This window comes from Bacillus sp. CD3-5 (assembly GCF_006349665.1).
Classification (GTDB): Bacteria; Bacillota; Bacilli; order Bacillales; family Bacillaceae_G; genus Bacillus_A; species Bacillus_A paranthracis.
In genome coordinates this window covers 230,687-288,357 of the sequence record NZ_VEPX01000002.1, presented here as the reverse complement: position 1 = coordinate 288,357, position 57,671 = coordinate 230,687, and the positions used below count along the sequence as shown (strand labels likewise).

At 35.1% G+C, this 57,671-nt stretch carries 61 protein-coding genes and 2 pseudogenes (1 of these 63 cut by a window edge); 37 read left to right on the top strand and 26 right to left on the bottom strand.

Annotation, left to right across the window (positions count from 1 at the left end; all coding sequences use genetic code 11):
* The first annotated feature begins 43 nt into the window (after nt 1-43).
* Nucleotides 44-1,219 (top strand): alanine racemase, encoded by a 1,176-nt coding sequence (alr, locus tag FH036_RS06505; protein ID WP_041184210.1) that lies wholly within the window; start codon nt 44-46, stop codon nt 1,217-1,219.
* A gap of 21 nt (nt 1,220-1,240) precedes the next feature.
* Here the strand turns inward: alr and FH036_RS06500 are convergent, their stop codons facing one another.
* The 3 genes from FH036_RS06500 to FH036_RS06490 are packed head-to-tail and all read right to left on the bottom strand — an operon-like array spanning nt 1,241 to nt 3,736.
* Nucleotides 1,241-1,954: a class I SAM-dependent DNA methyltransferase gene (locus tag FH036_RS06500; protein ID WP_139895536.1), complete on the bottom strand. Its 714-nt coding sequence runs from the start codon at nt 1,952-1,954 to the stop codon at nt 1,241-1,243.
* Nucleotides 1,947-2,834 (bottom strand): GNAT family N-acetyltransferase, encoded by an 888-nt coding sequence (locus tag FH036_RS06495; protein ID WP_139895535.1) that lies wholly within the window; start codon nt 2,832-2,834, stop codon nt 1,947-1,949. The genes FH036_RS06500 and FH036_RS06495 overlap by 8 nt, the downstream gene beginning before the upstream one ends.
* A 23-nt stretch (nt 2,835-2,857) precedes the next feature.
* Nucleotides 2,858-3,736 carry a nitrate reductase gene (locus FH036_RS06490; protein ID WP_048552196.1) on the bottom strand — a complete coding sequence of 293 codons (879 nt, stop codon included), beginning with the start codon at nt 3,734-3,736 and terminating at the stop codon, nt 2,858-2,860.
* Between the two features lie 385 nt (nt 3,737-4,121).
* Here FH036_RS06490 and FH036_RS06485 point away from each other — a divergent pair, with 385 nt between their 5' ends.
* A complete protein-coding gene (locus FH036_RS06485; protein WP_044790779.1) occupies nt 4,122-5,330 on the top strand; it encodes a macrolide family glycosyltransferase in 1,209 nt (402 codons plus the stop codon).
* Between the two features lie 167 nt (nt 5,331-5,497).
* Complete coding sequence (locus tag FH036_RS06480) at nt 5,498-6,343, top strand: YitT family protein (protein ID WP_000755131.1); 846 nt, start codon at nt 5,498-5,500, stop codon at nt 6,341-6,343.
* Nucleotides 6,344-6,389: 46 nt separating this feature from the next.
* Here FH036_RS06480 and pdxR read toward each other — a convergent pair whose 3' ends face one another.
* Nucleotides 6,390-7,790: a MocR-like pyridoxine biosynthesis transcription factor PdxR gene (gene pdxR, locus FH036_RS06475; protein ID WP_000366289.1), complete on the bottom strand. Its 1,401-nt coding sequence runs from the start codon at nt 7,788-7,790 to the stop codon at nt 6,390-6,392.
* Nucleotides 7,791-7,920: 130 nt separating this feature from the next.
* Between pdxR and FH036_RS06470 the strand changes: the two genes are divergently transcribed.
* Both FH036_RS06470 and FH036_RS06465 read left to right on the top strand, forming a co-directional pair.
* Nucleotides 7,921-8,343 carry a GNAT family N-acetyltransferase gene (locus FH036_RS06470; RefSeq protein ID WP_001021907.1) on the top strand — a complete coding sequence of 141 codons (423 nt, stop codon included), beginning with the start codon at nt 7,921-7,923 and terminating at the stop codon, nt 8,341-8,343.
* A gap of 147 nt (nt 8,344-8,490) precedes the next feature.
* A complete protein-coding gene (locus FH036_RS06465) occupies nt 8,491-9,597 on the top strand; it encodes a metallophosphoesterase (RefSeq protein WP_000411290.1) in 1,107 nt (368 codons plus the stop codon).
* Nucleotides 9,598-9,647: 50 nt separating this feature from the next.
* Here the strand turns inward: FH036_RS06465 and FH036_RS06460 are convergent, their stop codons facing one another.
* A complete protein-coding gene (locus FH036_RS06460; protein ID WP_139895534.1) occupies nt 9,648-10,274 on the bottom strand; it encodes a DUF1648 domain-containing protein in 627 nt (208 codons plus the stop codon).
* Between the two features lie 136 nt (nt 10,275-10,410).
* On the opposite strand from FH036_RS06460, the gene FH036_RS06455 reads away from it, so the two are divergent.
* From FH036_RS06455 to FH036_RS06430, 6 genes are read left to right on the top strand one after another with little or no spacing between them, the layout of a single operon-like run.
* Entirely contained in the window at nt 10,411-10,974 is a 564-nt protein-coding gene (locus FH036_RS06455) for a GNAT family N-acetyltransferase (protein WP_044790783.1), read from the top strand.
* Nucleotides 10,975-10,980: 6 nt separating this feature from the next.
* Nucleotides 10,981-11,541 (top strand): 2'-5' RNA ligase family protein, encoded by a 561-nt coding sequence (locus FH036_RS06450; RefSeq protein WP_000270878.1) that lies wholly within the window; start codon nt 10,981-10,983, stop codon nt 11,539-11,541.
* Nucleotides 11,538-12,023: a GNAT family N-acetyltransferase gene (locus tag FH036_RS06445; protein WP_044790785.1), complete on the top strand. Its 486-nt coding sequence runs from the start codon at nt 11,538-11,540 to the stop codon at nt 12,021-12,023. Before FH036_RS06450 ends, FH036_RS06445 begins: the two co-directional genes overlap by 4 nt.
* Before the next feature lie 12 nt (nt 12,024-12,035).
* A complete protein-coding gene (locus tag FH036_RS06440) occupies nt 12,036-12,407 on the top strand; it encodes a cupin domain-containing protein (RefSeq protein WP_000688068.1) in 372 nt (123 codons plus the stop codon).
* Nucleotides 12,404-12,832 (top strand): GNAT family N-acetyltransferase, encoded by a 429-nt coding sequence (locus FH036_RS06435; protein WP_000570287.1) that lies wholly within the window; start codon nt 12,404-12,406, stop codon nt 12,830-12,832. Before FH036_RS06440 ends, FH036_RS06435 begins: the two co-directional genes overlap by 4 nt.
* A gap of 31 nt (nt 12,833-12,863) precedes the next feature.
* Complete coding sequence (locus FH036_RS06430; RefSeq protein WP_001224482.1) at nt 12,864-13,745, top strand: phosphotransferase family protein; 882 nt, start codon at nt 12,864-12,866, stop codon at nt 13,743-13,745.
* Nucleotides 13,746-13,905: 160 nt separating this feature from the next.
* Here the strand turns inward: FH036_RS06430 and FH036_RS06425 are convergent, their stop codons facing one another.
* Together FH036_RS06425 and FH036_RS27360 are read right to left on the bottom strand one after the other, a co-directional pair.
* The gene (locus FH036_RS06425) at nt 13,906-14,229 is read right to left on the bottom strand and encodes a hypothetical protein (RefSeq protein ID WP_044792608.1); all 324 of its coding nucleotides are present in this window, start codon (nt 14,227-14,229) and stop codon (nt 13,906-13,908) included.
* A 368-nt stretch (nt 14,230-14,597) separates the two neighbouring features.
* Nucleotides 14,598-15,049 (bottom strand): annotated as a pseudogene (locus FH036_RS27360) (GNAT family N-acetyltransferase); the annotation flags it as partial.
* Nucleotides 15,050-15,191: 142 nt separating this feature from the next.
* Between FH036_RS27360 and ytfJ the strand changes: the two are divergent.
* The 4 genes from ytfJ (at nt 15,192) to FH036_RS06400 (ending at nt 17,208) form a co-directional block, all read left to right on the top strand.
* Nucleotides 15,192-15,617 (top strand): GerW family sporulation protein, encoded by a 426-nt coding sequence (gene ytfJ / locus FH036_RS06415; RefSeq protein ID WP_000349987.1) that lies wholly within the window; start codon nt 15,192-15,194, stop codon nt 15,615-15,617.
* 160 nt (nt 15,618-15,777) lie between these two features.
* Nucleotides 15,778-16,554: an oxalate:formate antiporter gene (locus FH036_RS06410; protein WP_000014091.1), complete on the top strand. Its 777-nt coding sequence runs from the start codon at nt 15,778-15,780 to the stop codon at nt 16,552-16,554.
* Between the two features lie 51 nt (nt 16,555-16,605).
* On the top strand, nt 16,606-16,926 hold the full coding sequence (locus FH036_RS06405) for a hypothetical protein (RefSeq protein ID WP_139895533.1): 321 nt from the start codon (nt 16,606-16,608) through the stop codon (nt 16,924-16,926).
* Nucleotides 16,927-16,995: 69 nt separating this feature from the next.
* Nucleotides 16,996-17,208 carry a hypothetical protein gene (locus FH036_RS06400; protein ID WP_000711202.1) on the top strand — a complete coding sequence of 71 codons (213 nt, stop codon included), beginning with the start codon at nt 16,996-16,998 and terminating at the stop codon, nt 17,206-17,208.
* Between the two features lie 29 nt (nt 17,209-17,237).
* Here the strand turns inward: FH036_RS06400 and FH036_RS06395 are convergent, their stop codons facing one another.
* Nucleotides 17,238-17,576 (bottom strand): hypothetical protein, encoded by a 339-nt coding sequence (locus tag FH036_RS06395; RefSeq protein WP_001253207.1) that lies wholly within the window; start codon nt 17,574-17,576, stop codon nt 17,238-17,240.
* Between the two features lie 205 nt (nt 17,577-17,781).
* Between FH036_RS06395 and FH036_RS06390 the strand changes: the two genes are divergently transcribed.
* The 6 genes from FH036_RS06390 (at nt 17,782) to FH036_RS06365 (ending at nt 23,518) form a co-directional block, all read left to right on the top strand.
* The gene (locus FH036_RS06390; RefSeq protein WP_139895532.1) at nt 17,782-18,462 is read left to right on the top strand and encodes a class I SAM-dependent methyltransferase; all 681 of its coding nucleotides are present in this window, start codon (nt 17,782-17,784) and stop codon (nt 18,460-18,462) included.
* Nucleotides 18,463-18,556: 94 nt separating this feature from the next.
* Nucleotides 18,557-20,245 carry a formate--tetrahydrofolate ligase gene (locus FH036_RS06385; RefSeq protein WP_139895594.1) on the top strand — a complete coding sequence of 563 codons (1,689 nt, stop codon included), beginning with the start codon at nt 18,557-18,559 and terminating at the stop codon, nt 20,243-20,245.
* Between the two features lie 90 nt (nt 20,246-20,335).
* A complete protein-coding gene (locus tag FH036_RS06380) occupies nt 20,336-20,863 on the top strand; it encodes a hypothetical protein (RefSeq protein ID WP_000460208.1) in 528 nt (175 codons plus the stop codon).
* Between the two features lie 19 nt (nt 20,864-20,882).
* Entirely contained in the window at nt 20,883-22,052 is a 1,170-nt protein-coding gene (locus tag FH036_RS06375; RefSeq protein ID WP_000588613.1) for a DEAD/DEAH box helicase, read from the top strand.
* 217 nt (nt 22,053-22,269) lie between these two features.
* The gene (locus tag FH036_RS06370) at nt 22,270-23,079 is read left to right on the top strand and encodes a sugar phosphate isomerase/epimerase family protein (protein WP_139895531.1); all 810 of its coding nucleotides are present in this window, start codon (nt 22,270-22,272) and stop codon (nt 23,077-23,079) included.
* Nucleotides 23,080-23,134: 55 nt separating this feature from the next.
* Nucleotides 23,135-23,518 carry a VOC family protein gene (locus FH036_RS06365; RefSeq protein WP_139895530.1) on the top strand — a complete coding sequence of 128 codons (384 nt, stop codon included), beginning with the start codon at nt 23,135-23,137 and terminating at the stop codon, nt 23,516-23,518.
* Between the two features lie 44 nt (nt 23,519-23,562).
* On the opposite strand, the gene FH036_RS06360 is transcribed toward FH036_RS06365, so the two are convergent.
* On the bottom strand, nt 23,563-24,201 hold the full coding sequence (locus tag FH036_RS06360) for a zinc dependent phospholipase C family protein (RefSeq protein WP_139895529.1): 639 nt from the start codon (nt 24,199-24,201) through the stop codon (nt 23,563-23,565).
* A gap of 29 nt (nt 24,202-24,230) precedes the next feature.
* The gene (locus tag FH036_RS06355) at nt 24,231-25,217 is read right to left on the bottom strand and encodes a quinone oxidoreductase family protein (protein WP_139895528.1); all 987 of its coding nucleotides are present in this window, start codon (nt 25,215-25,217) and stop codon (nt 24,231-24,233) included.
* Between the two features lie 206 nt (nt 25,218-25,423).
* Between FH036_RS06355 and FH036_RS06350 the strand changes: the two genes are divergently transcribed.
* Both FH036_RS06350 and FH036_RS06345 read left to right on the top strand, forming a co-directional pair.
* The gene (locus FH036_RS06350) at nt 25,424-26,002 is read left to right on the top strand and encodes a sigma-70 family RNA polymerase sigma factor (protein WP_138322107.1); all 579 of its coding nucleotides are present in this window, start codon (nt 25,424-25,426) and stop codon (nt 26,000-26,002) included.
* Nucleotides 25,999-26,679, top strand: a complete 681-nt coding sequence (locus tag FH036_RS06345) for a DUF3600 domain-containing protein (protein ID WP_000050706.1) — start codon at nt 25,999-26,001, stop codon at nt 26,677-26,679. Before FH036_RS06350 ends, FH036_RS06345 begins: the two co-directional genes overlap by 4 nt.
* A 55-nt stretch (nt 26,680-26,734) precedes the next feature.
* Here FH036_RS06345 and FH036_RS06340 read toward each other — a convergent pair whose 3' ends face one another.
* From FH036_RS06340 to FH036_RS06320, 4 genes are all read right to left on the bottom strand, one after another.
* A complete protein-coding gene (locus FH036_RS06340; RefSeq protein WP_000285541.1) occupies nt 26,735-26,980 on the bottom strand; it encodes a hypothetical protein in 246 nt (81 codons plus the stop codon).
* A 153-nt stretch (nt 26,981-27,133) separates the two neighbouring features.
* Nucleotides 27,134-27,568: a hypothetical protein gene (locus tag FH036_RS06330; protein WP_139895527.1), complete on the bottom strand. Its 435-nt coding sequence runs from the start codon at nt 27,566-27,568 to the stop codon at nt 27,134-27,136.
* An 85-nt stretch (nt 27,569-27,653) separates the two neighbouring features.
* Nucleotides 27,654-28,625 carry an MBL fold metallo-hydrolase gene (locus FH036_RS06325; RefSeq protein WP_139895526.1) on the bottom strand — a complete coding sequence of 324 codons (972 nt, stop codon included), beginning with the start codon at nt 28,623-28,625 and terminating at the stop codon, nt 27,654-27,656.
* Nucleotides 28,626-28,722: 97 nt separating this feature from the next.
* Nucleotides 28,723-28,932, bottom strand: a complete 210-nt coding sequence (locus tag FH036_RS06320; protein ID WP_139895525.1) for a DUF3925 family protein — start codon at nt 28,930-28,932, stop codon at nt 28,723-28,725.
* Between the two features lie 225 nt (nt 28,933-29,157).
* On the opposite strand from FH036_RS06320, the gene bsaA reads away from it, so the two are divergent.
* Nucleotides 29,158-29,640 carry a glutathione peroxidase gene (gene bsaA / locus FH036_RS06315; protein WP_000219438.1) on the top strand — a complete coding sequence of 161 codons (483 nt, stop codon included), beginning with the start codon at nt 29,158-29,160 and terminating at the stop codon, nt 29,638-29,640.
* Between the two features lie 83 nt (nt 29,641-29,723).
* Here bsaA and FH036_RS06310 read toward each other — a convergent pair whose 3' ends face one another.
* The 5 genes from FH036_RS06310 to FH036_RS06290 all read right to left on the bottom strand — a co-directional run bounded on the left by FH036_RS06310 (nt 29,724) and on the right by FH036_RS06290 (nt 35,489).
* Nucleotides 29,724-31,952: a transglutaminase TgpA family protein gene (locus FH036_RS06310; protein WP_139895524.1), complete on the bottom strand. Its 2,229-nt coding sequence runs from the start codon at nt 31,950-31,952 to the stop codon at nt 29,724-29,726.
* Nucleotides 31,949-33,163 (bottom strand): DUF58 domain-containing protein, encoded by a 1,215-nt coding sequence (locus tag FH036_RS06305; RefSeq protein WP_000821919.1) that lies wholly within the window; start codon nt 33,161-33,163, stop codon nt 31,949-31,951. Before FH036_RS06305 ends, FH036_RS06310 begins: the two co-directional genes overlap by 4 nt.
* The gene (locus FH036_RS06300; RefSeq protein WP_139895523.1) at nt 33,163-34,125 is read right to left on the bottom strand and encodes an AAA family ATPase; all 963 of its coding nucleotides are present in this window, start codon (nt 34,123-34,125) and stop codon (nt 33,163-33,165) included. The genes FH036_RS06305 and FH036_RS06300 overlap by 1 nt, the downstream gene beginning before the upstream one ends.
* Nucleotides 34,126-34,530: 405 nt before the next feature.
* On the bottom strand, nt 34,531-34,872 hold the full coding sequence (locus FH036_RS06295) for a hypothetical protein (protein WP_097852806.1): 342 nt from the start codon (nt 34,870-34,872) through the stop codon (nt 34,531-34,533).
* 116 nt (nt 34,873-34,988) lie between these two features.
* Nucleotides 34,989-35,489 carry a hypothetical protein gene (locus tag FH036_RS06290; RefSeq protein WP_098229120.1) on the bottom strand — a complete coding sequence of 167 codons (501 nt, stop codon included), beginning with the start codon at nt 35,487-35,489 and terminating at the stop codon, nt 34,989-34,991.
* Between the two features lie 466 nt (nt 35,490-35,955).
* Here FH036_RS06290 and FH036_RS06285 point away from each other — a divergent pair, with 466 nt between their 5' ends.
* Genes FH036_RS06285 through narI form a run of 4 tightly spaced genes read left to right on the top strand, consistent with a single transcriptional unit; the run spans nt 35,956 to nt 42,361 of the window.
* Nucleotides 35,956-39,639 carry a nitrate reductase subunit alpha gene (locus tag FH036_RS06285; RefSeq protein WP_139895522.1) on the top strand — a complete coding sequence of 1,228 codons (3,684 nt, stop codon included), beginning with the start codon at nt 35,956-35,958 and terminating at the stop codon, nt 39,637-39,639.
* Nucleotides 39,629-41,104: a nitrate reductase subunit beta gene (narH, locus tag FH036_RS06280; RefSeq protein WP_138322103.1), complete on the top strand. Its 1,476-nt coding sequence runs from the start codon at nt 39,629-39,631 to the stop codon at nt 41,102-41,104. The genes FH036_RS06285 and narH overlap by 11 nt, the downstream gene beginning before the upstream one ends.
* Before the next feature lie 19 nt (nt 41,105-41,123).
* Nucleotides 41,124-41,654 carry a nitrate reductase molybdenum cofactor assembly chaperone gene (narJ, locus tag FH036_RS06275; RefSeq protein ID WP_044792595.1) on the top strand — a complete coding sequence of 177 codons (531 nt, stop codon included), beginning with the start codon at nt 41,124-41,126 and terminating at the stop codon, nt 41,652-41,654.
* A 17-nt stretch (nt 41,655-41,671) separates the two neighbouring features.
* A complete protein-coding gene (narI, locus tag FH036_RS06270) occupies nt 41,672-42,361 on the top strand; it encodes a respiratory nitrate reductase subunit gamma (RefSeq protein WP_044792594.1) in 690 nt (229 codons plus the stop codon).
* Between the two features lie 78 nt (nt 42,362-42,439).
* Here narI and FH036_RS06265 read toward each other — a convergent pair whose 3' ends face one another.
* Nucleotides 42,440-43,132, bottom strand: coding sequence for a Crp/Fnr family transcriptional regulator (locus FH036_RS06265; protein WP_000185188.1), 693 nt, complete (start codon nt 43,130-43,132; stop codon nt 42,440-42,442).
* 278 nt (nt 43,133-43,410) lie between these two features.
* Between FH036_RS06265 and moaA the strand changes: the two genes are divergently transcribed.
* The 8 genes from moaA (at nt 43,411) to FH036_RS06225 (ending at nt 50,778) form a co-directional block, all read left to right on the top strand.
* Entirely contained in the window at nt 43,411-44,424 is a 1,014-nt protein-coding gene (gene moaA / locus FH036_RS06260; protein WP_138322101.1) for a GTP 3',8-cyclase MoaA, read from the top strand.
* A 17-nt stretch (nt 44,425-44,441) separates the two neighbouring features.
* On the top strand, nt 44,442-45,455 hold the full coding sequence (locus FH036_RS06255; protein WP_044792591.1) for a molybdopterin-synthase adenylyltransferase MoeB: 1,014 nt from the start codon (nt 44,442-44,444) through the stop codon (nt 45,453-45,455).
* A gap of 40 nt (nt 45,456-45,495) precedes the next feature.
* The gene (locus FH036_RS06250) at nt 45,496-46,785 is read left to right on the top strand and encodes a molybdopterin molybdotransferase MoeA (RefSeq protein WP_000884823.1); all 1,290 of its coding nucleotides are present in this window, start codon (nt 45,496-45,498) and stop codon (nt 46,783-46,785) included.
* Nucleotides 46,786-46,829: 44 nt separating this feature from the next.
* On the top strand, nt 46,830-47,300 hold the full coding sequence (locus FH036_RS06245) for a molybdenum cofactor biosynthesis protein MoaE (RefSeq protein WP_139895521.1): 471 nt from the start codon (nt 46,830-46,832) through the stop codon (nt 47,298-47,300).
* The gene (gene moaD / locus FH036_RS06240) at nt 47,297-47,530 is read left to right on the top strand and encodes a molybdopterin converting factor subunit 1 (protein WP_000573672.1); all 234 of its coding nucleotides are present in this window, start codon (nt 47,297-47,299) and stop codon (nt 47,528-47,530) included. Before FH036_RS06245 ends, moaD begins: the two co-directional genes overlap by 4 nt.
* 80 nt (nt 47,531-47,610) lie before the next feature.
* On the top strand, nt 47,611-48,780 hold the full coding sequence (narK, locus tag FH036_RS06235) for a nitrate transporter NarK (protein WP_000841853.1): 1,170 nt from the start codon (nt 47,611-47,613) through the stop codon (nt 48,778-48,780).
* Nucleotides 48,781-49,031: 251 nt separating this feature from the next.
* Nucleotides 49,032-49,775, top strand: a complete 744-nt coding sequence (locus tag FH036_RS06230; RefSeq protein WP_001217840.1) for an amidohydrolase family protein — start codon at nt 49,032-49,034, stop codon at nt 49,773-49,775.
* Nucleotides 49,776-49,860: 85 nt separating this feature from the next.
* A complete protein-coding gene (locus FH036_RS06225) occupies nt 49,861-50,778 on the top strand; it encodes an AEC family transporter (RefSeq protein WP_139895520.1) in 918 nt (305 codons plus the stop codon).
* 220 nt (nt 50,779-50,998) lie between these two features.
* On the opposite strand, the pseudogene FH036_RS06220 reads toward FH036_RS06225, so the two are convergent.
* The 6 genes and pseudogenes from FH036_RS06220 to ric form a co-directional block, all read right to left on the bottom strand.
* A pseudogene (locus FH036_RS06220) lies at nt 50,999-51,474 on the bottom strand (precorrin-2 dehydrogenase).
* A complete protein-coding gene (locus FH036_RS06215) occupies nt 51,467-52,177 on the bottom strand; it encodes a sirohydrochlorin chelatase (protein ID WP_139895519.1) in 711 nt (236 codons plus the stop codon). The pseudogene FH036_RS06220 and the gene FH036_RS06215 overlap by 8 nt, the downstream one beginning before the upstream one ends.
* Nucleotides 52,174-53,598, bottom strand: coding sequence for a uroporphyrin-III C-methyltransferase (locus FH036_RS06210; RefSeq protein WP_044792583.1), 1,425 nt, complete (start codon nt 53,596-53,598; stop codon nt 52,174-52,176). Before FH036_RS06210 ends, FH036_RS06215 begins: the two co-directional genes overlap by 4 nt.
* A gap of 58 nt (nt 53,599-53,656) precedes the next feature.
* Entirely contained in the window at nt 53,657-53,974 is a 318-nt protein-coding gene (gene nirD, locus FH036_RS06205; RefSeq protein WP_000616693.1) for a nitrite reductase small subunit NirD, read from the bottom strand.
* 15 nt (nt 53,975-53,989) lie between these two features.
* Nucleotides 53,990-56,395, bottom strand: coding sequence for an NADPH-nitrite reductase large subunit (gene nirB, locus FH036_RS06200; protein WP_139895518.1), 2,406 nt, complete (start codon nt 56,393-56,395; stop codon nt 53,990-53,992).
* Between the two features lie 209 nt (nt 56,396-56,604).
* Nucleotides 56,605-57,312 (bottom strand): iron-sulfur cluster repair di-iron protein, encoded by a 708-nt coding sequence (gene ric, locus FH036_RS06195; protein WP_000683167.1) that lies wholly within the window; start codon nt 57,310-57,312, stop codon nt 56,605-56,607.
* Between the two features lie 195 nt (nt 57,313-57,507).
* Between ric and FH036_RS06190 the strand changes: the two genes are divergently transcribed.
* Nucleotides 57,508-57,671, top strand: the 5' portion of a protein-coding gene (locus FH036_RS06190) for a hypothetical protein (RefSeq protein WP_044792580.1). 406 nt of this gene lie beyond the right edge of the window; 164 of the gene's 570 nt are visible here — the first part of the coding sequence; the start codon lies at nt 57,508-57,510; its stop codon lies off the right edge, out of view.

The window sequence follows — 57,671 nt, the reverse complement described above, 5'->3', positions numbered from 1 at the left end:
TGAAGTAGAATGGAATGCAATTATTGAGTTAGGAGTTAGACCAATGAGTTTGAAATATGGAAGAGATACAATTGTTGAAGTTGACTTAAATGCAGTAAAACATAATGTAAAAGAATTTAAAAAACGTGTGAATGATGAAAATATTGCAATGATGGCTGCTGTAAAAGCAAATGGGTATGGCCACGGAGCAGTTGAAGTTGCGAAAGCTGCTATTGAAGCTGGAATAAACCAGCTTGCAGTTGCATTTGTAGATGAAGCGATAGAGTTAAGAGAAGCAGGAATTAACGTGCCGATTTTAATTTTAGGCTATACGTCAGTAGCAGCTGCGGAAGATGCAATTCAGTATGACGTTATGATGACTGTTTATAGAAGTGAAGATTTACAAGGTATAAATGAAATTGCAAACCGTCTTCAAAAGAAAGCGCAAATTCAGGTGAAAATTGATACAGGAATGAGTCGCATTGGTTTACAAGAAGAAGAGGTTAAACCATTTTTAGAAGAATTAAAACGTATGGAGTATGTAGAGGTAGTAGGAATGTTTACACATTACTCTACGGCAGATGAAATCGATAAATCATATACGAATATGCAAACAAGTTTATTTGAGAAAGCTGTCAATACAGCAAAAGAATTAGGAATTCATATTCCATATATTCATAGTTCAAATAGTGCAGGTTCAATGGAACTTAGCAATACATTTCAAAATATGGTTCGTGTCGGTATCGGAATTTATGGAATGTATCCTTCAAAAGAGGTAGATCATTCAGTTGTTTCTCTGCAGCCTGCGTTGTCGTTAAAATCAAAAGTAGCCCATATTAAGCATGCGAAGAAAAATCGCGGTGTAAGTTATGGGAATACGTATGTAACGACTGGTGAAGAATGGATTGCCACTGTACCGATTGGTTATGCTGATGGCTATAATCGTCAGTTATCTAATAAAGGGCATGCATTAATAAATGGAGTTCGAGTACCTGTTATTGGCCGTGTTTGTATGGATCAGCTCATGTTAGACGTTTCCAAAGCAATGCCAGTGCAAGTAGGAGACGAAGTAGTATTCTACGGTAAACAAGGTGAAGAGAACATCGCAGTAGAAGAAATAGCGGATATGTTAGGTACAATTAACTATGAAGTTACATGTATGTTAGACAGAAGAATCCCGCGAGTGTATAAAGAAAATAATGAAACGGCTGCTATTGTAAATATACTAAGAAAAAACTGAATCGTTATGATTCAGTTTTTTTTATTTTTGACAAATGAAAAATGCTCTGTTTGTACCGTGTGATTGAATGTCCTTAAAACCTACGGATTCTAGCGAAGAAATTATTTCTTCATTGGAATAACAAGCTTCTTCAAAAGAAAAGTCACTTCTTGTCCAATTATTATCTATGTCATGTTGAAATAGTATAAAGTTCATGACTGCTTTTTTATTGTCATTATCATATGTAGAATCGATTGTACAAACATATTCCGTTTCTGAAATGTGAAAGGACGCGCTCCAGTTTTCTAGAAAACCTTTTTCCATATTCATATCAAATACGAATGTACCCTCACTATGTAATATAGAATAAACATTACGAAAAACACTTTTTAATTCATCTAATTTTAAAATATGGTTTAAGCTATCACCAGTAGAGATAACATAGTGAAATTGTTTATTTATATTGAAATAACGAGCATCATCGACAATAAAGGTTGCGTCTGGCGCGTTTTGACGTGCATATTCGATCATTTGAGCAGAACCATCTATACCAGTTACTACAAAAGAATTATCAATTAATTTCTTAGTAAAGTGACCAGTCCCGCAGCAAAGATCTAAAATATGAGAATGTGGTGGTGCATATTGTAAAACGAGTTTTTCAAAAAGTAGATAAGCCTGTTCAGCATAATGTCCCCAATGTTTATTATAAATGGATGCGAAAATATCATAATTAGAATAAATTAGCTTTTTAGACATATGTATTCACCTCAAAATTCATTACATTATAATAGTCATGCTTCATTTTCATTTCAAAACCACATTGCTTATATAATTTTAATGCGTGGTTATTTTTCGTTTCGACGTCTAATTCAATTGTTGAAACTCCTTTTGTAATAAGGATATGTACCATGGACGTAAGAATATCTTTACCATATCCTTTACCTTGATAGGAAGGATGAACGGCGAATCCTGATAGTATAGTAGATTGCTCTTGTTTAGAAATTGTAATTGTTCCTATCACTTTTTCATCGATAAGAGCACAATACACTTGATGAAAAGGTGAATTCATCATTTTTTGTAACCATATAGAGGTATTTTCTACTGAATCTTCAAAGGCTTGACTGGAAAGATCAATAAGATCAAGAAGTGATTCTGAAGATGCAAGAGTGAGCTGTATAGTATTCTTTGGTGGTTTTTGCACTTCTGTTGCTTGGAACTCCATACTATATTCACTATATAAATAAGGTAACTTCATATGCTTTGCAAATTCTTTCCCAGAAGCAGACTCTCCATTCATAATAAGAAGAGCTTCGTCTGCCCCTCTTAATCGTATTTCTTGCATTGCGGTTTGTAAAAGAGTAGTACCTATATGTTGTTTCCTATAGTTCGGATGAACAAAGCCTAATAACTCAAGTTTGGTAGGTCTTTCAAAGTCATACATACTTAATGCACCGGCTAATTGAGTATCGTCATAGAGTAAAAAGTCATGTATCTCTTCTTTATTACGAGCAGTTAAAAAGTTTACATGTAAATCTGACGAGTAATCAATTTGATCGTGTTGCCCGCAAATATGAGCTAAATCTTTCATTTGCTGAATTTCGTTTATTGTTAAAGATTTCTTTCGTTCAATATTCATTTCACAATCCCTCACCTTCGCATTTAAAAATAGGATGGATGACTTAGCCACTTTTCTAATTCCACACTGCCCTGAACAGATAATAAACGGTACAAATATCGATAAGGACGTCTACATTCTACAAGATTAGGAATAGGCATGATGGTTTCATAACCTTGTTTAAAAGCATGAGCTTCCTTTTCTGTAAATACATATTCTAAGCCGATAAAATCAAATTCTCGGGGAGCAACTGCGTAAGCTTCTGTATCTACTAAACCTGTAATAGTTGTACCATCTGATAAAAACTGAGTAGGGTCCATATCAATTAAAACGAGCGTTGCTTCCTTTGGTACCGGTAAGGAAGAAAGTTGTTGTTCAAAAGTAGGAAATGCGTTACGGATGCTCGCATTATCGGAATAAAACCTATTTACAAGTTCTTTACTGACTTTTAATATGTGAGACTTACATTCTTCTAGTGGAACTTGGAAAGTACCTGATGGATTTCCTATAAACTTTGCTTGAAACGAATGAATTTCTGCTAGTCCTTTTCCAAGGCTGAATAAAATTGAATCAGATTGTCCGACAAAGGATTGCAGCGTACTTCCTGTTAGTTTTTCGACACTAACATACTTTCGGCCATTTAAAACATGTTTTTGCAAAATAGTGGGGATGGGCAAGTTAGTATGCTTTTTCAATAATTCGTGTATAAGTTCTAAATGATGGACGTTCCTTGGATCAATTCCGAATAGGTTTTTACATCCCCACCAAAAATCATTATTTGGTTCTTCAGTCATTTTTGAGGAACGAACAATAACTTCTTCAAATGCTGTTTTAACAAGAAACACATCGCTTGCATGTTCTTCATAACCTGGGTGTAAAGTTTGAATAGATAAAATAGGTGAAGCGAATAGTTGTTGTAGCATGAAATTGCTCCTTTTTCTGTAAATTCGATAAATTCATTATATAACAGAATGTGTACGAAGTGGATAATGATAGGGACAACATAGAACTTAAATAAATTTACGGTGAGAAATCAGTGTGAAAATTATATTTTTCTACTTTTGTATGAATTATCAAAATAATTTTTTAAATGATAAATTTGTAAAAATACAAAATATAAATCTCATATTTTTCAGTAAATGAAGAACTAAGCACACTTTCAATAGGGGTATAAAGTAGGTTATGAAAAATATTTCTCAATAATAAAATGAAGAGAAAAATGTGAAGAAATAGAATAGATTCCTTTATAATAGTTTTAAATTAATTAATATAATTAATTATTAATAATATTAGATAGGAGAGGATATGATGGCAAACGTACTCGTAATAAATTTCCCTGGAGAAGGTCATATAAATCCGACTTTAGCTATTGTAAGTGAGTTAATTCGGCGAGGGGAGACAGTTGTTTCGTATTGCATTGAAGATTATAGAAAGAAGATTGAAGCAACAGGTGCACAATTCCGAGAGTTTGAGAATTTCCTCTCTCAAATTAATATTATGGAGCGAGTAAATGAAGGTGGGAGTCCTTTGACGATGCTGTCTCATATGATGGAAGCATCAGAACGTATTGTTACTCAAATTGTAGAAGAAACAAAAGGGGAAAAGTACGATTATTTGATATATGATAATCATTTTCCAGTAGGACGTATTATAGCCAATGGTTTAAAATTACCTAGTGTCTCTTCTTGTACAACGTTTGCTTTTAATCAGTACATTACTTTTAACGATGAACATGAATCAAGAGAAGTAGATGAAATGAATCCATTGTATCAATCTTGTTTAGCGGGAATGGAAAAATGGAACAAACAGTATGGAATGAAATGTAATAGTATGTATGATATTATGAACCATCCAGGTGATATTACGATTGTGTATACTTCAAAAGAATATCAGCCGCGTTCAGATGTATTTGATGAATCGTATAAGTTTGTTGGTCCATCAATTGCTACGCGTAAAGAAGTAGGGCGATTTCCTATGGAAGATTTAAAAGATAAAAAATTGATTTTCATTTCTATGGGAACAGTTTTTAATGAACAACCTGAGCTATATGAAAAATGTTTTGAAGCTTTTAAAGATGTAGAAGCGACAGTCGTATTAGTTGTTGGTAAGAAGATAAATATAAGTCAATTTGAAAACATTCCTGATAACTTTAAGGTGTATAATTATGTGCCACAATTAGAACTATTACAGTATGCTGATGTATTCGTGACACACGGCGGTATGAATAGTTCGAGTGAAGCACTATATTACGGTGTCCCGTTAGTTGTAATTCCGGTAACAGGAGATCAGCCTTTAGTTGCGAAACGAGTAAATGAAGTAGGGGCTGGAATAAGGCTAAATCGTAAAGAACTCACTTCTGAATTGTTACGAGAGTCTGTAAAGAAAGTGATGAATGATGTAACGTTTAAGGAAAATAGTCGTAAAGTTGGAGAGTCACTTCGAAATGCTGGTGGATATAAAAGGGCAGTTGATGAAATATTTAAAATGAAAATGAATTCGTACTTGAAACTTAAATAAATGCTTGAGGCACACTTACTACAATGGGTAAGTGTGCTTCAATAAAAAATTACATGAAAATCACTATAAAGGTGAAACTTTTGTGTATATAAACTGATATCTTTGTATTAGTAGAGAAATTACGTTAAAATAATACTAAGAAAATATATAAGTTTTGGGGGTAATGAATGAAGAAAGTATTTGAATACGTATTATTAACAATTGGCTCAATTATTGTAGCAGGTTCATTAGAGCTTATTTTAGCGCCTAATGGATTAGTAGATGGCGGGGTAACAGCCATTGCTATTATGGCGAATAAAGTTGCAGGATTGCCGCTTTATGGAGTGTTCTTGGGGATTAATATCCCGATTTTATTATTTACTGCAAAAGTAATGGGAAAGAAGTTCTTTATCCGTACGTCCTATGCAAATGTTGTGACAACACTCGGATTGATTTATTTGAAACCATTTCCAGCAATTACAACTTCTGAATTGTTAATTGTTCTTTATGGAGGAGTTCTATTTGGTGTTGGTGTAGGGATTGTAGTAAAAATGGGCGGAGCAATTGATGGATCAGAAATGTTAGCTGTTTGGATGAATAAACATTTTAAAGTGCCGATTAGTACATTTTTACTTGCTGTAAATGCGGTTATTTTCATCTTTGTTGCCATTTTGTTTTCAATTGAACAAGCGATGTTCTCATTAGCAATTTTCTATATTGTTACGAAGATGATTGATTTCATATTAGATGGCATTAATCAAGGAAAGAGCGTTATGATTATTTCTGGTAAAAATAAAGAAATAGGCGATCTACTTATGAAAGAATTGCAATTATCCGTTACGTATCTACATGGAGAAGGTGGTTTTTTAGGAGAACATAAGAGAATCATTTATTGTATTACAAACCGTTTCATTTATCCGAAAATGAAAGATCTCGTTCTCTCTGTAGATCCAACTGCTATAATTGAAGCGTCTTATTCAACAGAAACAACTGGTGTCAAACGTCCGGGAAGGGCAGCGAGGTCAGAAAAATAGTGAATGAAAATAGCTCCACGTAAGTATAACTTACGTGGAGCTATTCTTATGTAGGGAACCACGCTTTTTTCAGTAATTTGACAACAGTTTTGATACAATCTTCTGGAATACTGCCAAAACCGAGCAATACATATGACTCCTCCCTCACATTATGAACAGAATCGTATGTGGAGAGAGGGTATAACTTAATACGTTCTTTTGCAGCTGAATGAATAAGTTCTTGTTCATTCATCCCGTTATGAACGTGAAGTACAATATGAAGTCCGGATTGTTCACCGAGTATATGCACGTTATTTCCCATTTCGTTTGTAATAGATTTAATTAAAGAAATATGTTTTCTTTTATATAACATACGACTTCGGTTAATATGACGTTCCCAATCACCGCTTTGAATAAAGGTAGCAAAGGTAAGCTGTTGCATGGTAGAAACCGTTTGTTTATACATACCACCGAGTTCTTTATAGGTTTTTAGCAGATGAGGTGGTAAAACGATATATCCCATTCGTAAAGAAGGCAAAAAAGATTTCGAAAAAGTTCCCATATAAATAACACGTTCATTTGAATCTAGCCCCTGTAAAGAAGGAATAGGTTTTCCAATATAGCGAAATTCTCCATCATAATCATCTTCAATAATATACCCCTTACAATCATTCGCCCATTTTAATAACTCGAGTCTTCTAGATAATGGCATAATGATTCCGAGTGGAAACTGGTGAGATGGAGTGACATATGCCACATTGGAACCGGATTCACGTAAAGCGGAAATATGAATCCCTTTATCGTCTAAAGGGATCGGGTGAACAGGAAGGCCACAACTTTGAATCATAGCAGGTATACGGTGAAATCCAGGATTTTCGATTCCGTATTCTTTTTTTGAACCAAGTAGTTGAAGGAGTAGCCAAAGAAGAGGCTGCGTACCTGCTCCAATAATAATTTGATTAGGTGAAGAATGTACCCCGCGAGCATGGTATAAATATTTTGAAATATGTTCTCGTAGAACGAGCTCACCTTGTGGATCCTCTTTAGCAAATAATTCATTTTCATACTGAAATAAAGTTTCGTGTAACGCTCTTTTCCAGTTTGTTATGGGAAAAGCTTTTTGATCAATAAGTCCTTGACTACAATCATAATCATATTGTTCGCTTTCTTTAATGTTAACAATGTTTGACGCAATTTGCTGTTTCTTTTGAATGACATCAATATCAACTTCCGCAACAAAAATCCCGCGTTTCGGTTTGCTTTCTACATACCCTTCAGCTTGTAATTGTTGATAAGCGGATTCAACTGTAATACGGCTCACATTAAGTTGCATAGCTAAATTTCTATGAGAAGGAAGGCGTGTACCAGCACGTAGTGATCCTTGAGAGATTTCTCGTTTCATATATTCGTAAATTTGTAAGTAAATAGGTGTTTTATTTTGTAACATTAATGGGATAGTCAGATCCATTTGTAGACGCTCCTTTTTATACTGGCCTTATAAAAAAGAATAGAACTGTCACTTAAACTAAGGGCAGTCGCTTTCTATAATGATGATATAACATTTAGAAAATTTTATAAATAGTAAGGAGAGAATCATAATGAATATTAAAGAAGTAGTAACAGAAGCGGATTTACACGATGTATTTCCTGTATTACAGCAATTACGAACAAAACTTCCAAGAGAAGAAGCAAGTTGTTTATTTCAAAAAATGAAAGAAGAAAACTATAAACTATTTTCGCTACGTAATGAAGAGGGAGCAGTGGTTAGTCTAGCTGGTGTAGCAATTTGTACGAATTTTTATAATGAGAAACATGTTTATGTATATGACCTTGTAACTGCGGAAGCTCACAGATCAAAAGGGTATGGTAATGTTCTGCTGTCGTATGTAGAAAAATGGGGGAAAGAAAAAGGGTGCAGTTCTATCGTTCTTACATCTGCGTTTCCAAGAATGGATGCACATCGTTTTTATGAGAGAGAGGGCTTTAATAAGGTAAGCTATTCTTTTTATAAAGCGTTATAATACTAAGTAGGTTCCGTGTGTAAAAATATATGGAACCTATTTTCTTTTTCAGATTTGGGTTAGGGACAGGTCTAGTCATATAATTTGTCGAATATTAGAAATTAACATGGGAATGTTGAATTTGGGGAAGGTTAGGGGCGTTTATACTTGGAAAAAATAAAGGAATTATCTATACCAAATGATGTAAGAGTCATTATTATTTCTGATATTCATGGAGAATTAGATCTTTTTAAGGAACTACTACATAAAGTTAATTTTCAAGATGAAGATTATTTAATTATTAATGGCGATCTTTGTGAGAAAGGAAGAAATAGTATTGGTGTCGTAAACTATGTGATGGATCTAGTAGTTAGTAAGCCAAATGTGTATGTAATAGAAGGGAATTGTGAGGTTGTAGTTGAAGCACTTGTAAACGAAAATCCTGCGCTAATAAATTATTTATGTACGAGAAAGAATACAATTTTAAATGAATGGCTAGCACAATTGAATGTTACCGTTCATGAAGAAAGTGATATTTGTGAAGTGAAAAACATATTGATGGGTCATTTCTCAAAAGAAATAAAGTGGCTAACAGAATTACCAACAGCGATTGAAACGGAAGATTATATCTTTGTACATGCTGGCCTTGAAGATAGAGAGGATTGGAAAGAAACAGAACGAAAAAATGCGATAGCAATGCCGGAGTTTTTCAATAAATCACATAGAGCACATAAATATGTAGTTGTCGGTCATTGGCCTGTTGTAAACTATTCAGATAAAGCACCGTCTAACAATCCAGTTATTGATAAGGAGAAAAAGATGATTGCGATTGATGGGGGAAATGCGATTAAAGAGGCAGGGCAATTAAACGCATTCATCATTCAGAGGGAACCAACAGGAGATATGTTTTCTTATACATATGTAGACTATTTTCCAGAATATGAAGTGATTGCAGATTTTAATGCGAACACAGAAATGCAGGGCGGGGTTACCTATCCGTATTATTACATAAAGCTGATAGAGAAGGGGCAAGAATACACAATATGTAAGCAAAAGGAAACGAATACCTTACTTTCTGTGAAAAATGAATACATTAGGCAACTTGAGTCAGGTGAGTACACAGTGAAAACCGATATTTCTTGTGCACAAATAAGTGTAAGCAAAGGGGACATTGTTTCGCTCATTGATGGAAGCTGTTCAGGATATGATTTAGTTAAAAGAGATGGAATAGAGGGCTGGATAAAGAAAGGTATTTTAGTTGAGATAGAAAAATGAAAAAGAAAATGTTTAGCTGAAGTAGGAGGTATAGAACCTCCTATTTTTTATTACCTTTTTAAATGAGTAGATTGCTTGCTGTCTTTCATAAGTAAGTAAATCGTACTCGGTAAAATGACAAGCGTCATTCCTAAAATAATTACAAGTATAGCATAACCCCTATACGGAGCAGGAACAATAAATGGAAGCGCGGACAGGAAAATACCTGCTATTATCATTGAAATACTACAAATATTTGAAGCTCTTTTTTCAAGGTGCTTATCATTCCATTCCAATGAAACGGTTGATTTAGTCGTATCAATTTTGGAACTGAAATAACCTAGTAATATAAATAAAAGCCCTAATGCTAAAAATATGAAATGATCAAGAGGAAGTGAAAAGCCAAGAGCGATAAGGGCAATGACAATATCAACAAAAAATAAGAATAGTAACATTGCGTTGCTGATCAAATGGAGAAATTTCTGGTTACTCGCTGCTTTAGATAAAGCTAAAAATAAAAAGAATACGAAGGAACATATAATTATATTTACGATAACAAAAGTAGCTTTATCCATTGTTGATGTAGGTGTTCCATTGAAGTCCCATTTCGTAACAATACGTAATGGTAAGAAGAAATAGAGAATAATATTTGTCGTAACAATAGTGAGAAATAAAGCAATACTAAATCGATTATTCATTGAATCACCAGCTTTCTGCATGAATAATTGGTATCTTATAACAAAATTATACAATATAATAAACGATATCTGTTTTGATTTTTCAGAAAAAATATTATAATTATATATGAAATAAAGAGGAGTGTAGGAGGAAATTATGAAAAGCGTAATCATAAAAGGGGATAGAGTAACAATTCGTACAATTGAAGAATCAGATATAAAAACATTATGGAATCTCGTGTTTAAAGAAGAAAATCCAGAATGGAAAAAATGGGATGCACCGTATTTTCCGTTTTCAATGCAAGAATACTCATCCTATAAGGAAAAGATGCAAACTCGTTTAAAAGAAGAACCGCTATCCAATTTAATTATAGAAAATAACGGTCAAGTTATAGGGACGGTCGGATTTTATTGGGAGTATAAACCGACGCGTTGGTTGGAGATGGGAATTGTCATTTATAATCCGGCTTACTGGAATGGCGGCTACGGTACAGAAGCGTTAACGTTATATCGGGATTTACTATTTGAAAAGATGGAGATTGGTAGAGTAGGGCTCACGACTTGGTCTGGCAATGAACGAATGATGAAAGTGGCGGAGAAAATAGGAATGAGCTTAGAAGGTAGAATGCGAAAATGCCGTTATTATAACGGAACGTACTATGACTCTATTCGAATGGGAATGATTCGTGAAGAATGGGAAGCGCTATGTGTAAAGGGGTGAAGGGATATGTACGCTATTATTGCTACATTTGATCGTGTATTTACTAATAAAATTACAGAATTGCAAAATGAATTAACAAATATCATTGGCACAAATCAATTAGCCGGAGCAGAACCTCATATTACGTTAGCTGATTATAATGAGTTAAATGTTCATTTGTATAAGGAGAAATTAGGGGAGTTTGTAGTTATGCAAGAAAATACGGACCCAGTAACTTTTCCTTCTGTTGGAGTTTTTCCTACTAACGGAACAGTCTTTTTAGCACCGACTGTTACTGATGCATTGTTAAAATTTCATCATTCTTATCATGATTATTTTAACAATTTTCATGACAACCAAAATTCATATTACGTACCGGGAAAGTGGGTTCCGCATTGTACGATTGCAAATAGATTACATACAAATCAGTTTTTAAGCGTAATGGAATATATTTATGAAAAATTTGATTTTGCAACAGCTTCAATTGAGAAATTAAAATTAATAAAGGTGAATTATGAAAATGGTTCTGCCATTTCTTCTCGTATATTAGCAGAATATAATTTAAAGAGAATGGAGACATCGAGATGACATATGTAATTAGAGAAATGAAGCAGGAAGATATTCATGCTGTACAATCAGTAGCGAAAATAGCTTGGCATGATACATACGAAGGCATTATTCCGAGAGAGATTCAAGACAGTTTTTTAGACGAGGCTTATTCTGATGAAAAAATGAAATATCGTCTTGAGAATACACATTTATTCGTTGCAGAAGAAGAGGGAGAAGTCATTGGCTTTGCAAATTTTTCACCTGTTAGACTGCAAAACGAAGCAGAATTAGGAGCAATTTATTTGTTACCAGAGCAACAAGGGAAAGGGATAGGAAGTGCTTTATTACAAAAAGGGTTAACAGTATTAAAAGGAATTCGGAAACTATACATTCATGTAGAAGCAGCGAATGAAAAAGGAAAACGTTTTTATGAAGCGAAAGGTTTTGCACAATTAGAGGAATTTGAAGAAGATTTTGAAGGACATATGATGCAGACAGTAAGGATGGTTTTATACATATAAGGAGGACTAGAAATGAAGATATTTGATTTTAGTGAAAAAGTAGGAAAACACATAGCAGCCTTTCAATCTAATTTCATAATGTCGAAAATATTAAACCAAAAAGGAAATGTACATATTGGTGCTATGCATTTACGAGAGAATGGAATAATTGGATATCATGAAGCAGTTGTATCGCAACTGCTTCTTATTGTGGACGGAGAAGGATATGTATGCGGAGAAGATAAAGAAAAAGTAAAGGTGGAAGCGGGACAAGCTGTGTTTTGGGAGAAGGGGGAGCTTCATGAGACAAGTACAGAACATGGATTAATGGCAATTGTTATGGAAGCGGAGGATCTTGAACGAGCGATATTAATGCCTATTAAAGAGGAGAGTTGTGAAAAATGATAGAAAAGGCAAATCGGGAAGAAACGGACGAAATAATACAATATGCAGCTCAATCGCTTTTTGAAGGTACGAGGGGAAATTGTCGTTTAAATACAGAGAAAGCGATTGAAATTACAAGGCCGATTGTAGAAAAGGGAGCGTATTATTTAGTCGTTAAAGAAGAAAACGTTGTAATGGGTTGGATATTAATAGGGGAAAATACGGACTATTTTTCTCATGAAAAACTAGGGTTTATATACGAATTATATGTTTTTCCAGAGTACCGCGGGAAAGGATTGTCAAGAAAGTTAATGGAGGCTGGTATTAAGGAATTACAAAAGAATTATTCAGAAATTCGTTTGAATGTATTTGCTGGAAATTTTGCGAAAGAGCTGTACGAAGAGTTTGGTTTTGTTGAAAGGCAGGTCATTATGACTTTGAAGTGAGAATAATAGTTTGAACGGGAGAAGAGAAAGAATGAGAAAAGAAAATGAGTATGTTGCGTATTTACAAAGGTTGTATCCTGAATTGCAAATAAATTCTGTTTATATAAATGAAATAGGTCAAAATAATGATGTGTTAATTGTAAATGATAATATAGTATTCCGGTTTCCGAAATATGAAAAAGGTATTCAGAAACTTCGAACAGAAACACAGTTACTAGAGAAAATAAGACCCTTCATTACGCTTCAAATTCCCAATCCAAGTTATCAAGGGTTTCAAAATGAAGTACCAGGGAAAGTATTTGCAGGTTATGAGATGATTGAAGGAGACCCGTTTTGGGAAAATGTTTTTACAGAAATAAATGATGAAAAGCAATTACAGAAACTTGCGTACACATTGGCGAGATTTTTAAAAGAGTTGCATGAAATTCCGTTATCTACATTCGAAGGTATTATGCAATGTGATAGTACTGATATGTATTCAGAAATAAATAGTTTATATAGCCAATTAAAAGAACATGTTTATCCATTCATGAGAAATGTAGCGAGAAAAGAGGTCTCAACATCGTTTGAGTTATATTTAAATGAAAGTAGTCATTTTAACTTTACTCCTAGTCTTGTTCATGGGGACTTTGGCATGACAAACATTTTATATAGTGCAACAAAAAAGAATATTTCAGGGGTCATAGATTTTGGTGGGGCGAGCATTGGAGATCCAGCTTATGATTTTGCTGGCATATTAGCTAGTTATGGAGAAGAGTTTTTACAACTATTTGAAGCCTATTATCCTAATTTAGAAGCAGTAAAGGAGCGAATGTATTTTTATAAGAGTACATTTGCACTTCAAGAAGCATTATTTGGCGTACTAAATAATGATAAGAAAGCTTTTGAAGCTGGAATAGCACAATATGTATAAAAGCCGATTTTAAATCGGCTTTTAATTATCGATACATCGTTTACATCCAAATACCTTTAAACCCGAATCGTTTATAAATTCGTCCAGCAGTTGGATTGTTATAAAATAAGCCATCCGTTTGGACAGCTCATTTACATAATTCTCGTTATTGGAAGTGAAATTATTTGATAAAGTAACCCCAATAACTTATTACTACAAGTATTAAAGATAATACTGTATATACAATAGATCCTATTAAAATAGGATTTACACTTAATTCAAATCTTTCTTCCTCTACTTTAATACCCAATCTAGCTTGAGCTTGAAGGCGAACACTGTTGCTAGAAAATCCGCCTTTACTGCTAAAGTAATATGTAATAATGACAAAACATATTCCAGCGAAGAAAGTTAAATCAACAAAACTCCATTTTAAGATCTTAGATGATTTATATACAATTCCAGCTTCAATCATTATAGTTACAAGTAATCCTAATCCTTTTTTCATGTAATCAATCCTTTTGTATTTTCTAATGATTTTGAAATTTATCGCTTATAATCATCTTATCATGTGATAAGAAGAAAAAACGAGGGATTTTTATTATATATTGTGTTCATCCTCAATTAACATAATGTCTCCTGATTGGTAGCAAGCACATGGAGAAATCCTACCTACCCTCAAAAGGAATCTGCCTTTTTCTTTTTATATAATTTTATGCAACTTTATATGTATCCCTATCCTAGCGTAGGTTTTAGGGTTCTCGTATGTTACTGAATTAGCCAAAAACCTGTATGAAATTTTGCATGCTCTTAACGTGGATTTTTCCAATATACTGGCGCTCCCCTAATAGTGTGTATTCCTCAGCAGTTTGATCTTGTAGGAAATTCAATGATGTTACTTCGCAATTGTATAATTCGCTCTACAACATCTAGTGTGGCAAGTTTAATTGTTTCTTGGCCAGGCGTACTAGGTAAGTTGTCGGCATCTAGACATTTATAAAATATATTTCATTTTTAGCACCGAGCTGTATATTTGAAACAGTTTTAAATCGTTCAACAATAGTTGACTTTCCAGAGAGTTTTATCAGCTTATATGCGGAAAGAAGTGCTTCATAATGAGAGGTAACAAATTCTTCTTTACTACATGGTATAAATGAATCATGGAAGCCGAGTAAAATTGATTTTAATGTTCCATTCTCTTGAAATACTCCCCACAGATCTTGAAAGTCTGTTTCATAACCGAAAGACTCTATATCTCCAATAATAAATCAGTTATGGGCTGCTTCTTCTTTTGGGTAAGCGGATACTTGTTCATGATCTTTCTTAATTTTCGTATCATCATAAAATGGAATATTTTTTATTTTTCTGAATTTTACAACTTGAGTTTTTTGAAAGCAATATAAAATTTTATGTTTAGTTCACAAACTTTCGGAAAAACTAGGAAAGATATGACAAAGGAGGTTATGAACGGTGGATCATCCAATTCAAGGGTTAATGAAAGCAGCAATGGAAAATTTAAAAGAAATGGTCGATGTAAATACGATTGTTGGAGAGCCTGTTCAGACGGCTGACGGTGGTGTAGTGTTAACGGTTTCTAAAGTAGCGTTCGGTTTTGGAGCAGGAGGTTCTGATTTCCAAACGAATGATGGACAAAGAGCGAACGGTAACCCTGCATTTGGTGGCGGTAGCGCGGGTGGTGTTTCTATTACACCAGTAGCATTTCTTGTGGTGAATAAAGATGGAGTAAATATTCTGCATCTACAAAATGCGACACATTTAGCGGAAAAAATGATTGAATTAGCTCCACAAACAATTGATAAAATTCAATCGATGTTCCAAAAAGATGAAAAGAAAGAGGGAAATCATCATCCTCAAAACCCAGATGAAATCCTTTAAAAACGCCTGCTCACGAGCAGGTGTTTTTTCTTGTAATCACTATGTAATAAAACACATGAAATTGTAAATAGTTTTTGAAGTTTTTTCTATGTTTCTAAAATTTTTCATGTTAAAATATGCTATAGAATTGAAACATATAAAACGAAGGTGGCTAGGTGCTTTGTCTGGAGGATCTGACCAAGTAAAGAATATGATATATATTAATGGTAATCGTCGAGGTCATTGTTTTATTACATCAGGAATTACGTTTAAAGAGTTTGCAAGTAACATCCCTTCACCGCTTCATCAAGTGTTGCTTTTAAAGCATAACTTTGAATGGACAGATTTTCATTATCATACTTTATTTGAATATGTTGAGGAAGAAAATATACATAAGTTAATTCAAGCAGAGATTGATGAATTTGATGAATTTTGTTGGGTAGATTTTGATGATGCAAGCGATTTAGATGAACTAGAGCCAAAAGAAATTGCAGAGCTTTTATATTTGGCTCACAAAAAAGAACCACTTGCAAGAACGTTCTTTCCGTTATTGAAAAATAGATTTGTTTATTTTTCACATGATGACGGATGGTACAACAAAGTGTATTATCGTAGAATTGCAGACTTTGTAGGGATGTTAAGTAAAGTTATTCCTTATAAACTCGGTGCTTTCGGTAAGAAACGTTTTTCTTTCTTCCAAAAATCAAAAATTTTCCCAGCAATTTCAAAAGAAGTGATTATGGGGCTTCTTCCATTAATGGAAGATGGTCTTTATATTGATCTGGCAGGGAAAATTGAGTCAAGAAGGGGTCTTGAAATTCCGGTATATGTAGTTGGTTCGTATGAAAGTACGGATGAGGTGCTAGATAATATCGATGAATTAAAAGAAGAAGCAACAGAGACAGGGTGGCTCATTTTTGATAAGAAAGAACAAGAGTGGCAATGGGTTGTGGACTAAGAAAACTTGGCGCATGCAGTCAAGTTTTCTTGTCTTTTGAAAGGAGTACAAATGAAGAAGTATTATACAATTGTGGGTATTGTAAGTATTATTCTTGTGGTAATTTTACTTATCACTTGTCCGAAAGAATCAGATTTTAAATTGTATCTAGAAGATAAGTATGCATTGAAATGTGATGAGAGTAGTTTTGAATGCACACAAAATGTAGATGGTAAAAAAGAAAAACTAAAATTTGAAAGTACAGATGCACGAAATGGTGTATTCTTTATGACTGTAAAGCAAACATTTAAAACAGAAGCTGGCGTTACGAAAGAATATAGCGGAGTAGGAATGTTTGGTACATTTCTTTTTGTTTCAGAGAAGACTTTCTAGTAATAGAAGGTCTTTTTCTTATGCTTATGTTCATATAGATGAAGTAAGACAAGCATAGGAGGGGTATTGATGAAGAAGGAATGTATTGTTTGTGGCGGTGAGGAGTTTTTCTCTTCTACATTATACGCACGTACAAAACAAGATTGGGCGTATGCACCAAATATGTATCGATTTGAAAAGGTGTTTATTGAGCATCGGGATGAAGAAAATTATCCAGTGTTTCAAGAAATTACAGCGAAGCATTGTTGTGGATGCGGTCATATTATGTTGTATCACGAATGAACACACCAAGTATAACTTGGTGTGTTTTTTTAAAACGCTGACAAAGCAAGCGGATAAAGTAAAGTAAATAAAACAGAAAAACTACCAAAACCAATTGCTGTATATCCAAGTGTTCTTGCTCCGAAATTGACAGCTAATAAGCCAACTAAAATCGCAAGCGAACCAAGTGTAACCGGATAAAATGCAATGGAGAAAAGCGAAAGAAATAAAGCGACATAGCCTATCATTGCACCGGTGTTTGTACCTTCTATTTCATTTGCAATTTCTTTACGCTTATGTCTAATTGGAAGGCCAGCTGGTGATATTTCAGCTGCATACTCTTCGTTTTTTTCACCACTTTTAAAATGATGATTTCTCTTTCTTCGCATGTACATCCCTCTCTTTCAATTGGGTGTACCTATAGTATCTTTCATAAAGAGAAGAACATGAGTATGAGTTAAACCCAAGTTAAGCAAAAATTGGAGAATAAAGATTCCTTCATTAGCATGTACATTTCCTAATGAAGATAAAACAGGAATTTTGGAAAATGATGTAGAATGAAATGAGTGATAAAGCGTGAAGGTAGGGGAATGTATGACGAAATTTAATTGGCATGAATCAGCAGAAAAGAAATGGGATAGTAGTGCAGAGTTTTGGAATCAAAATAGTCAAGAGATGTGGGACAGCGGGAGTAGGAGTACAATTATTCCGTTTTTTGAACAATATGTGAAGAAAGAAGCCGAGGTGCTCGATGTTGGTTGCGGTGATGGGTACGGTACATATAAATTAAGTCGCGCAGGCTATAAAGCAGTTGGTGTAGATTTATCGGAAGTGATGATTCAAAAAGGTAAGGAGCGCGGAGAAGGACCGAATTTATCTTTTATAAAAGGAGATCTTTCTTCCTTACCATTTGAAAATGAACAATTTGAAGCAATTATGGCAATTAATTCTTTAGAATGGACCGAGGAGCCATTACGAGCATTAAATGAGATTAAGCGTGTTTTACAAAGAGATGGATATGCATGTATTGCAATTTTAGGACCAACAGCAAAGCCGCGCGAGAACAGTTATCCTCGTTTATACGGCAAAGACGTTGTATGTAATACGATGATGCCTTGGGAATTTGAACAGTTAGCGAAAGAACAAGGTTTTGAAGTTGTAGATGGAATCGGTGTATATAAGCGCGGAGTAAATGAGAAGATTTTAGGTCAACTTCCTATAGAGTTACAACAATCGTTAACATTCTTATGGGTATTTATGTTAAAAAACGTATAAAGAAATGAAAGAATTTTTAGGAGGTAAATAAGTGCAGAAAATACAAAAAACTGATACAATATCATCAGAACCAATTAAAGGGGGACTAGGGTATATGACAACTACTACAACAGTTAAATCCGATATTGAAATCGCACAAGAAGCGAGTATGAAAAAGATTCAAGAAATTGCAGCTGATTTAAATATTTTAGAAGATGAATTAGAGCCATACGGGCATTATAAAGGTAAGTTATCTCTTGATATTTTTAAGCGCTTACAGAATGAGAAAGACGGTAAAGTTGTTTTAGTAACAGCGATTAACCCAACTCCAGCTGGAGAAGGTAAATCAACAGTAACAGTTGGTTTAGGTCAAGCTTTTAATAAAATTGGTAAGAAAACAGTAATTGCACTTCGCGAACCATCTCTTGGACCAACGATGGGACTAAAAGGCGGAGCAGCAGGTGGTGGTTTTTCACAGGTTGTACCAATGGAAGACATTAACCTTCATTTTACTGGAGATATCCATGCGATCACAACTGCTAATAACGCGTTAGCCGCGTTTATTGATAATCATATCCAACAAGGAAATACACTTGGAATTGATACGCGTAAAATCGTTTGGAAACGTTGTGTTGACTTAAATGATCGTGCCCTTCGTAACGTAGTAATTGGTCTTGGTGGACCGGTTCAAGGTGTACCACGTGAAGACGGTTTTGATATTACAGTAGCATCTGAAATTATGGCCGTATTCTGCCTTGCGACAGATATTCAAGATTTAAAAGCACGTCTATCACGCATCGTAGTTGCTTATAATTTTGCAAATCAACCTGTAACGGTTAAAGATTTAGGTGTAGAAGGTGCGTTAACATTATTATTAAAAGATGCATTAAAGCCAAACTTAGTGCAAACGTTAGAAAATACACCAGCTATCATTCATGGCGGACCATTTGCGAATATCGCTCACGGTTGTAACAGTGTTATCGCTACGACAATGGCAGCAAAATTAGGTGATTATGTTATTACAGAAGCTGGATTTGGTGCAGATTTAGGTGCTGAGAAGTTTTTAGATATTAAAGCTCGTGCAGCTGGCATTAAACCAGAAGCAGTTGTTATTGTTGCGACGATTCGTGCGCTTAAAATGCATGGTGGCGTAGCAAAAGATCAATTAAAAGAAGAAAATGTAGATGCATTAGCAAAAGGTATGGAGAACTTACAGAAGCACGTTGAAACAATTCAAAGCTTCGGTGTGCCTTTCGTAATTGCAATTAATAAATTCGTTACAGATACAGATGCAGAAGTTGCATACTTACAAGAATGGTGTAATGAGCGTGGCTATGCGGTATCCTTAACAGAAGTTTGGGAGAAAGGTGGCCAAGGCGGAGTTGACCTTGCTGAAAAAGTGTTAAAAGAAATTGAAAAAGGTGAAAACAACTACGCACCACTTTATGAATTAGAATTACCATTAGAAGAGAAAATTCGTACAATTGCTCAAAAAGTGTATGGCGCAAAAGACATTGAATTTGCTCCGAAAGCACGTAAGCAATTAGCTCAATATGAAGGCGAAGGTTGGAGTAACCTACCAATTTGTATGGCGAAAACACAATACTCTCTTTCTGACGATGCAACGAAATTAGGTCGTCCATCTGACTTTATCGTTACAATTCGTGAGCTAAAACCATCTATTGGTGCAGGCTTTATCGTTGCGTTAACAGGAACAATGTTAACAATGCCAGGCCTTCCGAAACAACCAGCAGCACTACAAATGGATGTAAATGAAGATGGAAAAGCAGTAGGTTTATTCTAAAAGGTTGTAATTCATCTCGTTTATCTGTAAACTATATATACATCAAGTGGCGCCTTTCCATCGAAAGGCGCCTGTTTTTTGGAGGAAATTATGTTTGATCCAACTGCTTTTGATAATTTAAAAGTAATCGTAGAAGGCGCTGTATATGATTTTGATTTACATGGAGATATTCTTGTAACAGATCGAAAAGATATGATGGACCTTGCTTCATTAAGTCGTATATATCATATTTCATTTCAATTAACAGAACCATTCGAACCGTTAGTAGAAGCAACATTTTCACTATCTGTAGATGCAAAGAACTTGTCAGGTGAAATATTAGAAGTACCACAATTTACACCAGGTTGTGAAATGAAATTAGCATTTTCATTCCCGATAGAAAAACCAGAAGTAATGTGCGAAGAAATTGAAACTTTCATGCATTCTATATGGGGAAAAGAAAGAATGATTACGCAAAAACTTTCATACGAATATAATAAGCAAGCGATTTCATATCATAATAAGGTAGAGGTTCTATTTCAAAAAGCGATTACAGAAGACCATGTTGATGATTTAATAGCTGTTATTTCACACATGATAGAAACGGTGCGAACAATACAACATTTTCTTCAAAAATAGAGATAAAGGAGAAAAACAAATGATAAAAGATATGCAACCATTTTTACAACAAGCTTGGGAGAAGGCTGGTTTTAAAGAGTTAACTGAAATTCAAAAACAAGCGATTCCAACTATTTTAGAAGGACAAGACGTTATAGCTGAATCTCCAACTGGAACAGGAAAAACATTAGCGTACTTATTACCCCTTTTACATAAAATTAATCCTGAAGTAAAACAGCCACAAGTTGTTGTTTTAGCACCAACACGTGAACTTGTCATGCAAATTCATGAAGAGGTTCAAAAGTTTACAGCAGGAACTGAAATTTCAGGTGCATCTTTAATTGGTGGTGCAGATATTAAGCGCCAAGTAGAAAAATTAAAGAAACACCCAAGAGTGATTGTCGGTTCACCAGGACGTATTTTAGAATTAATTCGTATGAAAAAGCTAAAAATGCATGAAGTGAAAACAATTGTATTTGATGAGTTTGATCAAATTGTAAAACAAAAGATGATGGGCGCTGTGCAAGATGTAATTAAATCTACGATGCGTGATCGTCAATTAGTATTCTTCTCAGCGACAATGACAAAAGCAGCAGAAGATGCGGCGCGTGATTTAGCAGTTGAGCCACAATTAGTACGTGTAACACGTGCAGAGTCAAAAAGCTTAGTTGAGCATACGTATATCATTTGTGAGCGACGTGAGAAAAATGATTATGTAAGAAGAATTATGCATATGGGCGATGTAAAAGCAGTTGCTTTCTTAAACGACCCATTCCGTTTAGATGAAATTACTGAGAAATTGAAATTCCGTAAAATGAAAGCAGCAGCTCTTCATGCAGAAGCAAGTAAACAAGAGCGTGAAGCAACAATGCGTGCATTCCGCGGCGGGAAATTAGAAATTTTACTTGCTACTGATATTGCAGCACGCGGTATCGATATTGACGATTTAACACATGTAATTCACTTAGAATTACCAGACACAGTAGACCAATATATTCACCGCTCTGGACGTACTGGACGTATGGGGAAAGAAGGAACTGTTGTATCTCTTGTAACACCACAAGAAGAGCGTAAATTACTACAATTTGCGAAAAAACTAGGTATCGTATTTACGAAGCAAGAAATGTTCAAAGGATCATTTGTAGAAACAAAACCGAAAGCACCAAAGAAAAAGAAACCAGCATTTACTGGGAAGAAAAAGCCTAGATAAATAATGTGGAAGGCGTAACTATTTGTAGTTACGTCTTTTTTGTTTGTAATCAAGTGATAATGGGAATTGTATTAGTGTTTTTTATGTGCCTATCATATATATGCTTCTACTGGGAGTATCGAAAAAAGGGTAGTTTATTTATTTCGTTTATACGAGGAAATAACATAAAAAAGTCGAATATTAAACTGACGCGAAATAATAAAAAGAAGGTACACATATGGATAGGAAATTAGGAATGTTTTTAAATACGAAACATATTGAAGTAAACGAAGGAATAAAGAAGGCGAGAGAATGGGGGTTAGAATATATTCAATTATATGCTATGAATTCGACTTTCAACTTAGCTAACATTTCAAAGGTACAATGGAACACTTTAAAAGAAAACTTATCTTTTAATGAGATTCAAGTCCCGTCATTAGCAATTAGCTTCGGAGAAAATGGAATAATAGGAACGGAAGCTGAATGTGCAATAGAGAGTTTTAAATATATTACTGATAAAGGGTTAAGGTTAGGTGCTAACATAGTAACAGCCCATATTGGGAAAATCCCTGATGATGAAAATAGTGAGCACTATGATAAAATGCTACGTGTTTGTAATGAAATAGGGGACTTAGCGTTCAGATTTGGAGGATTCTTCGCCATTGAGACGGGATCTGAAAAAGCAATAGTATTAAAACGATTTTTAGCAACTGCAAACTCGAAAGGACTAGCTGTTAATTTTGACCCAGCAAATTTAATTAGTGATGTAAATGAAAATCCGGTAGAAGGTTTATTGCTATTAAAAGATTATATAGTACAAACTCATATTAAAGATTGTACAAAAGTGAAAAGCGATAGTTCAAGTAAGTATATTGAAGTCGCAGCAGGGAATGGTGAAGTAGATTTCGATATATTCTTCAAAGTATTAGATAAAATTGGATTCGAAGGATATAACATGATTGAAAGAAATGATTATTTTGATGAACTGGATGGGATGAGTCAGTCGATAAATTTTGCAAAGAAGTACATACCAACTCAAAAGGAATAATGATAGTACATGTAGAAACCTACTTAGAATATAAAAAACATTAGGGGGAAATGAAATGATTCATAAGGTCGGACAAATTATGCTGTATGTAAACAATCAAGATGAGGCAGTCAATTTTTGGACGGAAAAGGTAGGGTTTCATGTAGTAGCAGAGGAAGATAACAAACAAGGAATGAGATGGATTGAAATCGCTCCGACTAACGGTGCTGAAACGAGCATTATACTACATAATAAAGAAGTGATTTCTAAAATGAGCCCAGAATTGAATCTTGGTACACCATCTTTAATGTTCTTCTCAGAAAATCTTGATCAATTATATACAAATTTAACAAATAAAAATGTTACTGTTGGCGAAATGGTAACTATGCCTTCTGGTAAAGTATTTAACTTTGCTGATAGTGAAGGGAATTATTTTGCGGTTATGGAAAAGAACCAATAATAATATTGTTATGTGAAAATCCCCCTCAAACATATTGAGGGGGATTAAATCTTTGAAATGAATTTATCATGAGAGAGTTGTTTAATAAAAAATGTTCCTTTTTCAATAGCGGTTTCCATATAACCGACAATTTGATTAAACGTAAACACCTGTAAGTCTTCATGCAAATGTTGCTCCGGATACAACATATCTTCAAAAAGATACTTTCGAAATTCTAAAACATTTTCTTTAGAAACCTCTTCAATATCGACAATGTGAGCCTCTTGATTGAGAAGAGAGAAAAGCTGTTGTTCTTTATCGTAATGATGAAGCAACTTTGCATTTAACAATTTAAAATCGTTATAGTACATAGGTGCGATCGTTTCATCATTTTCTATTCTATTTTTTAACCAAGGAAGAAAAAAGCCACTTAGCCAATTATCATCGGCAATGAGATGGGTGTAATAGCCTAAGAGAAAAGGGGAATTCATATGAACTTTATATTTTTGAAAAAAAGAATTGAAAACTATCCTTCGCGTATAGTTTTTCGTCGTGCCTGCGTAAAAATGTGAAGTTCCTTTTTTTTCTGCTGAATGAACTGCATCAGGGGCTACACCTCCAAGTATGAAAGAAGTTTTATCTTGAATACATAATTTCTCGGCAATCCTGTTAGCAATAATAGCATGCATAATTCGTGATCCCATAAATGACACCTCGATTTCAAGTATTCATTTCAGGAAGAGGACTGGACAGTTAGTATGACTTTCCCTGTACTTTTTCTACTTTCGACCCATTCATGTGCTTTCCCTGCATCTTGAAGTGGAAAAGATTTCGTAGCCTTGATTTGCAAACGTCCGTTACGCAAATAACGGAAAACTTCATTTGCAGTTTCTTGGAGTAGTTCAGGACGTTTTTTTCGTGTAGTTCCAAAGCTAAAACCGAGTATAGAGCGGCAACTTGCATGTAAATCTTTCGTTTGGAAATTGCCAATTTCACCACTTGCATTACCGAAATGAATGAGGCGGCCGTAATAAGCAAGACATTTTAAACTTCTTTCCGAAACCGTTCCAGAAATAGAGTCCAAAATGATATTCACTCCTTCTCCATATGTTAGCTCATTGACTTTCTCTACAAAATCTTCATCCTGATGACAAAATACATAATCAGCCCCAGCATCTAAAGCAATTTCTTTTTTTGCTTCACTTCCGACAGTACCGATAACTTTTCCCGCCCCTAATAGTTTTGCAAGTTGAATAGCAGTAGTGCCAATTCCGCCAGCAGCCGCATGAATGAGTACTGATTCGCCTTGTTGAAGCCTTGCAACATTTGCGAGTAAATTATAGCTTGTAAAAGATACAATCGGACAAGCAGCTGCAGTTTGAAAATCGACTTCATCAGGTAAAACAAAAGTAAGGTTTTCATTTGCAACAACGTATTCTGCGTAAGATCCATTTTGAGGAAAAGCAATGACACGTTGGCCAGGGTGAATATTTTTCACATGAGAGCCGACACGTTCTACAATACCAGCGGCATCTATCCCTGGAATAAAAGGTAGTGCTTTATTTCCTTTTTTGCCATAACGTGATTTAATGTCAGCAAAATTAACACTTGTAGCAACAACACGAATTAAAACTTGATCTTTTGAAATAGCTGGAATATCCACATCTGTATATTTCATCACTTCAGGACTACCGAACGACGTTACAACGATAGCTTTCATCATATATCCCCCTAAATTTGACTATATAAATCATTTTAAGTCTTCATTAGAAATTAGAAAATTATATAATTGTTATGCAAGGTTATAAGTGAAGCTTATGAACGCATTGAATCATTATATTAATTTATATAAAAAACTTTTGAAAAAATCGAACGAAATATAGATTACTTGCCAATATAAAGTGTAAGACAAAGGAGGGGTGGTATATGAAGGATGAAACAGTGTATACAGATTTGATCCAATTAACTTTATCAGGAAATAAAGAAGCGTATAGCGAATTATATGATGTAACGATTCACGAAGTATATAAGACGGCACATTTTTTAATAGATGATAAAACGGATGTAGATGATGTCGTTCAAGAAATATACATACAGCTATATGAATCGCTTCGTAAGTATGATAGCGAGAAGCCATTTCGTCCTTGGCTAATTGGACTTGCAATTAAACAAATTCACTCTTATAGAAGAAAGAGGTGGATGCGACTACGAATTATAAAAAAAGCAGAAGAGCAAAGAAAACCGGTACAAATTGATTTTTCTAACGATCTTATAAGTAAAATATCAAACCAAAAATTAATCGAACTTATTCATAAATTACCGTATAAATTGAAACAAGTTATTATTTTAAGATACTTACATGATTACTCTCAAGAAGAAGTAGCACAAATATTACATATTCCAATTGGTACTGTGAAATCTAGAATTCACGCAGCATTAAAGAAACTACGTCAAAAAGAGCAAGTAGAAGAAATCTTTTTAGGAGAGGTAGGGAATGTGAAATGAGTTTAGATTGTAGAGTTCGAGAATCTATACGAGAAGAAGCGAAGGGGATTGTTGCCCCACCGGAGTTAAAAGGAAAAGTAATCGTTCAAATAAAAATGAATCAAGGGGGGCGTAAGAGGAGGAAACGCCTTATCGCAGGAGTACTTGCGGCGGCTTTTTTAATTCCGACGACTGGTTTTGCGTATCAATCTATTATGGCAGATGGTATATACGGGTCTTTTGAAAACCTAAAAAAACACGCTGGAACGATGACATTAGAGGCGTACATGCGTTTTAGTGCAAAGTTATCACAAGCGAAAGATGAAATGGGTACAAAAGAATATGAAATGTTTACAAAAGAACTAAAGAAATTAACAAATGCAAAGCTTGCGTACGGAGATTCGAACGGCAATATTGATTATGATGCATTATCGCCAGCAAAAAGAGAAGAAATGAAAAAGGTAAGTATGGGCCTTCAACCATACTTTGATAAATTAAATGGTCATAAATCAAGTAGAGAAGTATTAACGCAAGAAGAGTTTGATCGCTATATGGAAGCTTTAATGACACATGAAATCGTACGAGTGAAGACAAAATCAACCGGTGCAATAAAACTAGAAGAAGTACCTGAGGCATATAAAGAAAGATTTATGAAAGCAGAGCAGATTATGGAGTATGTAGACGAAAAGGTGAGATAAGTAAAAAAAGCTCAGAGTCTAAGCTCTGAGCTTTTCTTATTGAAACGTAAATATATTAACCACCTATGCCTTTTGCTAGCAATAGGAAATATGCAACTACTAGTATTATTCCATTTAATGCTGTACCAACTATTCCGAATAACCAATTCTTTGAAGCTATCGCAAAAATAATGCCGAGTAATGAGAGAATACCCAGTATCGAAATAATTAAAGTTAAATTTGCATTAGGCCCTCTTAGAATAAAGAAAGAAAATATGCTTGCGAGAAACATTAGACACGAGAATCCAAAAAATCTATACATAATAATTCTCCCTTGATTGAAATGTAATTTGATTTAGTACGTGATTCCTTTTAGTTTAACATAAATTTCCTTTTTTCATGTGTAGCGACTATTACAAGTAATATTGCATTTATAAATAAACCGCCGAAACCAATGACATTTAAGTATTGGTTATCAATTATATTTTTTCATGTTTGCAATGTCTTTTTGTATAAAGGAATCTAACAGTGAATAACCAGCTATTAAGCTAATTATCGTAACAAAAGTTGTATTGATAAGAATAATATTAGCTAAATAAGGTAAGTACGCACCAAGCGGTGAAAAGAGTAGAGCTGGAGAAAAGGAAATGAATAGTGTAGGCACAGTAATGGTGATAAATTTATCCGGTTGAAAGCGCCAGTTTTGTTTACTTGTTTCACGATTAATAGATTGAAGGAATCGTAATAAAATGCCGACTATAAGAGGGAAGAGTGTAAAGTAGAATAATCTTGGATAAACGTTAAAGTTTACTTGTGCGTCTGTATCTAAATAAAATTGAATTTTCACTCCGACAAATAATAATAAGACGATAAATAATGTAAAGCAGAGGTATAGCATCACTTTTTGCATTATATTCCACCATCCTTTACTCAAAATATATTCAAAAAAAGAAGAGATATACAATAACTACTGTTGTATATCTCTTCTTTTACGGCTATTTAATAGTGGTGTTTGCTTTTTCTTGCTTCGTGAAATAATCTATAATGCCCATCGCACTAATTTCTATATCTAGATGTAAAATGTTATAAACGGAATGATCTGATGGAACGTTTAACTTTGTAAGGTGAGAAGAGACCTTATCCATTAATACAGTTTGCAAAGCTTTAGTAGCCTCATCGAAATCATAATATTTTTCAAAGACCTCTTTTCCAGTATGAACGAAAATAGGTAGCCAATGTTCCAATTGGTTATATACTTCTGTAACATTGGATGATGCACCGTAATGACCGAAATAAATAGTATCTACATTCATACTTTGAATGTGATTTTTAGAAGCAATCATCGCATCGGGTTGGAATTGTGAAGGGGATGTTGATGGTAAATATAGTTCTACACCGACGTCTGCGAGTTCTCTATAATAAATGCCGATTGTATCGCCAGTAAAAATACCGTTTGTTAATGAATCGTGAATGCTAATATGGTGCTTTGCATGTCCCGGTGTATCATAAAATGTAAGGATGCGGTCTTCTGCAATTTGTAACGTATCACCATGTTGTACAATATGAACACGTTCTTCTTCAATTGGAAGAATTGGATCAAAAAGTTTATCGAAATCTTCTTTGTACACAGCTTTTGCACCTAAAATGAGTTTTGTTGGGTCAATCATATGACGAGCACCGCGAGAATGCACATATAAAGTAGCATTTGGGCATTTTTCCACCATTAAACCAGCAGCACCGGCGTGATCTAAATGAACATGTGTAACGATAATGTTTTTAACTTCGTTTAAATCAATATGTAATTGTTGTAAGCCGTCTAAAATATACGGAAGAGAAGGGGCTGCACAAGTTTCAATTAAAGTAATATCATCACCTAATAAAACGTACGTACCAGTTCGTTCATTATGTTGTAAATCAAAATCATCAATCAGATATAGGTGAGAAGATAATTGTTCTACTTTTTTCATCTTTACCACTCCTTATATACGGTATGTAACTATTATACGCTAAAAATACAAAAAGGCAGAAAACGAAAGTTTCGTCTTCTGCCTTTTTGTAATGTTCTTATTTTCTTTGTTGTTTATTAATAGACATAACGAATAGTCCAACAATGCCGCCAACTAATGGAAGCATAATCTCTCCCGCTAAATTAAAGTAGGAGCTTAAAAATAAACCATTTACATCGATTACCCAGCCAATCACATACAATAACATCATATATAGTACGAAATAAAACTCGCGATTTGAAATCGTTTCATGTTGTGCAGTTTTCATAATGAACACCATCCTTTTCTTTTATAATGGAATATAAACTGTCACATTTTGTTCACAATTCAATTGTAAAACTTTCCAACATAAAAGTCTAGTAATTTGTGTCGAATTTTCGAACAGAAATAAAGCGTTTACAATCGTGGGGAGAAAATACGTAATAAGAGCTGTAAATTCACGAATGTAGTATAGTATAAACATAGAATGATAGTGAAGAGAGGGGCAAAGACAATGACAGTTTATGATTTTTCAGCTAAAACAATAACAGGTGAAGAAAAATCGTTAAAAGATTACGAGGGAAAAGTACTTCTTATTGTAAATGTAGCTAGTAAATGCGGGTTTACACCGCAATATAAAGGATTACAAGAAGTATATGATAAATATAAAGAACAAGGGCTAGAAATACTCGGTTTCCCATGTAACCAATTCGGAGGACAAGAACCAGGTACAGAAGCAGATATTACTAGTTTTTGTGAGTTAAACTACGGTGTAAACTTCCCGATGTTTGCAAAGATTGATGTGAAAGGCGATAAGGCTCATCCTCTGTATACATACATGACAGAACAAGCACCAGGTTTACTCGGTATGAAAGCAGTAAAATGGAACTTTACAAAATTTCTAATTGGAAAAGACGGAAAAGTAGTAGGGCGTTTTGCACCGCAAACGAAGCCGGTGGATTTAGAGGTTGAGATTGAGAAGGTACTTGGCGAATAACTAGGAGTTTCACTTTATTAAAAAATGCCTCAAAGAACTATTTTGTTCTTTGAGGCATTTTATTTACATTCACATTGTCAATATTAAATCGCTGAATGGAAGTCATTTGATTTAGGTGGAGAAGCAGCTTTTTTTATAAGCACTTCCCATAAGTGTACGGATTTTTTCCATTCTGCTGCGGCTTGTCCTTTTTGATACATAGCATTCTCATAACTGAAAGTAAGTTGTTGCATATCGGCCGAGTTGTAAAGTGTATCAACATGGAGAGCATATTCTCGGAATGTTTGACTCTCGTCTCGTCGTATACCAATTCGCGCAAATTGTTTTAGGAGAGAATCGTAAGCTTTTGTATAAACGGCATCATCTTTTCGATATTTATAGAAATGAATGATAAAAAACGTAATCCATTTCATTCTAGTGATGAATAGAATGTATCCTATAATACTAATCGGTATTGTAGAGAGGAATACGTACCACCAAGAAAATCCATTTTTAGAATTTGGAATCTTTTTAGTAGAAGCTTTTTCTGTATCTTCTATTAAACTTTTGAGCTTTGCTTCATTGTTTCGTTGTTGTATTGGTTCGTTATTAAAATTATATACTTCTTTATTTTGTAAAGTAGGAGCAGGAGTATTATTTATAAAATTATAGGGATTCGTAAATCCTTTTGTCGGTTCAAATGGAATCCATCCGTATCCAGGGAAGTATACTTCGACCCAAGAGTGTGCGTTATCGTTCGCGATTTTATAAACATCCTCACCTTCAGCACCCACAAGCGTATTATCAAGAGTTCCTTCTGTATAACCTTTTACCCAGCGAGCGGGAATTCCAGCAGAACGAAGTAACACGATCATAGATGTTGAGAAATTATTACAGTAGCCACTTTTTGTATCGAAAAGGAATTGATCTACATAATCTTGGTTTTGGGCAGGGAATGAGACATTCGTTGTTTCATATATAAAAGAATGGTCGGTGAAATAGTTTTCAATAGCTAATACTTTATCGTATCGGGTGTCTTTATCCTTTGTTAGACTACTAGCTAAGTCTCTTACTCGCTGTGGTAATGATTCAGGAAGTTGCGTGTACTTTGTCATGAAATAAGGATTTGATTCTTGACCTTCATTCGTTTTTACAGCTTTCAAGTTTTCTATGGAAAACTCCGGGACCTCATATGTTACTTTATAGGAATGTAAAGTAGTGGAAGAGTCTCCGTCCATCGTATAGATTTTTTCTGAAAATGTGTCAACGCTGTATGATATATCAGAAGAAGCCTCAACTGATATTAATCCTGCTGGATAGGTAAGGTGAGGATACCTTTTTCGCATGGTGATTGTTGCCTTAGTTGTCTCTGTTTTTGTATTTTGTTCGTACCAACTCACGACGTCGTTTTTATTTTTAAAAGTAACCTTCTTTTGATTTTCAGAAACTTCCCAACCTTTTCCGGTATAAAAATCTTTCGTTTCTACTCTCCAATATTGTTTGTTTTGCGTTGCTGCTGTAAAAACAATTGTAGGATCTGCTTTAAAAGGGCCACCTAATCGTGAGTCATCTAAACCATACCCAATTTTAGAAACTTCTTGCTGTTTACTTGCTTCGGATGTGTTGAATTGTAAAAAATCCATTGGGTTTGGCCATTGAGGACCAAATTTTGGAGCGAAGTATGCGATGGTTGCTGACAATACAATAAATACTGAAAGAGGTTTAAGTAATTTTGAGATTTCTCTAGCATAATTTTGTAAGTGTTCACTCTCTTTTATACGTTCTATGTGGATAAGACTAAGCATAAAAAAGCCGATGACAACGGTACGAATAATAGCGTGGTTTGCATTGTATACATGTAAGTTATGAAAAGCGGTGATATAAATAATAGTCAATATAAGAAATAACAATCCACGCTTTTTATGAATCATCCAAAAAGAGATGAAAGAACTCAAAAACCAAAATGATAAAAAAAATAAAAGTGTTGGAAAAACAGGAGAGATATCTAGCAAATTTCCCTGGAATAACAGGGAAGAATTTCGAGAAATATCATAAAAAAGTTTCGTTAGCCAAGATGGATTAATAAAAGCATTTTTATAATATAGGAAATGAATGATGAATAAAATCGTGATGATCTTTATTGGAATCTGCCACTTTGTTTGAAAAAAAGAGAGAGTGAAGCAAATCCCTATAAATATTACAAAAATATCTAATCTACCTACATTTGTAATACCTATAAGGGGGCTTAGCCATTCTAGTAAAAGTAGAAATGCGCATACATGCATGAAAAATCTAGTCATATCCCATTGTTTTTTTGTCTGTAATGTTATCATTTGCTCACCTCAAAAAACACGTTTGTATACTGGTTTCCATAAACTACATTTACAAATATTTTTCGTTTTTGTAGAGTTTCTAGAATACTAAGTTCGCGATGTGATAGTTGATTTGCTTTTTCTTTTACGACAAACACCATTAATTTTCTATTTTTTATAGCAGCATAGTCAGCTGCCTTTTGAATATCGGGAGAAAGATCACTTGTCACGAGTATAATTGTTACGGGTTCATAAACTTTTCTTAATTCCATTTCTACACTTCGGGAGAGCGGGAATACACTGTCCGCTTGTACTTTTGCTAAATGACAAAAGATTTGATGTAACTGACTATCTCCATTGTCTAAAGGGAAAAAAGTTCGTTCTTTTCCGGTAGATACGAATGACGCCGGTGAATTTTGCTTCAAAACAGATCTGACAATAGAGGCAGTAAATGTGACGACTGATTCGAATAGAGGGGATGGGGTTCTGTCCATAAATATCATAATATTATGGCTGCGCTGTTGTTCAAACTCTTTCGTCATAATGTTGTTTGTTCGTGCAGTTGCTTTCCAATCAATCCATGAAAAGCGGTCACCAGGTTTATAGTCTCTCACACCGACAGAAATGGTAGAGTCTTTTACTAAATTTATATTTGCTGAAAGTGCTCCTTGTTCGAAATGATTTTCCATTTGTCGATACGTTATATCTACATACTGAGGGTAGACTAAAAATGTATCTGGAACTGAAAAAATTACTTCTTTCTCCATCATACCGAATAGATCGCCAGTTTTGACACGTACGCTTGAAAAAGTATGCTCTCCTCTAGGGATTGTGTCGATTGCATATTGAAACGAAATATTTCGTTTCAATCCTGGAAAGAGTATTACTTTATTCATCTTCGTTTGTTTACAATTTGTAAATTGTGATGGTAGTTCATCTTCTATAATTAAGTAAAGCAAGGGGAAAGGAAAACTTCTTTTTATTGTAATGGTGCTTAAAAAAGGTTCTCCTGCTGCATATTCGTCTTGATTTGTTATTCGTTTTACTTCAGCGTTCCGCAAAGCATAGAAGGGGAGTAATAGTGAATAAAGGCCAATAGGAATCATACTGTAAAATAAAAACCAACTTACAAATCCTCCTTGAAGCATAGCGTATACAAATGTTAGGACTAGACATAAAGGAATGAGTAATAACTTAGTAAAATGATAGATTGATCGTAGTATTCGTTTCATCAAAGGTTCATCTTCCTTTGAGTCGGCACGGTAGTTCGCGCAACGATTTTTGCGATAATTTGTTCTCCTGTAATTCCTTCAAATTTTGCTTCCATTTTTAGAATGAGTCTGTGCGCTAACACGTAAGGAGCTAAAAATTTAACATCGTCTGGAATAACATAATTTCTGCCATGGATGAATGCATAAGCTTGTGAAGCTTTCATTAAAGCAATCGAGCCACGCGGACTTGCACCTAGTTGTATAGAACTATAAGAACGAGTCTGACTAACAAGCTTTACAATGTAATGCTTGATTGCTTTGTCCATGCTTATTTCCCGTACGCATTGTTGTAAATAAAGTAATTCTTCTATTGTTGTAATAGCTTGTAAATGGGAGAGAGGATTCGTTTTTTCCATCCGATTTAAAATTTCAAATTCTTCTTCTGGTGTAGGATATCCCATTCCTAGTTTCAACAAGAAACGATCGAGCTGTGCTTCTGGTAAAGGATATGTTCCCTCATATTCGACCGGATTTTGTGTAGCCATTACAAAGAACGGTTTTGGTAACGGTCTTGTCATGCCATCTATTGTAATATTGCCTTCTTCCATACTTTCAAGTAAGGCAGATTGTGTTTTGGGAGATGTACGATTAATTTCATCAGCAAGTATAAAATTCCCCATGATTGGTCCAGGCTTGAACTCGAATTGGAGCTCTTTCGGATTGTAAATAGAAACACCTGTAACATCTGACGGCAGTAAATCAGGTGTAAATTGAATGCGCTTGTAATCAGCATCAATTGATTTAGAAAGTGCACGTACTAACATTGTCTTCCCAACGCCAGGCACATCTTCTAATAGTACATGACCTTCAGCTAAGAGCGCTGTCAAAGCTAAGATCGTTTCTTTTCGTTTTCCGACCATTAACTTTTCAATATTGTTAATTATTTTTTCTATAATGGGATGTAATGAATCAAGCTGGTGCATCGTAATCCTCCTAATTTTATTATCGTTTGCTAATCTATTTAGTGGGAAATAGTATGTATCCATCTAATTGCGGGAAGTAAAGATTTCATCTTTAATTCTAAGAATATTCAGATTATTTATTCTGATTACATCTAGTATAATTGTTTCCGTAACTAAGGGCAATATGGTAAATAATGATTTCTCGTTTTATGTGAAATACGTTTTGATATAGAATAGTATCATCGGTAAAAGTAGAAGAGGGGAAGGACAGGAAAGATTGACCTCAATGAGCAAAATAAATAGCGTAGGAAACCCTACGCGTAAAGTTTGGAACATATATTAATACGCCTTGTGATTAAAATGTATATGAATAAAATAAAGTCGGCTTCACATGAAGAGGCCATCTATTTAAATTAATACACTCCTTTATTTTTTATCTTTTTTATATTCTTTTCGTTTATTTAACCAAATATGAATCAATTCTACCAATTCCATTGTTTCAATCTCACAATATTCTCCTTTCCCATCTTCGGCTAAATTGTCTAACACAGTAGTTGTGTCGTTCCGGATTTCTAAACCGCAAATGTTGCCATTCACTACTACATAATTTTTTTCTCCGTTTAAAACACTATGTATTTCTTCTAAAATCCAATCTCCAAAAGCTGCAACTTCAATTCCTAAAAAAGTTTCAACAAGTTTAATTTCTTGAGGAAGTCTCATAACTAAATCACTACTGTTAAGTACTTCAAAACTATATGGATATTTCATGACTATTTTACTCCTTTATTTCTGGCCTTAGTGACACTATTTACTTCTCTATTAATCTCATAAGCTCTATTAAGGTAATAAATTCTTATACTATCATTACTCTTGTCTTACTTAAATTATAGTAAAAGTAGATTATTATTAAACTTATCTATCCAATATTTCTCTGATGTAGGTATGAATTCAGTGAAATCTTCATATGTACCACTCCAATCTTTTGGTACATAGTTTTCATATGAGGCCGGTTCTGGAAACATTGAATATAGTATTTTATTATCAAAGTTAATTAATAAGACTGGACTATAATCTAATAGATCTTCTCCTGCATTCTTCCTTTTAATATTTTTAAGTAGTAAATAATTTAATTCTTCTTTAGTTGTTTTATATTGATTAATCCTTACTAAAAATACTTCTACATTTTCATGATCTAATACTTTTATTCCATTTCTTTCTTCCGTTTCATCATTATCTTCAATGCTTACACCTAAATTTTTATATGCATTATCTAATTTATTATAATCTAAAAACCATAGTTCTTTATCTGTTACATACCATCTAAACTCATTTTTATATATGACGGCTACTATAATGTTTTCTGCATAAAGCGGTTCTAATATCATAATATCCTCCTTTTATTATTATCTTAAAATCCTGCCATTCTGGTGTATTCTTCTCTTTATTCAATCCAAGTTGCTGACAATTCATATAGATTTCCTGGCGTTTTTTGTTCAACTATTTTCAGGATAGTTACCCTTGGTATGGTGGATTTAAAGTATTATATTTTCATTTGTTAATTCATCTAACGATTTAGGCATATCAAATTTAACTACTCCCAAATTACTTCCTCTATTATATAAGAAATTTTTTGCATATCTGTACTTCATCTTAACCTTTGCTAGAAGCAAGGAAGTAATTTAACAGTCAGTGAAGGATGTGAGCCCTCCACAATGATTAGATTTTCACTTTTTTATATTTTTTCCGGAATTTGTGACAATCTCTTGAACTGTGCGAAATGTCACATCTGTATTTTACAACCTCTCTTATAGTAAGGGTATGTAAGAGAGACGTATTAAAGGAGTGAACAGTATGAAGAAGAAACCTTCAGCACTAATGAGACGTTTAAAATATTTTTCACCAATAGATCGATATAACGATAATCATACTCAAGAAACATATGAAGATCGCGAATGGGAAAATGTGTACAGAAAGCGTTGGCAGCACGATAAAGTAATTCGTTCTACACATGGTGTGAACTGTACTGGTTCATGTAGTTGGAACATTTATGTGAAAGATGGAATTGTAACTTGGGAAGGACAGGAGCTTAACTATCCAACAACAGGTCCAGATATGCCTGACTTTGAACCACGAGGATGTCCACGTGGAGCGAGTTTTTCTTGGTACATTTATAGTCCACTTCGTGTGAAATATCCGTATGTACGTGGTGTTCTTTGGAGTATGTGGCAAGAGGAATTACAAAATAATGAGTCACCATTAGATGCTTGGAAAAGTATTGTGGAAAACCCTGAAAAAGCACGCAAGTATAAGCAGGCACGTGGTAAAGGGGGATTCGTTCGTGCAAATTGGGATGAAGTGTTACAACTCGTTTCTGCTTCATTATTATACACAGTAATGAAATACGGTCCAGACCGAAATGTTGGTTTTTCACCAATTCCAGCTATGTCGATGTTAAGTCATGCTGCAGGTAGCCGCTTTATGCAACTTATGGGTGGACCGATGCTTAGTTTCTATGATTGGTACGCAGATTTACCACCAGCTTCTCCGCAAATTTGGGGTGATCAAACAGATGTACCAGAAAGTAGTGACTGGTATAACTCTGGTTACATTATGACATGGGGTTCAAATGTACCGATGACAAGAACACCAGATGCTCACTTTTTAGCAGAGGTTCGATATAAAGGAACGAAAGTCGTTTCTGTCAGTCCTGATTTCGCTGAGTCAACAAAGTTTGCAGATGATTGGATTAGTGTGAAACAAGGTACAGACGGTGCACTTGCGATGGCAATGGGGCACGTAATCTTACAAGAATTTTACGTAGATAATCAAGTGGAGTACTTCACAAAGTATGCGAAGCAATATACTGATTTTCCTTTCTTCGTTACATTGAAACAAAAAGGAGACCAATTCGTTGCGGATCGATTCTTAAATGCTTCTGATATTGGACGCGAAACAAAGTTAGGAGAATGGAAACCTGTACTTTGGAACGAGAACACGAATGATTTTGCAACACCTCATGGCACAATGGGGTCACGTTGGGATAACGAAAAGAAATGGAATTTACGTTTAGAAGATGAAGAAACAGGCGAAAAGATTGATCCACGTCTTTCTGTACTTGGAATGGAAGATCATGTTGGAACTGTACAAATCCCGTACTTCTCTGATGATGGAAACAAAGTATTAGAACGTACAATTCCAGTGAAAAAGGTTATGACAGAAGAGGGCGAAGTGTTCGTTACTACTGTATATGACTTAACGTTAGCAAATTACGGTGTGAACCGAGGGCTTGGTGGACAAGAGCCGAAAGACTTCAATGATGACGTGCCGTTTACACCTGCATGGCAAGAGAAAATGACAGGAGTAAAACGAGATCTAATCATTCAAATCGCTCGTGAGTTTGCACAAAATGCTGTTGATACGAACGGTCGCTCAATGATTATTGTCGGAGCTGGTATTAACCATTGGTTTAACTCTGATACGATTTATCGCGCCGTTTTAAATCTTGTACTTCTCGTTGGGGCACAAGGTGTAAACGGCGGTGGCTGGGCGCATTACGTTGGGCAAGAAAAATTACGACCAGCAGAAGGGTGGCAAACAATCGCGATGGCAAAAGATTGGCAAGGGCCACCAAAATTACAAAATGGTACATCTTTCTTCTATTTCGTAACAGATCAATGGCGCTATGAAGATACACCAGTTGGACATTTAGCATCACCAGTCGAAGGCAACTCTCGTTATCAACATCACGGTGATTACAACGTTTTAGCGGCACGACTTGGTTGGTTACCTTCTTATCCGACATTTGAGAAAAATGGAATTGAACTATATAAAGAAGCTGTTGCTGCTGGTGCAACAACGCAAGAAGAAATCGGAAAATACGTTGCACAAAAACTAAAAGAAAAAGAACTGAAATTTGCGATTGAAGATCCAGATAATAAAAATAACTTCCCGCGCAACTTATTCGTTTGGCGTGCAAACTTAATTTCAAGTTCTGGTAAAGGACACGAATATTTCTTAAAACATTTATTAGGTACAACGAACGGATTAATGAATGATGATAGTGATTCATTACGACCAGAAGAAATTAAGTGGCATGAAGAAGCGCCAGAAGGGAAGTTAGATTTACTCATTAATTTAGATTTCCGTATGGCTGGAACAGCACTTTATTCTGATATCGTCTTACCGGCTTCAACTTGGTATGAAAAGCATGATTTAAGCAGTACAGATATGCATCCATTTGTTCATCCGTTTAATCCAGCAATCGGTTCACCGTGGGAAGCACGCTCTGACTGGGATATTTTCACTTCACTTTCTAAAGCTGTGTCAGATTTAGCAGAGAAAATTGATCTTGAACCAATGAAAGAAGTTGTTGCAACACCACTTCTTCACGATACACCGCAAGAATTAGCACAACCACTTGGTAAGATTAAAGATTGGAGCAAAGGTGAGTGTGAACCAATACCAGGTAAAACGATGCCACAAATTCATGTTGTCGAAAGGGATTATAAAACGATTTATGACAAAATGACGGCACTTGGACCAAATACCGGGAAACAACCGATTGGTACGAAAGGAATTTCTTGGTCGGCAGAAAAAGAGTATGAGCAATTAAAGAGCCGATTAGGAGTTGTTCAAACAGATTCTATTGCGAAAGGTTGTCCAGACATAAAAGAAGCAATCAATGCTGCTGAAGCGGTATTAACGCTTTCTTCTACAACAAACGGTCATATGGCTGTAAAAGCATGGGAAGCACTTGAAAAACAAACGGATTTAAAACTACGTGATTTAGCAGAAGAACGTGAAGAAGAATGCTTCACATTTGAACAAATTACAGCACAACCAAAAACAGTAATTACTTCTCCGGCCTTTACAGGTTCAGAAAAAGGTGGACGTCGTTACTCACCGTTTACAACAAATGTGGAACGTCTCATCCCTTGGAGAACAATCACTGGACGACAATCTTTCTATTTAGATCATGACATGATGAAAGAATTTGGTGAAACGATGGCAACATTTAAACCAATTCTGCAACATAAACCGTTCCGTAAATCACGACCTGAAGTAGAAGGAAAAGAAATTACATTAAACTATTTAACGCCGCATAATAAGTGGTCCATTCATAGTATGTACTTTGATTCATTACCGATGTTAACGCTATTTAGAGGTGGTCCAACCGTTTGGATGAATAAAGAAGATGCTGAAGAAGCTGGTGTTGCGGATAATGATTGGATCGAGTGCTTTAACCGTAACGGTGTTGTTGTAGCACGTGCTGTTGTAACGCACCGTATACCGAGAGGAATGGCGTTTATGCACCATGCGCAAGATCGTCACATTAACGTACCTGGTACGAAATTAACAAGTAACCGCGGGGGAACACATAATAGTCCAACTCGTATTCACGTGAAACCAACACATATGATTGGTGGATACGGTCAATTAAGTTATGGATTTAACTATTATGGTCCAACTGGGAACCAGCGCGATTTAAACGTTGTAATTCGCAAACTGAAGGAGGTAGATTGGCTTGAAGATTAAAGCACAAGTCGGAATGGTAATGAACCTAGATAAATGCATCGGCTGCCATACTTGTAGCGTAACGTGCAAAAACACCTGGACAAATCGTCCAGGTGCTGAATATATGTACTTCAATAATGTAGAAACGAAACCAGGTATTGGTTATCCAAAACAATGGGAAGATCAAGAGAAATATAAAGGCGGCTGGGAATTAAAAAATGGTGAAATTCAACTGAAATCCGGTTCGAAAATGAAGCGCCTTATGAATATTTTCCACAATCCAGATCAACCAACAATTGATGATTACTTTGAACCGTGGAACTATGATTATGAAACATTAACAAATAGTCCGCAGCGTAAGCATCAGCCAGTTGCTCGTCCGAAATCAGCAATTACAGGTGAATTTATCGACAAAATTGAATGGGGTCCAAACTGGGAAGATGATTTAGCTGGTGGACATATAACGGGTTTACAAGATCCGAACGTAAAGAAAATGGAAGAAGAAATTACAACCGATTTTGAAAATGTCTTTATGATGTATTTACCACGCATATGCGAACATTGTATGAATCCATCTTGCGTATCGTCTTGTCCATCTGGTGCGATGTATAAACGGGAAGAAGATGGGATTGTTCTTGTAGATCAAAATGCATGTCGTGCATGGAGATTTTGCGTATCGTCTTGCCCATATAAAAAAGTGTACTTTAACTGGCAAACGAATAAAGCGGAAAAATGTACAATGTGTTTCCCACGTATTGAAGCTGGTATGCCAACAATTTGTTCAGAAACATGTGTAGGACGTATCAGATATATTGGGGTAATGCTATATGACGCTGACAAAGTAAAAGAAGCGGCTTCTGTTGAGAATGAAAAAGATTTATATGAATCTCAGCTTACTGTTTTCTTAGATCCAAATGATCCAGAAGTAGCAGCTGAAGCGAAAAAACAAGGCATTCCTGAAGAATGGATTAAAGCGGCACAACAGTCACCAATCTATAAAATGATTATTGATTGGAAAATTGCTCTACCTCTTCATCCGGAGTATCGTACAATGCCAATGGTTTGGTATATCCCACCGCTTAGCCCAATTATGAATATGGTGGAAGGGAAAGGTAGTAACTGGCAAGCAGAAGAGATTTTCCCTGCTATCGATAATATGCGTATTCCAATTCAATATTTAGCGAATCTACTCACTGCAGGAGATGAATCACATATTCGACTTACATTGAAAAAAATGGCTGTTATGCGAACTCATATGAGAGCACTGCAAATTAATAAAGAACCAAATGAAGCGGTATTAAAAGAACTCGGTTTAACGAAACAGGATGTAGAAGATATGTATCGTCTTCTTGCTATCGCAAAATATAAAGATCGTTTTGTTATCCCGACGTCTCACCGCGAACAAGTTGCAGATTTATATAATGAACAAGGAAGCTGTGGTTTATCATTTGCAGGTGGTCCAGGCTCTTGCATGACAATTTCTTAAATAATGGGGGCGGAAAAATATGAAACAAAGTCTACAAACTGCTTTTTCTTGTTCTTCATTCCTTCTCTCCTACCCGGAACTCGGGTGGAGAGAAGCTTTAGCTGAATTGCAAGAAGAGATTGAAGCGATTGAACAGGAAGAAGTTAAAACTTCACTTACAGCATTTATAAAACAAGCACTGGATAAAACGAACGATCAACTTATTGATAGTTACGTATATACATTTGATTTCGGTAAGAAGACAAATATGTATTTAACGTATATGAACACCGGTGAACAAAGGGAAAGAGGTATTGAATTACTAGAGTTAAAACAGCATTATAAAAAATCTGGTTTTGAAGTAACAGATAAAGAACTATCTGATTATTTACCGCTATTACTAGAGTTTTTTGCAAATGCAAATGAACAAGACAGTGAACCAATTATGAGTAAATACAAGGAGAATATACAAGCATTACACGTTCAGTTAAAAGAAGCAGATAGTATGTATGAACCAATTCTTTCGGCTGTTTTACTTGCTATCGATACATGGGGTATACAGACAAATTAGAAAGGAGAGTTGTCAAAATGATGGATCAATTTCTATGGGTATTGTTTCCCTATATCATTTTTGCAATCTTTATCGGTGGACATATTTTCAGATACAACTATGATCAATTTGGTTGGACATCAAAATCTAGTGAACTATTAGAAAAGAAAATGCTCCGAATCGGAAGTCTATTATTCCACTTTGGGATTATGTTTGTAATTGGCGGTCATGTTATGGGGATTTTAATTCCAGAAGCTGTATACCGTTCCATAGGTATTTCTGAGCATATGTATCATGTAGTAGCAATTAGTTTTGGTCTTCCGGCAGGTGTTGCTGCAATCATCGGTTTAATTATATTAACGTACCGCCGCGTAACAGTAAAACGTATCATTGCAACGAGTACGAAGGGGGATTATATTGCGCTTATTTTATTACTGATCGTAATGCTAGCAGGACTTTCTTCAACGTTTTTAAATATCGACTCAAAAGGATTTGATTATCGTACAACGATCGGTCCATGGTTCCGAAGCCTCTTCGTTTTTCAACCGAAAGTTGATTATATGACGGAAGTACCTGTATGGTTTAAAATTCATATTCTTGCGGGAATGGGGCTTTTCGCAGTATGGCCATTTACTAGACTTGTACATGTATTTAGTGCCCCAATTAAATATATAAGCCGTAGCTATGTAATTTACAGAAGACGTATTCCAAATGAATTGAAAAAATAATTTTGTTTTATATGTTTAGTAACTTATAAGGAAAGCCGAGATCTAATTGGAGACCTCGGCTTTCTTTATAAGTATAAGTTAATCAATGCTACAAACAGACGCAGAGCAATCTTCACAAGCAATTTCACATTTTAAAAATTGTAAATCGTGAATGGTAATCTTTCCTTTATGAATAGAAATTGTACCTTGCTTTTTTAATTCATTTAACATTCGATTTACGCTTTCACGTGAAGTTGCACAGAAATTAGCTAGTTCTTGATTCGTTAACGGTAAATCGATGAGAATGCCATTTTCTTTTAATACACCGTAACTATTTGTCATTCGAATGAGAGTAGAATACAGGGCACCTTTTTTGCCGTGTAATACTAAATCTCGGAACTTCGTTTGCATTCTTCTTAAATGTTCACTAATCCATTTCATAAATTCAAATACAAGAGCGGGTTTTTGGAGTAATGCTTTTTCTAACGCTTCACGCTTTATTACACCTACTTCAACATCTTCAAGACATTTTGAGTTTAATAAATATTTTGCATTATCCGTGAACAATGTTAATTCTCCAATAATGTCATATTCCGAACAAATTCGAAGTGTTAATTCTTGTCCGTCAGCACTAAGTTTACTAATTTGTACTTTTCCTGAATGGATAATATAGAGTTCGGTTGCCTCCATACCTTCTTGAAAAATAAAACTACCTTTTTTTATCTGCATTTTATATTCAACAGATGCAAGTAATTCCTTTAAATCTTGAGATAATTTCATACTGTTTGTCACAGCAATCACCTTTCTTCTTATAAGCAATACATTTCCTATTTTGAGTGTAAGTATGCTGAAAATGCAAGAGCTATTTCAAAATTGATGTAAAATTTCAATGACCGTAAGGAGTAGGGACTGAAGATGTGAACAAAATGCGAACGGATTTGTGAAGAATTTTTGAATGGGGAAAGGAATGTGAGAAAAGTCACATTGAATATGTCGCTTCTTTTTTATAATGAAGGCAAATAAAAAAACGAAAGCTTACTAAGCGTTGCAGCAGAAAAGAAGGGATATAGATGCACGAGAAAATGAAAGATTCTTTAGAACGGCCACTTCAAGATTTACGTATTTCAGTTATTGATCGTTGTAATTTTAGGTGCACATACTGTATGCCTGCTGAAGTGTTCGGAGCAGATTACGCTTTTTTACAGGAAGAGTTTTTATTATCTTTTGATGAAATAGAGAGACTAGCTAGGTTATTTATAAGTATGGGAGTTGAAAAAATTAGGCTTACTGGCGGTGAACCGTTATTGCGTAAAGACTTATCTCAGTTAATCGCAAGGCTTACAAAACTAGAAGGCTTAAAAGACATTGGGCTCACAACAAACGGAATTCATTTAGCAAAACAAGCTAAGACGCTAAAAGAAGCAGGATTAAAACGTGTAAATATTAGTTTAGATGCGATAGAGGATCACGTCTTCCAAACAATTAACGGAAGAAATGTAAGTACAAAACCTGTACTGAAAGGAATAGAAGCAGCAAAGGCTATTGGATTAGAAGTAAAGGTAAATATGGTTGTAAAAAAAGGAATGAATGATAGTCAAATTCTTCATATGGCTCGTTATTTTAAAGAACAAGAAATTCAGCTTCGTTTCATTGAGTTTATGGATGTGGGCAGTACGAACGGATGGAATTTTGAACAAGTGATTACGAAGGAACAATTAATAGAGAAGATTAATCGCGTATATCCGATTGAACCTGTTACGCCTCGTTATTTTGGAGAAGTTGCGAAATTGTATCGATATGTAGGGAGCGATGCAGAAGTTGGATTTATTACTTCAGTATCTGAGTCATTTTGTTCTTCTTGTACGAGAGCTCGTATTTCGGCAGACGGTAAGTTTTTTACGTGTCTATTTGGAACGAAAGGAACGGATTTGCGAACGCTTCTTAGAGAAAATATTTCGGATGCCTCACTACTAAAAATTCTCCAACATACATGGCGATATAGAACAGATCGATATTCAGATGAAAGAACGGCGGAAAGTACAAATAAACGTCAAAAAGTTGAAATGTCTTACATTGGTGGATAGCGAAAGGAGGATTCCTTATGCAAGAGCGATATTCAAGGCAAGTGTTGTTTTCTAGAATTGGTGAAATGGGACAAAGGAAAATAAGAAAGAAACATGTGCTCTTAATTGGTGCAGGTGCACTAGGGGCTGCGAATGCAGAAGCACTCGCTAGGATGGGAATTGGGAAATTGACAATTGCCGATCGTGACTATGTCGAATGGAGTAATTTACAGCGGCAACAGTTATATACAGAAGAAGATGCAAAGCAATGCAAACCAAAAGCAATTGCAGCAGCAGGACATGTAAGAAAGATTAATTCTGAAGTGGAAATTGTACCAGTTGTAATGGATGTCACAATGCAAGAAATAGAAGAGTTAACAAAAGAAGTGGATCTCATTATAGATGCCACTGACAACTTCGATACGCGCCTACTTATAAATGATATTTCACAAAAAGAAAATATACCTTGGATATACGGTGGATGCGTTGGAAGTTACGGTGTAACGTATACAGTTCTGCCAGGAAAAACACCATGTTTTCGCTGTTTGATGGATCATCCTATGGGCGGTGCCACATGCGATACAGCCGGAATCATTCAGCCAACTGTACAGATGGTTGTTACGCATCAAGTTACAGAGGCGATGAAAATATTGGTGGATGATTATGAGTCGCTAAGAGGAACGATGTTATCATTTGATATTTGGAACAATCAATATCTCTCGTTAAAAGTAAATAGACAGAAGAAAAATACATGTCCATCGTGTGGAAATACTCGTACGTATCCAAGTTTAACATTTGAATCACAGGTGAAAACGGAGGTGCTATGCGGACGGAATACAGTTCAAATCCGTCCAGGAATAAAGAGAGTTCTAAATTTAAACGAAATCCAAAAAAGATTACAAAAAATTGTACATGTCCAAAAAACGCCGTACTTACTATCATTTCTAATTGATGAATATCGTTTCGTTTTATTTACAGACGGTAGGGCATTTATTCATGGGACAAATGATGTGAAAATAGCAAAACGATTATACGCAAAATATATAGGATGAACAGAGAGCGTTTCTCCTTATTAAAACGAGGTGAAAAAGAATGTTAGATAAACGTATACCAATTCCAGTAGCAGAAGCGGTTGAGCGTGTAATGAAATATGCCTACCAAGGTGAAATAGAAAAGGTTTCTCTTATAGAAAGCTACGGTAGAACGCTTGGAGAAGATGTTATTGCAGATCATGATGTTCCGCATTTTGATCGCTCTCCGTACGACGGATTTGCGATTCGAGCGGAAGACACAAAAGAAGCTAGTAACAGTAATCCCATTCAGTTTGAAGTGATTGGCGAAATTGGAGCAGGTTTTGTTTTTACAGAAGGAGTGGAACCATTTCAAGCTGTCCGTATTATGACAGGTGCGGCAATTCCTGCGGGGTGTAATGCAGTAGTCATGTTGGAGCTAACGGAAGAATTTGAAGAAAACGAAAAGACTTATATGAAATTGAAACGCTCCTTTGTTGCTGGGGATAACATTTCTTTTAAAGGAGAAGATGTAAAACAAAATAGCATTCTGGTGAAAAAAGGGACTGTTATTAATCCTGGAGTAGCAGCACTTCTTGCTACGTTTGGTTATAGTTCCGTACACGTTGTAAAACAGCCGGTTATTGGAATTGTAACGACGGGTAGCGAACTGCTTGAAGTACATGAAAAATTAAAGCCAGGGAAGATTCGAAATAGTAACTCCTATATGATAGCTGCTCAAATTGAACGAGCAGGCGGAGTTGTACAGTATTATGGACAATTCGCTGACAATTTTGAGACGTGCTATAACACTGTAAAAAAAGCGATAAAAGAAGTCGATATTTTAATTACAACTGGTGGCGTTTCGGTAGGAGACTATGACTATTTACCTGCTATTTATGAGAGATTACAAGCTAATGTACTTTTCAATAAAATTGCGATGCGACCAGGAAGTGTGACAACTGTAGCTGAGTTAGAGGGAAAACTATTATTTGGTTTATCTGGTAATCCTTCTGCTTGTTATGTCGGTTGTGAATTATATGTTAGGCCAGTCATTCGAACATACTTGCATAGAAAAGATTCGCACGTATTTCGTGCAGAGGCAATTTTACAAAAAGACTTTCCAAAAGCAAACCCATTCACTCGTTTTGTGAGAGGAAAAGTGGAAATTGTAAATGGAAAATTGCAAGCGACACCAGTTGGTTTAGATAAATCTAGTGCAATTTCTTCACTTGCAGAAGCGAATGCATTTATCGTTTTGCCAGGGGGAACGAGAGGATTTAAAGCTGGAATTACTGTTTCGGTACTGTTATTAGAATCAACCAGCGGAAGTGAATGGCCATGGAAAGAATCGCTTCGTTCATACAAATAATAGAAAAATAGGTTGCTAATTTATACAAAGATAAGAGGTGCGAAATGCCACATACGTATTATGAAGTAATTGATACACCTATTTCAATTGAAGAAGTGACAAACAAAGTAATTCGTCGTGAGTGTGGTGCGGTTACTACTTTTATTGGTACTGTTAGAGAATTTACGAAAGGTCGACGTACGCTTTATTTAGAGTATGTAGCTTATATAACAATGGCGGAAAAACAGCTTGAGAGAATTGGCACTGAAGTAGGAGAGAAGTGGCCTGGGACATTTGTCGCCATTACACACCGCATTGGTACTTTACAAATTTCTGATCTTGCTGTTGTCGTCGCTGTTTCTACACCACACCGTAAAGCTGCCTATGAGGCGAACGAATATATTATGGAGCGTATAAAACAAATCGTTCCCATTTGGAAGAAAGAGTTTTGGGAAGATGATGAATGTTGGATTGGTGATCAGTTAGAGAAGGTAGCATATGAGAATGGCGAACCTGGAAAGGAGATGAGGATATGATTGAAGTACTATTATTTGCCCATTTACAAGAAGAAGTAAGCAAACCAGCATTACACATCGATTGTGAAAATATTACAGTTGCTGAACTAAAGAAGGTACTCATTAAGAAATACAACGTAGCGATTTCAAATGAGATTATGGTCGCTATAAATGAAGAGTATGCAAATGAGAATGACATCATTCAAACTGGCGATGTCGTAGCAATGATTCCGCCAGTAAGTGGTGGTTGATTCTTTTCATCCTAATCATGTAAGAACGTGATTAGGATGGAGGGAATGAATATAACTACGTATACATAGGAGGGAACAGGATGAAAAGTCCTAATTTTCAATTAAGTTTACAAACTTCTAATCTAATTATCGGTTTTATGGTATGGGTTATTTTATCATCATTAATGCCCTATATTAAAGTGGATATCCCATTAACTGCGGGACAAATTTCTATGGTAACAGCAGTACCCGTTATTTTAGGTTCTGTTCTTCGCATTCCAATTGGCTATTGGACAAATCGTTTCGGAGCAAGAAAATTATTCTTTATTAGTTTTATTCTATTATTATTTCCTGTTTTTTATATTAGTGTTGCCAATTCTATGATGGATTTAATTATTGGTGGATTATTTGTAGGAATCGGTGGTGCTGTATTCTCTGTAGGAGTAACTTCTTTACCAAAATACTTTCCAAAAGAGAGTCACGGTTTTGTAAATGGTATTTACGGTGTCGGTAACGCTGGAACAGCAATTACTTCATTTTTAGCGCCTGTTATCGCAACTTCAGTTGGCTGGAGAACGACAGTACAATGTTATTTAGTTTTACTTGCAACGTTTGCACTTATGAACTTTTTATTAGGCGATCGTAAGGAGAAAAAGGTGAATACACCATTAATGGAACAAATAAAAGGTGTATATAAAAATGAGAAACTTTGGTTTTTATGTATCTTTTACTTTTTAACTTTCGGATCATTCGTCGCATTTACAGTGTACTTACCAAACTTTTTAGTATCTCACTTCGGATTAGAAAAAGTGGATGCAGGTATGCGGACAGCTGGGTTTATTGTACTCGCAACAATTATGCGTCCGGTTGGCGGATGGCTCGGTGACAAATTTAATCCATTTAAAATATTAATCTTTGTATTTATCGGTTTAACACTTTCAGGTATTATTTTATCATTTATGCCTAGTATGAATGTGTATACATTTGGTTGCTTGTTAGTTGCATTTTGTGCGGGGATTGGTAATGGTACAATCTTCAAACTCGTTCCAATGTACTTCTCTGAACAAGCTGGTATTGTAAACGGACTCGTTTCAGCTTTAGGCGGACTAGGAGGGTTCTTCCCGCCATTAATTTTAACATTATTATTCCAACTAACAGGTCATTATGCAATAGGATTTATGGCGTTATCAGAAGTCGCACTTGCTTGTTTAATTATTACAGTATGGATGTATAGTCAAGAAAAGCTGTTAGTGATGTTAAAGAATCATTAATAAAGAAAAAGAACCATCCTAAAGTAATCTAGGATGGTTCTTTTAGTAATAGACTTCGACATGTTTTATTGCTATCTTTTTTAGGGCCAGATTTTTTGGTAAGGCTAATAGATATTGTAAAAAAGTACACTTAAAATAAAGAATACAGTTTAGGTCGATAAGATAAAATTATGAATTTGTATAAATAATCCATAATTTTCTTTATGAGTCATGTTTGATATGTTAAAGAAAAGAGAGGGGAGGGAAATGAAATGAGAATTTTTGATGCACATTTTCATATTATTGATTTTAATTTTCCGATCATTGAGAACCAAGGATATTTTCCACCCAACTTTGTTGTAGAAGATTATCAGAATGAAACTCCTAATTTGAATGTAATTGGTGGAGCGATCGTATCTGGTTCTTTCCAAGGGTTTGATCAAGACTATTTATTAAAGGCACTAAAACAGTTGGGTTCAACATTTTGTGGCGTAACACAATTACCTTTTACAGTGACGGATGAAGAAATACTAAATTTAAATGAAAATGGGATAAAAGCATTACGATTTAATATTAAAAGAGGTGGTTCAGAAGATTTATCGAAGCTGGATTACTTTGCTAGAAGAGTTCATGATTTAGTAGGATGGCATAGTGAGCTTTATATGGATGCAAAAGAGTTACCCGAAATTGCATCCACTATAGAAAAATTACCAGCTATATCAATTGACCATTTAGGGTTATCAGAAGAAGGTTTACCACATTTATTAAAACTAGTTGATAAAGGGGTACATGTGAAAGCTACTGGTTTTGGTCGTGTCGAATTAGATGTTGAGAATGCCTTAAAGTCGATTTATGAAGTTAACCCAGATGCACTTATGTTTGGAACAGATTTACCATCTACAAGAGCGAAAAGACCTTTTGAGTATGGAGATATCAAATTGATTCACCAGCTATTTGATGAACAAGCTACCGATAACATCTTGTATACGAATGCTTTTAAATGGTATTTTGGGTAGCATCAGGGTCTACATTTGAATTAAATGTGTCCATATGTAGTAAAGCGTTTAATCCAACTAAAATATATTTAGAATGAGGTTTTACATGTTTATTTTTATTATATTAGACGTAATATTACCGATATTAATATTGATGCTAATTGGTGCAATCTTACAAAGGAAGTTCCAATTTAACTTAAAGCAACTATCTACACTTATTACTTATTGCTTGATGCCTGCGGCTGTATTTGTGAATATATATGATATTCGTATAGAAATAGATTTGTTGCTCCAGATAATATACTATTTAATGCTTTATAGTCTGAGTCTGATCATAGTAAGTCATCTCATTTCAAAAATATTAAAGTTAGAAAAAGGAGAAAGTGCAGCTCTGAAAAATAGCATTTCGTTAATGAATTCCGGTAATTATGGATTACCAGTAAGTCAATTGATTTTCAGTCACAATCCAGTGGGGGTTTCCATTCAGATTTTCATTGTGATTTTCCAAAACCTTTTAACTTATTCATATGGGATTTATAACTTACTATCAGCAACAAAAACAATTGGAGGTATTATTCAATCATTTATAAGACTGCCTGTATTTCATGCGCTCGTACTAGGGATTCTCTTTCAATCGTTTACAATTCAAATACCTAATTCTATCTTTCTACCTCTTAATCAGCTTGCGAATAGTTTTGTTGCCATAGCACTCATATTGCTAGGAGCACAATTAGCCAACATTAAGCTTAATTTTTTCCATAGAGTCATAACATGGTCTTTAATTGGAAGGTTACTGATGGGGCCATTATTAGCACTTTCCATGATCTACCTCTTAAACATTGATGGAATTGTTGCACAATCATTATTTATTGCAAGTTCTTTTCCTACTTCAAGAAATACATCAACTATTGCTATGGAGTATCAAATAGAGCCTGAACTACATGCACAAATCGTTTTATTTTCAACACTTTTCAGCATTATTACAGTAACTGTCGTTATTTATTTGTCATATATTTTGTTTTGAATATACGTTTAAAACCGAATGGATTTGAGGCGGTAAATGATGGATGGAAATCCCATTGATATGAGAGGAAAACAGTCTTTGATATATTAGGTGTCGTTTACAATTGTACTATGTCTGATAATCAAGTGGCTTAATTCAAAAAAGAAACCAAAATAAAAAGAACAAACGCTTCTAAAAAACGTTTGTCCAAAGGTAATTACTATTTTAGCTAAGAAATAGATTATAATTTGTGAGTAAGAGAAAGCTTTTTTATAAGTTTAGGAAATATAGATGTTAGTTCTTGCTTCAAACGCTTCGTAAACGATGGATCTTTACCTGAAGTTGAAATCGTTACAACATATTCATTATTTCGTATGACACCAGGTGTGTGAAACGATGATTCTGTACCATCACTTACAACGTTAACCCACTGGAAATTGTGGGCGGCCTGTTTTTAACCATCAGATTTACAGCATGTTGATTTGTAGCTGCATAAATAAGGTGAGCATCTTTAATATCATCATTACTAAAAGTTTTTTGCTTCCAAGTAATATAAGGGAGTTCTTTCATTTCCTCGCAAATTTCTGGGCTAATAACGGTGACAAAAGCGCCTGTATTTTTTAATCCAGATGCTTTTCGATATGCGATTTTACCTCCACCAATAATAACGACCACTTTTTTATTTAAATTAAGCATAAGAGGGTACATGTTATACATACACACATTCCTCCATTCGTTCTAATAATGTTAACTTCATATATGTATCAAACTGAAGACAGTTACAAGTTGTAACGTGATTGTATTTTTTCGTATGCAACTTAATCTTTTGAAGCAACAGTCCGGTAAAGAGAAGATACGGCATGACATATACATGGGGGGCAGTCGATGTTATTGTCTTTAGCTCAGCAGTAAAAGAGGGCGTTCCTTTCGTTAAAAAGGAGCACGATACTGGTATACTGAGTTTTTGTTCGACAGCTACTCCAATTTGTTGTAACTCACGTATCGGTTGTGGGTCACTACTGCCTCGTCCTACGAGTAAAATACTACTACCTTGCATTGGCATCGTTTCATGTATTCTTTTTACTACAAGTTCCACCATATGTGGATGCGTACTAAAAGGAGGTACAACTGAAAATTTGATTTGTGGATATTTCTTTTGTAGTTGCTCTATTTCAAAAGGAATATCACGTTTATAGTGAGCTGCTGCAAATAATAAGACAGGTACAATCATTATTTCAGTTGCGCCCTCTAGTATCGTTTCTGTAACGGCATCCGAAATAGTAGGTGTTGTTAGTTCTAGAAAAGCTATTTTTTGAATCCTTTCGTTACGTTCTTTCATAACAGATTGGATAAAGTGAATGAATTGTTCATTACCTTCTTGCAGGCGACTCCCGTGTCCAACATATACAATTCCTTTCATCGCAGCACCAAGTCTTTCTTCATAATCATGTTTTGTAATTGCTCATCTACATGATGAAAACCAACTTTATTCGCATAGTGTAAAGTTGGAACGTCGGTATATGAGAAGGGGAGAGTAAGAATATCGATAAAGTCAAGTCGTTTTATTTCTGATAAAAATGAATCAATAGAGGCACGCCCTTCAAACACAATGCTATCCCATGAGAATTCAGAAAGCATACGAGTATGGACTTCATCGAAGCGATGATCAATAGTATACGCATGAGTCATCATATAAGAACCGGCACCAATTTTTTCTTGTATAAAAGCAATTCGGTTAATATTTCGTCCTAAATAAACTGTTGTATTGGAAGAGAACTCTGCTTGTTTACTTAGTAGCCCATACTGCATAAGTTTTTTTTGAGTGGCAACGTTCATGTGTTGCAGCTCTGCCTGTAAGGAACGAATATCTTTTTGGTATTTACTACATGATTGCATCAAAATTTCTACACTTTCAGCTGAACAAAAAACAAGGCGATCAACGTTAAAAATTCCATTGATTTGTTCAAGGGTTAATGTATATACTTCCTTTTTGAAAGTTGGAATTTGATATATTTCTGCACCAGCTTCTTGTAACCTTTGCTTCATTACACTTGTTTTATTTGTTGCGGATGTAAATAAAACTTTTTTACCATGTAATGGTTTACGTTCTTTCCAAGCGATTTGATCTCGTAAGGAAACGACATCACCAACAATTGTCATAGAAGGATTAGAAATATTTTCGTTTTTGACGATAGAGACAATGGTAGATAGTGTCCCTGTAACAACGCGCTGTTTACCAGTTGTACCCCATTCAATGACTGCTACTGGCGTATCTTCTTTTTTTCCTGCTTGTCGTAAGTTTTCACAAATTGTAGGTAAGTTTTTTATACCCATGTAGTAGGCAATCGTATCGCTATTGTGAGATGAATTATATTTTCCATGATCGGTTAAAGGACCTTTTGCATGTCCGGTTAGTAAAGTAATGCTATTACTGTAGTTACGGTGGGTAAGGGGGATACCTGCATAGCTACTAGCGGCGATGCTAGATGTAATGCCTGGTACAATTTCATATGGAATATTTGCTGCTGCTAAAGTTTCTGCTTCTTCACCAACACGGCCAAAAATAGATGGATCTCCGCCTTTTAATCGAATAACAATTTTTCCCTCTTTTGCAAATTGAAGAAGGTATGCGTTAATCATTTCTTGTCGCATAATATGATTCTTTGGCATTTTTCCGCAATACATAAGTTCACATGTTTCTTTTGTATAGCGAAGAAAGGTAGGGTTTAATAAACGGTCATATAAAACGATATCTGCACGCTTTAAACAATCTATCGCTTTCTTTGTAATAAGCCCTTCATCACCTGGTCCTGCACCAACTAAATATACATATCCGTTCATAATTGCACCTCATCTATTTTTATTTAAAAGGAAGCCAGAGGAGGCTTCCTTTCGTAAATTACATGTATAAATAAATGTCACCATCAATAACTTCTACTTCGTATGTTTGAATACAGCCGTCATCAGGTTTTTGAACTTCACCTGTTAGTAATGAGATTTTCCAATCATGCAGCGGACAAAAGACGAATTCGCCAGACACAATTCCTTCTGCTAACGGTCCGTTTTTATGAGGACAACGATTTTCTACAGCGCGAATATCTCCATTTGAAAGGCGGAATAGGGCGATAGACATACCTTTCATTTGTACTTCTTTACCGATTTGAATAGGAAGGTCTTCCGCACGCATAACTTTTATTTTTTCTTTCGTTTGTATCATATAGATCACAGCTCCTTATTTCACAGTTTCTACTTCATACATCGCTTTTAATGACTTCGTTTTTAGTGCTTGTCCCCATGCTTCCGTATATGTACTACGAGCTGTTTGGAAACGTTCATTTAATGTAGTAACCATACTTTCATCTTGAAGTATTTCCCTTATGTGATCGAAGCCTAAACGTTCTGTCCAGTAGGCAGTACGCTCTCCGTAAATACCAGTTTCACGATAATATTGCATGTAAGCTGTAGCGATACGAAGGACATCATCTTCAGTAGGGACAATCATTACAAAATCAGCTTCACGTACTTCTGTACCACCATTTCCGCCAATATAAAGTTGGTATCCATTTTCGACACATACAACGCCAAAATCTTTCGTTAATACTTCCGCACAGTTACGTGGACAGCCCGTTACTCCCATCTTCATTTTATGAGGTGTATCTACCATTTCTAATGATTGTTCAAGTAACATACCAAGTCCTAATGAATCTTTCGTGCCGAAACGGCAGAAGCGAGAACCAACACATGATTTTACATTACGAAGCGATTTTGAATACGCATATCCCGAAGTCATATGTAAGTCAGCCCATACGTTAGGTAAATCTTGTTTCTTAACACCATATAATCCGATTCGGCTCGCGCCTGTAATTTTCACAAGAGGAACATCATATTTCTTCGCAACTTCAGCAATTTTCATTAAATCATCAGCTGTTGTAACGCCTCCGTACATACGTGGAATAACAGAGAATGTACCATCGTGCTGGATGTTACCGTTCATTCTTTCATTAACGAAACGGGACGATTTATCATCTTCATATTCTTCTGGAATCGCCATACGTAAATAGTAGTTTAAAGCAGGGCGACATTTTGAACAGCCGTCTTCATGCGCAAAACCAAGAACGTTTCGTACTTCTTTTGGCGATTTTAATCCTTTCTCATGAATGGCCGCTACGACTTCATCACGTGATAAAGTTGTACATCCGCACATACCAGCAGACTGCGCAGCAGCATCAAAAGCATCTCCGAGTGTATGAGATAAAACTTGCTCCACAAGCGGACGACATTTACCACAAGACCCTGCGGCTTTCGTACAGCCTTTAACTTCTTCAAAAGTCGTTAACTCTTGTTCTAAAATGGCATGAACGATTGTACCTTTCGTAACACCATTACATCCACAAATTGTGTCATCTGCACTCATTGTAGCAACATCAAGTTCACTTTCTTCACCAGCTTTGTGAAGAAGGGACGCGGCTGTATATTCTTGTATATCTTCTTCTTTCTTTAACATGCTAAAGAGGCGTGTACCATCAGCTGTGTCACCATATAAAACGATACCAACGACTTTATTGTCACGAATTAATACTTTTTTATAGGAACGTTTACATTCATTAAAGATGGATATTGCTTTCGTTTGATCATCTTCATAAATTTGGCCTGCAGAGAATAAATCACAACCAGCAACTTTTAATTGCGTACCGACGATACTGCCCGAATATCCATCAGTTTGTAAATTTGTTATATGTTTGGCTAATATTGTGCCTTGTTCATAAAGAGGGGCAACAAGTCCATATGCGATACCGTCATGTTCTGCACATTCGCCAACTGCATAAATGGACTCATCATTTGTTAGCATATAGTCATTGACTACAATGCCGCGATTGACAATTAAACCAGCATCTTTTGCTATTTTCGTATTTGGTCGTATTCCGACAGCCATTACGATTAAATCACAATCTACAACTTCACCATCTTCAAATTGAATGCCCTCAACATGATCTGTACCAAGAATTTTTACAGTTTTCTTTTCCATGAGAAACTGCATGCCTTGCGCTTCTAAATCTTCACGCAGAAGAGAAGCTGCTTTCGTATCTAGTTGTTGTTCCATTAAGCTAGGCATTAAATGAACAACATGTACGTCCATTCCTAAATCAATTAGACCTCTTGCGGCTTCTAAACCAAGTAATCCACCACCAATGACTACGGCTTTTTTCTTTTCTTTCGCAGTATCAATCATAAATTGTGTATCTTCAATAGTTCGAAATCCTGTTACACCAGGAAGAGTAGAGCCTTCAACGGGTAAAATAAAAGCACTAGAACCTGTTGCGATAATGAGTTTGTCATATGTAACAGTACGATTCTTTTCTGTAATAATAATTTTTTCTTCTCGGTTAATACTTTGAACTCTTTCATTTGTATACAAAGTTATTTCGTTTTCTTCATACCAACTGTATTCATTCATAATGATATCTTGTATATTTGTTTTGCCTTGTAATACATGAGAGAGCATAATACGGTTGTAGTTCGGATGCGGTTCATCTCCCAAAATAGTAATCTCATATGAATCACAATCATGTTTTAATATTTCTTCCATACAACGTATGCCAGCCATACCATTTCCGATCATAACTAAACGTTTTTTCATTTTCGTTTCCCCCTTTTTATGTGAAATATTGAACAAAGGATTATATTTTTATTATAGAAAATCAAGAAAGGGGGAGATGTGATATTTATCACATTTTTATAATGATTCACAAATTGTTAAAATTCGGATTTGTGTGAGGAGGATGTGTATATTTTTTGTGAAATGAAAAAGCAGGACATCAGTATGTATACTCATGTCCTGCGCTTTATTTACGCTCTCGTAATGGCACGTGGAAATAAAATATTATTTTCTAAATGAATGTGCTCAAATAAATCAGACTCTAACGCTTCAAGGCGATTGTAAACAAGTCGATAAGTGCCGCAAGCTCCTTCTGGAGGAGTAAAGTCATTTGTAACTTTACGAAGCTCTTTAATAATGTTGCCAGCGTGGTTATGTTCATTTTCTAGTTCATCTACTACTTTACGTAACTTTGCATAGTTTTCATCAGTTGGATTTTTTTCAAATTCTAAAATTAATGGGAAATCTTCTGTTTCTTCTTTAATTAAATGCTGTTCTAATTCCATTTTAAGTTCATGAAATAGCTTATGAATTTTAGCTAAATGAGGCTGATTTGCTCCATGAACACGTAATACTTTCGTCACATAAGGACTTAACTGTGGTAACTCTTCATTTAAATAACGATGATGCTTATGAATTACATAATCAATCAATTCGCGATAAGAAGCATTTTTCCAATCAATTTCAGATTCATTTAATCGTCTCGTATTATGATAAAGCGTATTTAACTCTGTAATTACTTCATCCGCCGATAAATTTCTTTCATGAATTGCATCAATAAGTGGCTTATTACCACCACAACAAAAATCTATTCTATATGATTTAAAAAGATCACTAGCTTTCGGAAATTGTGTAACAATCTCACCAACAATTGAAGTTTCAGTAAATGTATGTTTCATATGAATGCCTCCATAAAGTTTAAATGTAGTATCTAAATTAAGAATAGTGATAATTGAAAAACAATGTAGTGATTGAAATCACTTATTATGTGTCTGATTTGAGAATAATAGGATTATTCTTCGACAGAGGACATTATAGAAAAGATGGCGAAGAATTTTTTGAGTAGGAAGTATATCTTTTATAGGAGGTTTTTTATGGAATATGTTTATCATATGGTACCAGAAGAACTAAAAGGAGAATATTTAATCCCATTAAATGAATTGAGAAGGGTATATCCTAATTTATATGGAGAGTATATACAAAAATATAAAGATCATCCTCAAAGGGAACACTTATTAACACGTAAAATACCAAAACT

Coding starts and splice junctions, on each gene's coding strand:
- FH036_RS06405 (WP_139895533.1), top strand. CDS start 16,606: ATGAAGAAGTATTATACAATTGTGGGTATTGTAAGTATTATTCTTGTG.
- FH036_RS06365 (WP_139895530.1), top strand. CDS start 23,135: ATGATTCATAAGGTCGGACAAATTATGCTGTATGTAAACAATCAAGAT.
- FH036_RS06490 (WP_048552196.1), bottom strand. CDS start 3,736: ATGCTACAACAACTATTCGCTTCACCTATTTTATCTATTCAAACTTTA.
- bsaA (WP_000219438.1), top strand. CDS start 29,158: ATGACAGTTTATGATTTTTCAGCTAAAACAATAACAGGTGAAGAAAAA.
- FH036_RS06305 (WP_000821919.1), bottom strand. CDS start 33,163: ATGAAACGAATACTACGATCAATCTATCATTTTACTAAGTTATTACTC.
- FH036_RS06290 (WP_098229120.1), bottom strand. CDS start 35,489: ATGATATTAGAACCGCTTTATGCAGAAAACATTATAGTAGCCGTCATA.
- nirB (WP_139895518.1), bottom strand. CDS start 56,395: ATGAAAAAACGTTTAGTTATGATCGGAAATGGTATGGCTGGCATACGT.
- FH036_RS06245 (WP_139895521.1), top strand. CDS start 46,830: ATGCCACATACGTATTATGAAGTAATTGATACACCTATTTCAATTGAA.
- alr (WP_041184210.1), top strand. CDS start 44: ATGAGTTTGAAATATGGAAGAGATACAATTGTTGAAGTTGACTTAAAT.
- ric (WP_000683167.1), bottom strand. CDS start 57,312: ATGAAACATACATTTACTGAAACTTCAATTGTTGGTGAGATTGTTACA.
- FH036_RS06375 (WP_000588613.1), top strand. CDS start 20,883: ATGATAAAAGATATGCAACCATTTTTACAACAAGCTTGGGAGAAGGCT.
- FH036_RS06485 (WP_044790779.1), top strand. CDS start 4,122: ATGGCAAACGTACTCGTAATAAATTTCCCTGGAGAAGGTCATATAAAT.
- FH036_RS06470 (WP_001021907.1), top strand. CDS start 7,921: ATGAATATTAAAGAAGTAGTAACAGAAGCGGATTTACACGATGTATTT.
- FH036_RS06295 (WP_097852806.1), bottom strand. CDS start 34,872: ATGAAATATCCATATAGTTTTGAAGTACTTAACAGTAGTGATTTAGTT.
- narK (WP_000841853.1), top strand. CDS start 47,611: ATGAAAAGTCCTAATTTTCAATTAAGTTTACAAACTTCTAATCTAATT.
- FH036_RS06330 (WP_139895527.1), bottom strand. CDS start 27,568: ATGCAAAAAGTGATGCTATACCTCTGCTTTACATTATTTATCGTCTTA.
- FH036_RS06400 (WP_000711202.1), top strand. CDS start 16,996: ATGAAGAAGGAATGTATTGTTTGTGGCGGTGAGGAGTTTTTCTCTTCT.
- FH036_RS06395 (WP_001253207.1), bottom strand. CDS start 17,576: ATGCGAAGAAAGAGAAATCATCATTTTAAAAGTGGTGAAAAAAACGAA.
- FH036_RS06345 (WP_000050706.1), top strand. CDS start 25,999: ATGAGTTTAGATTGTAGAGTTCGAGAATCTATACGAGAAGAAGCGAAG.
- narJ (WP_044792595.1), top strand. CDS start 41,124: ATGAAACAAAGTCTACAAACTGCTTTTTCTTGTTCTTCATTCCTTCTC.
- FH036_RS06445 (WP_044790785.1), top strand. CDS start 11,538: ATGACATATGTAATTAGAGAAATGAAGCAGGAAGATATTCATGCTGTA.
- moaD (WP_000573672.1), top strand. CDS start 47,297: ATGATTGAAGTACTATTATTTGCCCATTTACAAGAAGAAGTAAGCAAA.
- FH036_RS06460 (WP_139895534.1), bottom strand. CDS start 10,274: ATGAATAATCGATTTAGTATTGCTTTATTTCTCACTATTGTTACGACA.
- FH036_RS06250 (WP_000884823.1), top strand. CDS start 45,496: ATGTTAGATAAACGTATACCAATTCCAGTAGCAGAAGCGGTTGAGCGT.
- FH036_RS06370 (WP_139895531.1), top strand. CDS start 22,270: ATGGATAGGAAATTAGGAATGTTTTTAAATACGAAACATATTGAAGTA.
- FH036_RS06500 (WP_139895536.1), bottom strand. CDS start 1,954: ATGTCTAAAAAGCTAATTTATTCTAATTATGATATTTTCGCATCCATT.
- FH036_RS06435 (WP_000570287.1), top strand. CDS start 12,404: ATGATAGAAAAGGCAAATCGGGAAGAAACGGACGAAATAATACAATAT.
- FH036_RS06385 (WP_139895594.1), top strand. CDS start 18,557: ATGACAACTACTACAACAGTTAAATCCGATATTGAAATCGCACAAGAA.
- FH036_RS06350 (WP_138322107.1), top strand. CDS start 25,424: ATGAAGGATGAAACAGTGTATACAGATTTGATCCAATTAACTTTATCA.
- FH036_RS06255 (WP_044792591.1), top strand. CDS start 44,442: ATGCAAGAGCGATATTCAAGGCAAGTGTTGTTTTCTAGAATTGGTGAA.
- FH036_RS06300 (WP_139895523.1), bottom strand. CDS start 34,125: ATGCACCAGCTTGATTCATTACATCCCATTATAGAAAAAATAATTAAC.
- FH036_RS06455 (WP_044790783.1), top strand. CDS start 10,411: ATGAAAAGCGTAATCATAAAAGGGGATAGAGTAACAATTCGTACAATT.
- FH036_RS06210 (WP_044792583.1), bottom strand. CDS start 53,598: ATGAACGGATATGTATATTTAGTTGGTGCAGGACCAGGTGATGAAGGG.
- FH036_RS06320 (WP_139895525.1), bottom strand. CDS start 28,932: ATGAAAACTGCACAACATGAAACGATTTCAAATCGCGAGTTTTATTTC.
- FH036_RS06340 (WP_000285541.1), bottom strand. CDS start 26,980: ATGTATAGATTTTTTGGATTCTCGTGTCTAATGTTTCTCGCAAGCATA.
- FH036_RS06360 (WP_139895529.1), bottom strand. CDS start 24,201: ATGGGATCACGAATTATGCATGCTATTATTGCTAACAGGATTGCCGAG.
- FH036_RS06230 (WP_001217840.1), top strand. CDS start 49,032: ATGAGAATTTTTGATGCACATTTTCATATTATTGATTTTAATTTTCCG.
- nirD (WP_000616693.1), bottom strand. CDS start 53,974: ATGATACAAACGAAAGAAAAAATAAAAGTTATGCGTGCGGAAGACCTT.
- FH036_RS06440 (WP_000688068.1), top strand. CDS start 12,036: ATGAAGATATTTGATTTTAGTGAAAAAGTAGGAAAACACATAGCAGCC.
- FH036_RS06425 (WP_044792608.1), bottom strand. CDS start 14,229: ATGAAAAAAGGATTAGGATTACTTGTAACTATAATGATTGAAGCTGGA.
- FH036_RS06430 (WP_001224482.1), top strand. CDS start 12,864: ATGAGAAAAGAAAATGAGTATGTTGCGTATTTACAAAGGTTGTATCCT.
- FH036_RS06390 (WP_139895532.1), top strand. CDS start 17,782: ATGACGAAATTTAATTGGCATGAATCAGCAGAAAAGAAATGGGATAGT.
- FH036_RS06215 (WP_139895519.1), bottom strand. CDS start 52,177: ATGAAAGGAATTGTATATGTTGGACACGGGAGTCGCCTGCAAGAAGGT.
- narI (WP_044792594.1), top strand. CDS start 41,672: ATGATGGATCAATTTCTATGGGTATTGTTTCCCTATATCATTTTTGCA.
- FH036_RS06495 (WP_139895535.1), bottom strand. CDS start 2,834: ATGAATATTGAACGAAAGAAATCTTTAACAATAAACGAAATTCAGCAA.
- FH036_RS06380 (WP_000460208.1), top strand. CDS start 20,336: ATGTTTGATCCAACTGCTTTTGATAATTTAAAAGTAATCGTAGAAGGC.
- FH036_RS06310 (WP_139895524.1), bottom strand. CDS start 31,952: ATGATAACATTACAGACAAAAAAACAATGGGATATGACTAGATTTTTC.
- FH036_RS06225 (WP_139895520.1), top strand. CDS start 49,861: ATGTTTATTTTTATTATATTAGACGTAATATTACCGATATTAATATTG.
- FH036_RS06355 (WP_139895528.1), bottom strand. CDS start 25,217: ATGAAAGCTATCGTTGTAACGTCGTTCGGTAGTCCTGAAGTGATGAAA.
- moaA (WP_138322101.1), top strand. CDS start 43,411: ATGCACGAGAAAATGAAAGATTCTTTAGAACGGCCACTTCAAGATTTA.
- FH036_RS06480 (WP_000755131.1), top strand. CDS start 5,498: ATGAAGAAAGTATTTGAATACGTATTATTAACAATTGGCTCAATTATT.
- FH036_RS06325 (WP_139895526.1), bottom strand. CDS start 28,625: ATGAAAAAAGTAGAACAATTATCTTCTCACCTATATCTGATTGATGAT.
- pdxR (WP_000366289.1), bottom strand. CDS start 7,790: ATGGATCTGACTATCCCATTAATGTTACAAAATAAAACACCTATTTAC.
- FH036_RS06450 (WP_000270878.1), top strand. CDS start 10,981: ATGTACGCTATTATTGCTACATTTGATCGTGTATTTACTAATAAAATT.
- FH036_RS06285 (WP_139895522.1), top strand. CDS start 35,956: ATGAAGAAGAAACCTTCAGCACTAATGAGACGTTTAAAATATTTTTCA.